Origin of the sequence: Archaeoglobus sp. UBA230 (assembly GCA_002507545.1) — an archaeon.
Taxonomy (GTDB): Archaea; Halobacteriota; Archaeoglobi; order Archaeoglobales; family Archaeoglobaceae; genus Archaeoglobus.
Genome location: DAVR01000046.1, coordinates 1 through 48459, shown reverse-complemented (window position 1 = coordinate 48459; position 48459 = coordinate 1). Strand labels below are relative to the sequence as shown.

Below are 48459 nucleotides of genomic sequence, written 5' to 3'. Positions count from 1 at the left end.
CGTCAACGATTACGGCGATGGTATCTGCTACCGGCACTCCGATGCTGCCTGCCTTTGAATAACCGTATATAGGGTTTATGTGCGTAACTGGAGAAGCTTCGCTCAATCCGTAGCCTTCATTCAGCTTTACACCGGTCGCCTCTTCCCACCTCTTCTTTATCTCAATGGGCAGAGGTGCAGCACCACTTGAGCACCATCTTAACGAACTGAAGTCGTATTCATGGAACTTTGGATGGTTCAGTATCGCAGTGAACATCGTCGGGACTCCCGGAAAAGTTGTGACCTTGTATGTCTGGATGCACTGCATCAGAAATTCCCAGTTTCTCGGATCAGGAATTGAGACACCTTTCGAGCCGATCACCGCAGCAGCATTGGCCATCGTCATACCGTAGACATGAAATACCGGTAGAACCCCCAGTCCAACGTCGTTCGGAGAAGCCTTTGGGTCCCACATCGCCGACTGATACGCATTCGCCACCAGATTGAAGTGAGTTAACATGACACCCTTTGGAAATCCTGTTGTCCCCCCGGTATACTGGAACATAGCCACATCCTCTTTGGGGTTGATCTCTGCTCTCTTGTCTGTTTTCTCGTATTTTATTACGTCCTTCCACATCATTAGGCCTTCTTTCTTCTCAGGTGCATCGGGAGACGTTGCTCCGGCAATATAATCCTGTAAACTGCACAGAATCACTTTCTCGACCAATCCGTCTTCCAGAATGGGTCTTACGTTGGAGTAAATCATGTCAAGGCAAAATATCATCTTTGCTCCGCTATCCTCCACGATATATCTGATCTCCCTCTCGGTGTATATCGGGTTGCACTGCACTATGATTCCCCCAGCCTTGGAAATCCCTGCTCCAATCATTCCGTAGTGGGGCATATTGGGAAGCGATACAACTATTCTGTCTCCCTTTTCAATCCCCGACTCAAAGAGGAAAGCTGCGACTTTGTCTGAAGCATCGTTAATCTGTCCGTAAGTAATCTGACTTCCGAAAAAAATTATGCTCGTATTATTCGAATGCTTCTTTGCAGCGTTCTCAACTATCGTGTAGGAAGGGACTACGGGGTAATCAATTGTTGTTGGCACACCTTCATCATAGTATTTTGTCCAAATTTTTTCAATCCCTGAACCGTCAATTTCCTTTATATTCTCTCCAATAACATCCATGACAAAAATTTTTCATTTTTAACTTAAAACTTTTGGTGTTAGTATTCAGGATCGAAGGCTAAAGCAGCGAAAACTTTCGCATCCTCCACCATATTGTCTATTACACAGTATTCATTGGCCTGATGGGCAACACCATCCGCGGTGCACCATGCAGCCGTTTCGGTAAAGCCGTTTTTTCTGAAGAAGGATGCACAAGTGTTTCCGCCTATTCCATAGAGGGATACGGATAGCCCCCTTAGCATCTCAATAGTCTTCTTCAGCTTCGTTACGATTGTGGCGGTTTCTGGAGTCGGAGGAGAAGACACCTTTTGCACAACCTCCACCTTTATCTCCCCGTTCCCCTTCATTTCATGGAAAAGCCTGATGTCCTCGACATACTCAAGAACTTCATCCAGATCGTAATCTGGGATAATCCTGCAGTCCATGTAGCTGATATCGAGTCCTGGGATCGTGTTTATGTTGTCCACGTTCTTCTCTCTCTTCGTTGGTTCAAAGGTTGAGTGGGGTGGAACGAATAACCTGTTTTCAGCATTAAACTTCAGGTGTAGTTTTTTGTCAAGGTCAAGTATGAACTCCATCGCTCTACGTGCTGCATTAACGCCCGTTGGAAGACTCGCATGGCTTTGCTGACCGTAGACTTTGAATTTTAACCAGAGTATGCTTTTCTCTGCAATTTCTATCATGTCTCCTTTAGGAGTTCCGACATCGGGAATTACGAACATATCCTCTTTACTGAAAATATTCTGTTTGATAAGGTGTTTAATTCCGTAGTTGCTTCCAGCTTCCTCATCGGCAACATAAACGACACCTAAGCTGTATTTCGGTGTTAAACCGCTGTCTATTATTGATTTTGCTGCAAAAAGTGATGAGACAACACTCTGTCCGTTATCTTCACTACCTCTGCCATAAACCCTGTTGTCCTTCACAATTCCCTTGAATGGAGGAGTATTCCATAGTCTCTCGTCACCTTCCGGAACCACATCAAGATGAGCAATGATCCATATTGTCCTTTCAAGTGCTCCATTAATTCGGGCGACAATGTTAGGCCTTAGCCCGTCGCTAACCCTTTCATCCTCTACGTCAAATCTTTCGACATAGTCAAATCCGTCAAGGTGCTTCATCAGATATTCTGCCTTCTTAAACTCTCCATCACCCCCGAATTCTGGAGGAACTGCCCTTATCTCAATGAGATCGCACAAAGTTTTGACCATTTTTTCTCGATAGCTCTCCACGTCGTCTAAGACCTTCATATTACCTCCTCAATCATTTTTTCGACCTCGTGGAGTATGTTCTCTGCCTCCTCTATAACCTCCTCGTCGTAAGTCGAATTTTTCAGAATCTCAAGTTCGGCAATTACAGGAAGGAACACTCTCCAGTCCCTCTTTCCGTTATAAGCAACGTCCTTCAGTATGTCCAGCCTCCTTCTTGCGTTGAAGTCCTTTTCGAGCTCCTTCTTCAGATCACGGAGCATCATCGCTACTTTCTTGCCGTAGGGGGTTAAAGAAACGACTCTCATTCTTCCCTCAATTTTGCTCTCGACAATAGAATTTTTCTCGAACTCGCTTAGAACCTTGGAAATGTAGCTGTATGGAGAGCCTATATCATTCGATATCTGGAGAGGATAAATCTTCTCATTCGCATCCTCAGCTTCGAGAATTCTGAGTATTATCTCTACTGTCCTTTCATGAAGAAACAGTCTGGCAAGGCTCAAATTTTGCACCTCCCGAATCCTCTTTTCCGGGAAAAATATTTAAAAATTTTCCAGCCTATTTAACGTGTTATTTATGTTATCAGATGACTACCATCGCATGAATCTGCATCAAACTCAAATCCTTCTCTGCAAAAGGCACACGATATGCCTAAATTTTTGCAGCACTCTTCAATCCTTTTGAGCATCTTGAATCTTTTTTCTTTTGGAAGATAGATATACCCTCCAATCTTCTCTCCGTGCTTATAGATGCACTTTATCTCTGGCACCACGCTTGAAACCCTTGCAAGAGAATCGGGCTTCAGTTTGAGGGTGGATGTTACAACATGGTCGGGCATACAATCCTCAATTATGCTTAGCCTGTTCAAATGAGGAATTATTGGATCAAAACGCAAAATGGTTGGGATACCACATTCTTTAAGCTCTTTCATCGCTTTAACTCTCCTTTCAGTTGGAGGCGCGTTGGGTTCAAGAAAGTCAAGACCGGTGATTGTGATACTAACCGCACATCTCATCTCAGACAGAATATCTACATCTCTGACGACGATATCGCTTTTGGTTACGATAAGGAGCCGCACATCATAATCCTTCAGTATTTTAAGGCAGTTTCTGGTTACCTCCTTCTCCCTCTCAACCGGCGGGTAGGGGTCTGAGCTGTTAGACATCGAAATTAGAGCTTTTTCTGGGAGAACCTTTAGATCCCTTTCAAGATTTCTAAACAGATTTCTCTTCTCTCTAAGGTGGTAGAATCGTGGAATGTAGGTCGCATAGCAGTAGAGGCATCTATGGGCACAGCCAGTGTATGGGTTGAAGGAGTATTTTTTGGGGCAGGTGCAAAGTTCCGATTTCCACGGGTCGAATTCCCGGATAACTCTCATAGATACAGTTCCCTGTTCAGCCACGGGATTAGAGCCATTGTAACCGCCAACCTTGATAACTCGGTTCTCGACACCTTTCCCTTGCTCAGGTAATGCACCGCTCCAACCTTCCTGCCCAAGTCCTCTATCCCTGAAAGCTTCGACATTACCTCACCGACTTCCTTACCGCTAATTACCTCATCAACGACGCATTTTGGATATTCAAATCCCGGTCCAAATCCTATTGTATAAATCTGCCCGTTGTATACGGCAGCAACCTGAAAATCAATATAACCAGATAATGTGCTCTTGAATTTGAAAAGACCGGCTTCAATACCCACCGAGAAGTCAAAGTCGGAGGAGTAGCTCTTTACGGCTCTTTCAATTGCACCTTTAATCGTTTCACCATCAAAAGGTTGTGGAGGGGTATCAGTTAGTACTTCAACACCTTCGACCTTCACCTCATCGAAATACTGCTCAAAGGCGAGTCTCACGCCCTCAATCTTGGTCGGGTTGGTAGAGCCTACAACCACCCTCAAACTCTCACCCTCTCAATGCACAGATACCCTTCATCATATGCAAAAACCATCTTCTTTCTCACATTCTGCGCCAGTCTTACCGCCCTTGCAACCTCACTCAGCCTTAAATCTCTATCATCTGCAATATCCACGAGGTACTCGGAGTGGGGTAGATCATTAACGTCTTCAACTTTCTTGTAAGCTCTGAAATCGCTTCCGAACTTGAACCCGGTTTTCACGACCAGATTTCTACTTTTCAGATCCCTGTAGACCTCATATTTCCTGTCAAAGTTAACCTCAACCTCTCTTGCCCTCCTTAAAAGTTCATTTTTGTCTGCATTGATAAGTTTTAACGCTCCTTTCTCGGCCAGATAAACACTTTCGATAAGCGAAAGAGCAACCATCTCACCCTTCTCGCTGCCATAAAAATATCTGGAGAAAATCTCAGTGTTCTGTGTCAAAACTCTGTCTTTCATCAGGATAGCCTTAATTTTCGGCAACTCCTCTCTCTGCCCACCTACAATTTCGGGCTGATAAACGCGATAGTAGGTTATCTCAGATTCCTCGTCCACAACTGCAAGTCTGAAATCGTTGAATTTCATAGCCACTTTTGCCAGTTCTGGTATCCTGACGATCCTTCTTTCCGAAATGGGGAGGTATGCTTTCTTTGTAAGCAGATACTCGCCCTGAATCTTCACTCTATTTCCCCTGTCTCTCAGGTCTTCGTAGACAAAATAGTAGGTGGAAAAGTCTTCCAATCTGGTTTTTGCCCATTCAAGGACTTCTTTAAGCTCTCCAAAACTTGCTATTCCTTTAATTTGCAGATATACAGCCTCCAGAGGGTGGAGATATATCTTATCTCCCTTTCTAATCCCGAACCCCCTCCTTTCAAGCGACTTTTTCGCGCTTACAACCGCAAAATCTTCCATCATAGCTCCACACCATAAACCTTCGCCACGTTTTCGGCACAGATTTTGTAAACAAAATCCTCGTCGTAACCATTCTCAAGAAGCTCCTTTATCTTCTTCGGGACGGTCTTGGGTCCAAGAACCGCGCCTGGCCTCTTTTTGTCATCTATGTAGTCCGTCTCAACCATAAACCTGTCTCCCTGTTCTGCAGCCTTTAATACGTTGTCGTTTCCGGCAAGAACCGATGGAAAGATACCAATCTCCTCAAACTCTCTTACTCTTGGCGGTGAGAAATGTTTCACAACTCTTTCTCTTTTCAGCCCGACACTGTCAGCCATCTCCGCAATTTCGACCATTCCCTCCTTGGAATACCTCTCCGTGTGAAGCTGCACCACACACCCGACATCCTTCGCGACCTCAAACGCGTGCATGAGCACTTCGTTGCTTAGCTTCCATACCTGCCTGTTTACCGGATAGTGCGGTCTACCCGATTTTATCGCAACAGCCTTTCCCTCCTCAACGTACTTTCCTGCCAAATCCAGAGCTTCCTTCATAATCTCTGCAGCCCTTTCAAACCCTACCCTACCTCCAATTACCGTAATCTCCGCTGGATGCACGCTCAAAACTGCATAGGCCTTAACGATCCTATTTGCCTTCTCAACCAAGCTTAGGTGTCTGTCAAATACTTCAGCAAAGTCCTTGCCTGAATTCGGTCTCACATCGTAATGATGGCAGAGCAGGGATACAAGAAAAACGTGTGTGCCTCCAGTCTCCTTGAACTGCTCCAGAGCCTTTAACCTGAGGTGATTGTAAAGGTGCATGTGGTCGTCTGTTATTATCATACTCGCTGTTTAGATGAGGCTGATTATAAACTTCTCTTCTCAGTGAACAGGTTAACATAAACCTGCCTGATTTCTCATCCTTTTTCAAATTATAATGATTATAGCCATAAATTTAACGAAAAATATTTATTGATATAGTTATTAAAGAAGGCATGAATCTGAGATTTGTGGTGTTGGCTACGGTTTTATTTATAGTAACAATGCCGACGGTTTTTGGGGAGGAGTTCCATTTCGCCTACATCGTTGATCCTCCCACTGAAACTTGCCCCATAACGAACATAGACTCCACACCCAGTCCGAGCGAGCCGAGACAGTATGAGTGTGATGGAATAATCTACACAGTCTCAGTCCCACCCGGCTGCGAAAAAGGTGGATGTGGTCTCATCGTAGATCAGCACGGTGCATTGATGAATGCAGAGAATCAGAATGATGGAACGCACATGCGCGAGTTTGGGTGGTATGCTGAAGAAAGAGGAGCAAAAACACCTTACATCGTAATACAGCCAAATCTCGGGACTTACTGGGCAGGTGGGAAGCTATACAAGCCAGGATTTGACAAGGATAAGGTTTTGAAGTTTGTTAAGGAGGCTGTTAATGCATGGAACGTTGACAGGTCACGTATTCATGCACTTGGCTTCTCACAAGGAACACGAGACATGGTTTACAGGTTTATTTGCGAGGACAGTGATTTCTTTGCCAGCTACGCCTTAATAGCATCTATTTTCGGGCCGTTACCATGTAAACCACCCAAGAATCCAGTATTCGAAATCGTTGGGGCATACGATGTGAACTACTATTTGCTGGGGGTCATAAAGAAGAACAGAGACCTTTATCTGTCCAGTATGGGGGACTACGAGGAAGAAACGTTGCATTACGATCCATACTGGTGGAAATACGGCTCTGGAAAGTATGTGCATAAACGCTATACTGGTAACGGATACTGGTATGAGTATCTGGTTCATTCTGGGGTAGGTGGGGGACTGGTTTTGGTTACCCTTGGTTTTGATGGAGGACACTGCCTGCCCAATGGAAAGAGACTCACAAACTACATGCACGAGGTTACGTGTTTCAAAGCGGATTTTGAGGTGGGAGCAAAGGTTATGGACTTCTTTATAGCGCATCCCAAATAAAATCATCTTTTATTTTTTATTTTACAAAACCGCGAAAAGAATAAATTGGTTCTGAATAAGGATAAAACATGAAGGTTGTTGTTATCGGCGGTGGGGCAGCTGGAATGAGCGCAGCTTCAAGGGTTAAGGCTCTGAAGCCGGATTGGGATGTGAAGGTTTTTGAGGAAACAAGTTTCGTGAGCCACGCTCCGTGTGGGATTCCCTATGTTGTGGAGGGGTTGTCAGACCCTTCACACCTGATGTACTATCCACCTGAGTTTTTCAGAGAGAAGAGGGGAATTGATCTGCACATCAACGCCAGAGTTGTGGAGGCGGGAGATGGTTTTGTGAGGGTTGAGGAGAACGGGCAAGAGAAAAGCTACGAATGGGACAAACTCGTAATCGCTACCGGAGCTTTACCAAAAACCCCTCCCTTTGAAGGACTGGGTTTGCAAAACGTCTTTACTGTAAGACACCCCTCTCAAGCAGCTGAACTCAAAAAAGCTGTGGAAATGGCAGAGAACGTTGTAATTGTTGGAGCTGGTTATATTGGGGTTGAGATGGCAGAAGCTGCGGCAGCGAGAGGAAAGAAGGTTACCGTGATTGAGTTCCTTGACCAGCCTTTGCCCAATTTAGACAGGGATGTGGCAGATATCGTTAAGGAAAAAATTGCTGAGAAAGTAAATCTGAAGCTTGGAGAGAAGGTAGAAGCCTTTGAGGGCAAAGATACTGTGAAGAAGGTCGTTACGGACAAAGGGGAGTATCCAGCAGATGTTGTAATTGTTGCAACAGGAGTTAAAGCGAATACAGCCATTGCCGAAGAAGTTGGGTGCAAGATTGGGGAAACGGGAGCAATCTGGACTGACAGCAGGATGCAGACAAGCGTTGAGAACGTCTTTGCTGCCGGAGATTGTGCAGAGACAATCCACATGCTGACGAAGAAAAGGGTTTGGATACCATTAGCTCCTCCGGGGAACAAAATGGGTTATGTGGCTGGTGTAAATGCCGCGGGAGGAAACATCGAGTTTCCGGGTGTGCTTGGCACACAGCTTACAAAGTTCTTTGATTTTGAGATTGGGGCTACAGGGCTGACTGAAAAAGCTGCAAAGGCTGAGGGATATGATGTTAAGACTGCAACTGTTAAGGCAAAGACGAGGGTTCACTACTATCCGGGGGCAAGAGATACTTTGCTGAAGGTTGTGGCTGAGAAGGAAACAAACAGAATCTTGGGAGCGCAGGTTCTGGGGGCGGATGTTGCAATGAGAGTGAACGTCTTTGCCACAATGATTCAGGCAGGATTCACGACAAGAGATGTTTTCTTTGCTGACCTCGGCTATGCACCACCCTTCACACCCATCTGGGATCCGATTGTCGTTTCGGCGAGAATTCTTAAATTCTAAAATTTTACCCTTTTTATGGATTGGGTTGAAGAGCTTACTGGGATAATTGAAGTCTTCCCACCTTCTGGAGCTTACGCTTACGACGAAACACCTCCCTTAATCGCACCTAAACCTGCCAATAAATTCGTGGTCGTCAAACCGAAAAATGCGAACGAGGTTTCTGAAATACTCAAATTTGCCTCCAAAAGGAGAATACCCATTTTTACAAGAGGTGGTGGAACTGGACTGAGTGGTGGTGCCATTCCTACGGTTGAGGGAATAGTTCTGTCAACCGAGAGAATGACGGAGATTAAGGTGGACAGAGAGAATAGGATAGCGGATTGTGGTGCTGGAGTGACATTGAAGCAGCTTGATGATGCTGTTTTCAAGCACGGTTTGAGTTTTCCTCCTCACCCCGGAGCAGAAACCGCGACGGTGGGAGGAATGATCGCCACGAATGCCGGTGGTGTCAGAGCCCTGAAGTACGGCACGATGAGGAACTATGTGCTTGCATTAGAGGTCGTTCTTACCAATGGCAGAATTTTAGAGATAGGAGGGAAGACGATAAAGAATTCATCCGGTTATTCCCTTCTTCACCTTTTTGTCGGTAGTGAAGGCACACTTGGCATCATCACCAGAGCAAAAATCAGACTCTTTCCTCAGCTAAGAGATATGACTGTTCTTGCAGTACCCTTTTCAACAATGGAGGATGCGATGGACTGTGTTGTTGAAATCTCCGCAAAAATGCTTCCTTTAGCCCTTGAATTTATGGAAAAAAAGGCTGTGGAGGTTGGAGAGAGAGTCAGTGGAGAGAAGTGGGTTAGCAGAGATGGGGAAGCGCACCTTTTGATGATATTCGAGAGCTTTGATGAGGCGGAAGGGGCTGCAGCAATTTCCGAGAAATTTGGAGCCATCAACGTTTACGCTGCCACCACAAAAAAGGATCAGGACAGGCTGCTGAAAATCAGAGGGTTGATTTATGAGGGGTTGAGAAAGGATATTATAGAGATTCTCGATGTTTGTGTCCCTCCTGCCAAAATTGCGGAGTATTACAGGAAGAGCAACGAAATCGCTGCCAGATATGGCGTAGATCTGATTACCTACGGTCATGCTGGAGATGGAAATGTCCACCAGCACCCTCTGATTTATGATGATTGGATGAACAGCTATTTCAATTTTCGTGAAGAGTTGCTCAGGCTGGCAGTCAGCTATGGAGGGGTGATAAGTGGTGAGCATGGCATAGGGGTGGTGAAAACTAAGGAGCTGGCTGAGCTGTTTCCAGACCAATATAGGATTATGAAGGAAATCAAACTCCTATTTGATCCCCAGGGAATTTTGAATCCCGGGAAGGTTGTGCGGTAAAACTCATAAGCGTGCCACCAAAAACAATTTTACAAACTCAAAAGCTATAACTGCTCCCTGCGAATACAATCCAGACATCAAAGTTTCCAAATCTGTCAGTCATGAAGGCAATTTTTCTCCCATCTGGACTGAAAACAGGAAATATATCGTGCCCGCTTTTTGTCAGTCTCATATCTTCCATTGCGTTCAGACATAAAATGGTGATGTTGAAGTCAAAATCGTGAACGAGCAATCCACCGTACAGCGTGTAATGGCCTACTCCCTCAGCCACAACTCTTTGTAGTCTGCTTTCCACATCTACGCCGTACAGTGTGGAATTGTTGAGAAAGTATAACTCCCTCTCAGTCACCCACTCTGGCAGCATTCCATTACCAAGCTTTCTTTTTCCGTTTCCATCTTTATTCATAACCCACACCTCCCTTTTTCCAGAGATTTTAACTGAAAAAGCTATTTTGCTACCATCAGGACTCCAGTCATAATTCCAGCATTCAACTTTTCCGAGATCATGAGTTAAAGGTCTCTGGTTGCTTCCGTCTGCATTCATCACCCACAGGTGCCTCCCGGATTCATCAACTCTCACGAATGTGATTTTGCTCCCATCTGGACTCCACTTCGGATTCAGATTTTTGCCATCCATCTCAAAACATTCTGTAACCCTCGTTCTGTATTCCATAACGCAGATGCTTGAGCTATCGTTGTGGATCGAAACAAACGCTATCTTTCTTCCGTCCGGACTGAATTTACCGTCAAGATAGACACCGTTTTCCGTGATTCGCTCAGTTGTTCTGCTTTCCAAGTCAAAAACCCAAATTTGGTTTTCAGAATTGTAAATTATTTTGTTGCTATCTGGACTCCAAGAAATGAAGAACTCGTTCAGAGGAGTGGAAGTGAGGTGAAAAACTTCAGCGTTTCGAAATGCTTTACACTCCTCAAAGGGGGGTGGCGAAGTATGAATAATCAAGAGAGCCAAGCCAAGCACAAATAGAACAGTTATTAGTATTTTTCTCAACACAAACACCTCTTTATTTAATTATAATTTACAACTCACAGTTTCTCAGCTCTTTTTGTTGCGTATTCCTTAATCTCGATCCATTTTTTAAATGTGATTGGTTTGATGAATTCATTGCTTTGGACAGGATGGTACAAGTTTAGATTTAGAGTCATTGATCCCGTGTTGACGCACAGATTAATGATGTGATCCACACAATTTGAGTTCAAACAATTTATTGTAAATCCAACACTATGGTTTATTCTCTTCTCATCAAGCAAAAACAGAGCGTTAACAGCGTGGTCATAACTGCCTTGACCTCGAATGAAATCGTGAGTTCTTCTATCTCCGTCTACACTTACTTGAATACCATCCCACCTTCTGAAAAGGTGTATGTATTTTGGGATTAAAATCCCATTTGTGCTCAATCTGACGCTGCCAACCAGCATTCTGACAAGTTCGCATATCTCAGCGAATTTTGGATGAAGAAGTGGCTCTCCACCGCTTAGTATAATACTTTTTTTCGAAAAAGGAAAGTCTGTGTTTAAGAAGTCGTTACAAATATTTTTTAGCATCTCTATATCCATAGTGGTTAGATTTTCGTTGTTTCTCTTAAGATAGCAGTGTTTACAATTTAATTGGCAAAAATCAATGATGTGCAAATCTAAGTAACTTGCTACCATATATTAATTGGTATACTATAGTTTAAAAATATTGTGGTTTGATAGAGTGTGTTTAATATACTATCTCCTTTATACTAACTCTCAGCAAAATTCTTAGAGTGTAGCTTCGATTGAGGCAATATTTGTGGCAGTTATTTTCGTCCTTACATACGCCAAACCCCGTAAATCTCCTTCCCACAGTTGGGGCAGCAGCTGTTAACAAGTTTGTTTTCAAAAACTCTAACGTGATAGCGTTTTATCAATAACTCCTCGCAGTCAGGGCAGTATGTATTCTCGTAACGATGTCCGGGGACATTGCCAATATACGCGTAGCTCAACTCCTTTTTTGCTATATTTACAGCCCTTTCGAGCCTTTCTATCTTTGTGGGAGGAGCGTTGAACATGTAGGCAGGGAAGTAGCGAGTAAAGTGAATCGGAATTTCCGAATTGATAGCGGCAAGTCTCTCCACATTCTCTTTTATCACATCTTCACCATCGCTGACATCAGTGACAAGAAGGCAAATCACCTCAACGTGCACACCCAGCCTTACAGCCTCCTTTATCACCCTCCAAACGTATTCCGCTTTTCCGCCAATCAACTCGTAACTTCTATCGTCACCCTTGACGTCAATGTTTATGGCATCCAGTCCTGCTTTTCTGAGTTCTCTCAGAGCCATTATGCTCATATATCCATTCGATACCATCGTGTTCATCAATCCTTTCTCCTTAGCCAGTGAGAAAACGTCAAGAAGGTATTCAAAAAGCAGGGTTGGCTCGTTCAAACTCGCACACGTGCTCTCATCGCCGTGCCTCACTGCTTTATCCACAACCCTTTCAGCCGGGGTGATTTTCCCATCCATAGGAGGAGATTTGGAAATATGCCAGTTCTGACACCAAGGGCAGTCGAGGTTGCATGAGTAGCTTGAGAAGGTTATGCTGGTGCTGCCGGGGAGGAAGTGGAATAAGGGTTTGATCTCGATTGGGCGACTTTCAAGGTAACTCAGCCTTCCGTAGCTAAGTGTGTAGAGTCTGCCTCCCTTTACAACCCTAACATTGCAGAATCCAGCCTCTTCCTCGTCAATTTTACAGAATCTCCAGCATAGCTGGCAGACGCATTTGCCCTTCAGTCTTCTATATAGCTTTGCTTCCACGATTTGAGTTGTGCCGAAAATCAAAAATTTTTACTATTCGACAAAAAGCACTGCAACCATTTCCTCATCTCTCAACCTGAACTGAGATGCGTCAATGCAAAGTGCCGATACCGATGGTCGGGCTTTTTCACATTTTCCTTTGCACTCTTCGCATATCACACACCCTCCCGGAAAGGTTGCAAGGGTGTAGGGCTTTTTCAGGCTCATCTCTGCTTCAACCATGAACTCCTGAGCCCTCTTTACGTCCTCTATCTCTTTAATCTTGAATCTGAAAAGAATAGCCCTTTTGTAGGCTTTTACAAACCTCACACATTCCTCATATTCCGGGACATTAGGTGGACAGGATGGTTTTCCGAAGTTCTCGCAACCGAACATGCACTTCCATCTTGCCCTCAAATCCAGTCTGAGTGCTGCTGGCTCTATCTCCTCAATCTCTACCGTTAATCCGTACTTTTCAATCAGTCTTCTAATATCTCCAACCATCAGAACCACTCCAGAATCCTGTAGTATGTATCTCTCAATGCCACAGGCCTTCCCACAGCCTTAACGGCCCTGACTATCTCGTCAACCTTCGCTGGTCTGAAATCCTTACCTGTTGCTCTGACAACGTTCTCCTCAAGCATCGTCCCGCCAAAGTCGTTTGCGCCAAAGAAAAGGCTGAGAGTAGCTATTTCAAACCCCTGAGTGAGCCAAGAAGCCTGAATGTTCCTGAAGTTGTTCAGAACTATTCTGGAAATGGCGAGAACCTGAAGATATCTGAGTGGAGAAACAGGCTTCTTTATTTCACCATAAAGCTCGGTATTGCCCGGCTGGAAAGTCCACGGGATGAAGGCTGTAAAGCCCTTGGTCTTATCTTGCAGTTCCCTTATCTTGAGCAGATGCTCCACTATATCTTCATCGCTCTCCACGTGTCCAAACATCATTGTGGCTGTGGTGGGCATTCCAAGGCTATGGGCAACCTCCATTACTTTCAACCATTCATCGCTGCTGCACTTGTTTGGGCTCAATTTTCTTCTGACCTCGTCAACCAGTATTTCTGCCCCACCACCGGGCAAGGAATCGAGCCCTGCCTCCCTCAACCTCTCCAGAACCTCCCTCTCGCTAACTCTCTCAACTCTGGCGAGAAAAACTATCTCTGGTGGAGAAAGGCTGTGGATGTGAACTTCCGGGTATCTTTCCTTAATCTTCCTGAAAAGCTCTTCAAACCATTCCAGACCCAGTTCAGGATTCATTCCACCCTGCAGCATGATCTGTGTAGCCCCAACCTTAGCCGCCTCACCCACCCTCCTCAGAATCTCCTCGTGGGACAGCACATAGCCACCATTTCTGGCGTAGAATGCACAAAACTTGCATTTCGAAACGCAAACGTTGGTGTAGTTTATGTTGGTGTCAATGACAAATGTCACTAAGTCTCCACACTTTTTCTTTCTTATTTCATCTGCAATCTTGCCCACATCGTGGATTGGCAGGGTGAATAGCTTTAACGCCTCTTTTCTGCCCAGATCAGAGTAATCCGTAATCTCTGCAGAGCTTTTCGAACTCATCTAATCCCCTCCTTTCTCTGCTGCCAAGCCTAAACCTCAGGGTTCTGAAGTATTCCTCAAGAAACTCTCTTGGCATCCTGAAACTCTCCTCAGCTGCTTTAACAACTTCTTCAAACCTTTTGAACCCTTCCTCTGTGGCATCGAGAATTTTCCTGTCTATTGCTGCAGCATCAACATCCTTCAGAGATGCAGAGATTCCAAACACCATTGGCAGCGAGGTTAGGTCATACCACTCTTCCCCCAAGTCCATCACAACTCTGTAAATCATCCTTGCCTTAATCGCCTCATCTCCAATAACCAGTGCGTGATCACACTTTTCAAGCATCTCGAAAGCCTTTGCTGTCTCCATAGGAATGAGCTTATTCTTTAACCCTTTCTCCTCCAGTATTATCCTGAGAAGGTTGAGAGACGTAACTGTATCCTGGGTAACGGCAATTGGTCCATCATCGAGCTTCTTGTTCTTTGAAACCACTACCACGCTGATTACCTTACCCTCTGAAGCAACACAGAACTCGTAATGCCTCAGCCTATCCCTGTTAGAGAGGTAGAAGAAGGCTGGCACTGGAGCGTAGTCAATCTCTCCAGCAAGCAGCATTGAAGACATCTTTCTCGGACTTGCTTCCATGATCTCCACCGACTCGTTTAGGAAGTAATAGGGGAGAAAGTTGTTCAGGTAGCCAAACTTCCCGATTCTCAGGTGTACCACCTCAGAATGTTGCAGAAGGTGTCCCTCTGCCCAACCCTTTTACCAGCACTTTTCCCAATCTCAATCAGCCTTTCTACTGTTAAGCCCTCAGGCGTTTTCGCCCCGGCAGCATGGGTTATTTTTTCCTCCATAACTGTACCATCTATATCGTTTGCCCCATACCTCAGAGCAACTTCGGCAAGCTTCTCTCCCAGCATCACCCAGTAAGCTCTCACACTTTTGAAGTTGTCCAAAACAATTCTCGAAACGGCGATGGTTTTCAGAATATCCACGACATCGGTTATCTCTCCAACAATTTCACTTAATGGTGTGTTCTCTGGATGATAAACAAGCGGGATGAATGAAACAAATCCTCCTGTCTCCTCCTGAAGCTTCCTTAGCTTATACAGGTGGATGGCTCTGTGCCTTATGCTTTCAACATGGCCGAAAAGCATGGTCGCGTTGCTTCTAATCCCAAGCTCATGTGCAATCTTCATAACCCTTAGCCATTCCTCACTGCTGCATTTATTTGGACATATTTTCCTCCTTACCTCATCCACCAGTATTTCCGCCCCACCTCCGGGCATCGCTCCCAATCCAGCATCCTTCAACCTTGACAAAAATTCTCTGATGCTCATCTTCTCCTTCTTGGCGTAATAATACACCTCAGTTGCAGTTAAGGCCTTGATAACAACATCTGGTATCTCCTGCCTTATTTTACTGAAAATTTCCTCAAAGTACTCCACACCAACATCCGGATTGTGCCCTCCTACAATATGCACCTCTGTTACTCCGTTTCTGTATGCTTCCTTGGCTTTCCCTACAACCTCCTGAGGAGTAAGGAGATATCTTTCTCTGTTGTTGAAGGCACAGAGCGGGCATCGGGAAACGCAGACATCAGTATAGTTGATATGTCTGTTTACAACGAACATCACCCTGTCGTTCATCGAATCAGCAATTTTCCCTATCTCATGCAGACTGCGGTTAAAAAGCTCTTCAATCTCTCTTACCTTCACCCTCTATCGCCTCTCTGAGCCTTCTGATCTCTTTCCGAAACTCGACGTTACTTCTGAATATAAAGTCGGCTATCAGTCCGAACATCAAAAGCTGGACACCCGTTATTATGAATAAGGCGGTCAATATTGCCAGCAGAAAGTGGGTAACTCTCGCAAACCACTCGATAACCACATAACATCCGGAAATCAGTCCTGCAACAATAAAGCCAAATCCAAAAAAGTAGAGATACCTGGCCGGACTGTATCGGCTCAAAAGCTCGTATATGGTTTTCCCAATCCTGAACCCATCTTTCAGCGGATTCAGCTTAGTCTTTCCACCTCTCTTCAGATATGTAATCGGTACCTCCATTATTCTGAAGCCTTTGGCTATTGTTTCCACCGTCAACTCTGTTTCAACCTCAAATCCGGGCTTTTTCAGATCAACGTTTTTGTAAACATCTCTTGTCATCGCTCTGTATCCTGAGAGGATGTCTCTAAGCTCATATCCGTATGCAAGTCTGAAGAAAAAGTTAAGAATCTTGTTTCCGAAAAGATTTAATCTCGTAAAAGCCCCCTTCTCGTAATTAGCAAATCTGTTCCCCACAACGTGATCAGCTATCCCCTTTTTTATAGGCTTCAATAGCTTTTCGACCTCATCTGGTAAATAACTGCCATCTCCATCAATTAAGACAACAACATCGCTGTTGACGATCTCAAAAGCCTCTGCAACAGCCTGTCCTTTTCCTTTCCCGCTTTGAATAACAACTTCAGCACCCTTTTCCCTTGCAATCTCTCTCGTTCTGTCCTGACTATTACCATCAATTACCAGAACCCGGTATCCTTGCCTGACAAATCCCTCAACTACCTCTCCAATCGCTTCCTCCTCGTTGAGAGTTGGTATAACGACTGTAACATCCATTATATCCTCACGATCTTGAGCATACTTAACACTGGAAGAGAGTCTATTTCCCTACTACCCCTCTTGTTCACTATAACCGCGGCACATATTGGCTTTCCCTCGTTGGCTTCAATGACCTCAGCCGCCTCCTTTATAGACCTGCCTGTGGAAATTATATCGTCAATTATCACACACTTCTTGCCTGCCACTCTTGCAAAATTCTCACTGAGTATTCCACCTCTCGGCTTCTCGTCCTCAACCTTAAACTTTCTGGGGTAGTAAATCGCAAGATCGCAACCAAGCTCCTCGGCTACCATTGAGGCGAGGGGGATTCCACTTGTAGCAATTCCAACAATCACGTCAACACCATCTTTAACTTCAGATTTTATCATATGTGCAACGGCTGAAGCTATATGTCTCAGTCTTGCAGGCTTTGTAAGCTCCCTCCACTCCACGTATATGTCCGACGGGGGAGTTTCAGTGACCCTTGTAAGCAACCACATTGCGGTCTCTCTTGATACGTTTAGCTCATCGGCAATCTCCTCTGTTGTAAGCCCCTTCTCCTTCAACCTCTTCGCCCTCTCAACGAGAGTCTCAATTTTTGTCATTTTTAACCCTCCTAATTACAGCTTCACTACCACACACAGGACACACGTCCGACTCAATTCTCCTCCCACAACCTCTACATACCTTAACCCATTTAAATTCTTTTGAGATTTGCCTGTGGAGAATACCTTCAAACTTTACTCCCAAACTCATCGCAACATTCTGAATTGCATAATCGTCTGTAACCAAGACAACATCGTTCCCCTTCTTTATTTCATCCAATGCTTTTGCCAGAACTTTTATATCTGTCTCAGAAAGCTTGTGTATATCTCCTGTTTTATTCGCAGCCTCCAAAACTTCTTTAACGCTTCCTTCACTGGCCTCTTCAACTTTTAGGTTTTTCACACTGAAGTAAAGCGCTGAGGCTTCATCCAATATTTCTGCAGCCACCTCCGGCACGGTTACCATATTTTGGTAGACAGCTTTTCTCTGGAAGATGGCGCTGGAGTCAATGACATATACCTTCACACAATCCATTCGTCATCTTAAATAAATAACTCTTACTCTATCATCTTGCCAGATACAGCTTGACTGCAAGATTATTTCCGGAAACATCAACATCAAGTTTAAAGCTCCTGTAACTCTCCAGACTGTCCTCATTTGCAAGTTTATCTACAATGTAGCCAGCAATCTCTCTTCTGAACTCAGGTGTATAGTAGTCAGCCATATTTTCCATGATGAGTGTTAAAATTTTACCCTCACTGTATCCAACGGGAAGCTTTTCTCTCAGTCTTAAGTCTCTCCTAAGCCCGTATTCGTCCCCAATTATTTTGTTCATACCCTCTTCGAGTTTCGCCAAATCCTTCTCTGTTATCTGGAAATCAACACTGAAATCCATTTTGTCCTCTCCTTTTAGAGAATACACTACAGCTTCTGCTATCTTTCTCCCATCTCTGAGCCATTTTCCGTAGTAACTCCCCGGATCAAGAGGTGGGAGATGCTGATCAAGAAAGTAATATGTGCCGTTGATCTCTATCGCCGCCGAAACATGCCCTTCTGCCCCTCCTTCGAAGGTCATGTTAACAACGTAGGGATCACATCCGTTGTAAAGCAGTAGAGCGGCGATTAAGAAGGTGTAATCTGTGCATATTCCTTTACCTCTCAAAGCAGTTTCGGAAGGTGTTTGAATATACCTTTCCTGGTTGTAGACTTCAACCCCTGCTGGCGAAATTTTGACCTCAGGTGGAGGCAGGGAAGATTTCTCATAATCGTATTTGATATTTTTGTCCACCCACTCAAGAACGTTCCAGGCTGTTTGTTTGCAATTACTCCCCTTTAATTTTTCAGCAATGCTGGATATCTCCTGAAGCTCGTCTGGTGAGAGCATATAATCAATTGCGCACTCTATATCATACCTCCAGAGCTTATCACAGTAATCTTCTTTACTGATCTCTCCATATGTGTTCTGAATGCACAAAACCAGAAGTGAAGCGAGCAGGACGGAAAACAATTTCTCCCATTTCACGCTATATTACTGGAAGAAATATTTTATAAAGGCAACGAAAGTTGTTGTGTCCTCCTACGTACTCATTCTCCTCAACTACAGGAAAAGAGAGATTGCAGTCGGGAGGCTCGGTAAGCTAACCTTTCCTTCCGGTTACTTTTACTACGTTGGAAGTGCGAGAAGTGGCATACACAGAGTTAAAAGACACTTTGCCAAGCAAAAAAAGAAAAGGTGGCACATAGATTACATTTCGTCGGTTATGACTATCGTTGGGGCGGTTTTGACACATCTGGATGAATGCGAGCTTGCATCCAGATTCAGTAGATTTCAGCAAATCCCGCACTTTGGCTGCTCTGACTGCAAATGCACATCACATCTCTTTTATTCCCCGAATCTAACCCTTGAATTTCTGTCCACGTAAACTTCAATCTCTCCACCCTCATCTTCCCTCACGTATCCGTTCAGAATTTCGACGTAATCTCCAATATCCGCTTTAAAGTAGGCTTCCCGATTCTCAAGTAAAACCCTAATTCTTCCACTCCCATCTGAAACGAATATTTCATTTGCCTCCTCTGGGTCTCCGATTCCGCTTACCCATCCCTTCAAATTTGCTCTGGTCTCTGGCTTTAATTCGGAAATTGAGCAGTACTCAATGCTTACTTCGACATCTAACGGGTCGTTCACGTGCAATTCTCCATTCCTGCTGTACCCCCTAAGCCTCAACTTCGCCCCCTCGAAAACATCCCCGGTCTCTATCACGGTCGCAGCATCGTTCCAGAAGTTCACCCTGATAACACAATCGTCTTCAAGGTAAATACTCCCGACTTTCCCCTTTCTACCTTCACGGCTGAAGTGTCTCACGGGAAAGACTCTCACCACTCTACCCTCAACGAGAACCTTTCCCTTTTTACTGGCAATCTCACTCAACTTCACTATTGGCTCTCTTCCATTGATGTATGCTTCAAGCAGTTCAGCGGTTACGTCATCTATCAGCCCCCCAAAATGCTCTTTTATCTCGTTTACACTCCTCGGCACTCTCTCGCTCATAATCTCCACCAAAGATAAAGCGTGACAAAAAACCCGAGTAATAGCAGGAGTAAACCCGCTCTCTCCCTGTCTGGAATCAAGTCTATCATCTTACCATCTCCCCGATCTCAGAAGGAGCGGAAGCGAACTCCATAAGACACTCACACTCCATAAAGTGTAGAGTTTTCGCCAGAACAACCAGAATATGCAAAGGTTCTCCAAAATTATATTTACGAAGCTCACTCAGCCTGTCACACTTGACTACCACCTCGTTACTGCCAGCTCTTGCGATGCCAACTCCAAACAATTCCGTTACCTTCGCATCAACCTCAGAGAGTTTTTCAACTGCATCTTTTATCTTCATTGGCTCAGGGTGGAGATCAAGAAATAGTAGTGTGTGGGCATCAATCTCTCTGTTCGCGTTTATAACATCCACGGGAGTCTTTGAGGTGTGCCAGCTTACAGTAGCGGATTTCCCAAACCTGTAGTTATGCAAGCCAGTCAATCCGCAAACGGCACTCGTAATGCTTGCACCGTGGATAATTCTCGTTTTCACACCCCTCTTTTCCGCCTCTAATCGAATCGCAGAATGGGTTGTTGCCACCATTGGGTCTCCGGGAACAAGAATAACCACATCTCCCTCCCTTGCCCTATCAACAAGTATTGAACTTCTTTCCTCAAGATCACTCCTTTCGAGAACTCTAATTTCTCTTCCAAAAAATCTTTCCATATCTTCAACACTTGTCGAAATTTTTGACGTGTAGAATTCAGCGTAAACTTCGTCAGCATCCTTTACGGTCTTTAAACCCTTTAGTGAAATATCTTCTACATCCCACAATCCTAAACCTACGAAGATCAGCATGTATGAGAAAGTTTAAATTAAGCATTTTACTTTTTCTGCCATGCAGAACGCAAAGGGTATTTTTGAAAAGTACTGGCATGTCCCCATTCTGATAATAGCATTTGTAATTTCAATCAAACTCAGGGTTTTCAATCCTTGGGACAGTGTGTTCACGTGGACTGTAAGGCTTGGTGGAAATGACCCGTGGTACTATTACAGGCTTATTGAGAACACGATTCACAATTTTCCCTTTAGAATTTGGTTTGATCCTTTCACACATTACCCCTATGGCTCTTACACACACTTTGGACCGTTTCTGGTATATCTTGGTTCCATAGCGGGAATTATATCGGGAACAACGAGTGGGGAGGAACTGAGAGCAGTTCTGGCATTTCTACCCGTTATTGGCGGGGTTTTAACAATAATTCCGACATACATCCTCGCAAGAGAAGTTTTTGGTAAGAATGTTGCGGTAGTAGCAGCATTTTTTGCAGCATTTATCCCTGGACAGTTTCTACAGAGGAGCATGCTTGGGTTCAACGACCACCATGTCTGGGAAGTCTTCTGGATGATTGCAACTCTCGCAGCCTTTTCATACTCATTCAACAGATGGAAAGAGAGTGAGAAATGGTTTGAGAGAAAAAATCTCTTTCTTGCAGCAGCTACTGGCATTATCTATGGACTTTACATAGACACATGGGCACCAGCATTCGCATTCGGCCTAATCTTTATCGGATCCCTTTACATCTCTTTAATCTTACGTAACAGAATCACCATACCTGTTAACATCTTACCCTTAGCCGCCCTGATATTTCTATTTTCAGCGTTAATTTATGCACCCTTTGCCTTCTCAGCACCCCATTTCAGCACAACAAGATACTCGCCTCTTCAGCTGATCATGCTTGTTTTCTACGCGTTGGTTATCTTAATCCTCTGGCAACTTGACGTGAAGTACTCGAAGGCAACTAAGGGTTTGAGAGAAGCCATACTAATCGTTCCAGGTTTAATCCTTTTTGTTGTCCTGCCCCTCGCGGCTCCAGATTTGTTTGGGCAGATTTCGAGAATTCTGCACGTGGTTCAGCCGAAAGGAGGCGCACTAACAGTTGCAGAGGTTCACCCATTCTTTTTTACATACAATGGAGATTTCACTCTGACAAACGCCTTTCTGCATTTCGGTACCCTCTTCTTCTTTGCCTTTCCCGGAATTATCTATGCAGCTTACAGATTTATCAAGAACAAAAGCTTTCTTGAGTTCAATTTGCTAATATGGGCAGTAGCGATGTTCATAGCACTCTGGGGGCAGAACAGGTTTGCCTATTACTTCGCTATAGTCACTGCTGTTTACTCAGCTCTTGTCCTGAGCATTCTTTTTGAGAAGCTGCATCTCTACAAAGCAATCAAAAGTGCCAGTGGGTTTAAGGAGAAATACAGTAAAGCAAGAGTAGTCTTTGCCGTTTTGATTGCCCTATTTGCAATTTATCCCACCTACTCTCTTGCCAACATAGAAAGTGTATCGTCTGGCGGTCCCCAAAAGCAGTGGTATGATGCCCTGTCATGGATGCGCGAGAATACACCAAATGGCGATAAGTACGACGATTTTTACTATGAGCTGTATCCAATCCCCGAAAGCAATAAAGAGCCCTTTAACTATCCATTCGAGACTTACGGAGTTATAAGCTGGTGGGATTACGGACACTGGATCGAAACCATCGCCCATCGTATGCCCATAGCAAACCCGTTCCAGCATGGAATTGGTAACAAGTACAACAACGTCCCCGGTGCATCTGCATTCTTTACAGCATTTAACGAAAGCTATGCTGAGTGGATTGCTGAGCAGCTTAATGTGAGATACGTTGTGAGTGATGTCGAGATGGAGACTGGAAAGTTTTATGCTATGGCTGTGTGGGCCGAAGGCGATTCGCCCCTTGCGGAGAAATACTATGGCGGTTTCATGTATATATCCGGCGGGGGGGTTGTGGGATTTGCAAAGTCCCAATGGGATGTGCCCCCTAATTCGGTTCTAGTCCCTGTGAGAATACCCAGTGAATTCTATTTCAAAACTATGGAAGCCAGACTTCATCTTTTTGATGGTAGTGGTTTGTCACATTATAGAATGATATATGAGAGCGGGCTTCCGAGTGATTGGGTGAGGTATAGGTCTCTTTACGGTAAAAATATGAATGAATCTGAGGTATTGAGATTTGCGATAACTGAGGCATACCAGAGAGCACTTTACGGTTTAAGCCCAACAATGGGGACTCAGGAAATCATTTTCAAGTACACTTACAACAAACTTTACTCCAGTAAGCTGGACATTCCTCACGTGAAGCTTGAGCCATCTGGCTATGTAAAAATCTTCGAGAGGGTGAAGGGTGCTATAGTTACAGGAAAGGTTGACGGCAATGTCACTAAGGTTGTCATAAATGCAACTATTGTGACAAATCAGAACAGGACTTTTGAATATTACGCGACAGCAAAGGTTGAAAATGGTGTATATAGTGTCATATTGCCTTACTCTCACGATTCGGATTATCCTGTCAAACCAATAACGCCTTACCACATCAGAGCTGGCAATGTTGTAAAGACAATAACTCTGACCGAAAATCAGGTTGTGAGTGGTGAGACGGTTGTTGTGGATTTAGTCTAATGATTTTTTAATGTTACTCTTACTATGTTTAGTAATACTTTTTATGATTAAGATTAAAAAAATTGCTACTTCAAATATTTTCGATTAATTTAAATTCTTCTTCCCTCAAAAAGTTGTGGAAGCACGCCGATCGCCCTTAGAAATGAGAAATCGTGTTAAATCAGGAATAGGTAAAAAGCGATAACTACAAATAAACAAAAATTGTGGTATTGTTGAAAGTTCGCTGGATTTGGTATAAGGTTCCTAAAATCGAGGAGGTGGTTAAAGTATGGTTGAGAGAAAAAGAATCGAAATTCCGGAAGGTGCAAAGGTTAAGGAGAGCGTTGGCGAGGAAGCAGAGTTTCCGTTCGACATTTCGCCGATGTACGAGGGTGAGAGAATCAGAAAAGGCGACATGTATGTTGAACTGGGTGGCCCATCACAGCCCGGTTTTGAACTCGTAATGGCTTTACCTGTGGACCAGGTAGAGGACATGAAGGTAACACTCATCGGACCTGACCTTGATGAGATGGAAGAAGGTTCGACGCATCCTTACGCGATGGTATACTACATTGCTGGTGAGATGGTTGAGACAGACCTCGAACCAGTTATTGAGAGAAGAAATCACGACTTCCAGAACTACCTTGAAGGTTATATGCATCTCAACCAGAGATATGACATCTGGATCAGAATTGGAAAGAATGCTATTAAGAAAGGTCTTAACAGCCTGATTCAGATTGCAAAAGCAACAATGATGCTCTACAAGAACGAACTACCCTTCATAGAGAAGATTGAAGCAGTGTATGTGACCGACAAGGATTTGGTTGATAAGCTGCTGAACGAGGTAGCAATGCCAATATATGAGGAGAGAGATGCAAGAGTAGAAGCTTTGAGTGATGAGGATGTTGACGAGTTCTATTCATGCACCCTCTGCCAGAGCTTTGCCCCAACAAATGTCTGTGTCGTCTCACCAGACAGACCATCGCTCTGTGGAGCCATAACCTGGTTCGATGGTAGAGCAGCAGCCAAGGTTGATCCTGAGGGGCCGAACAGAGCTATACCTAAGGGTGAGTTGCTCGATCCAATTGGAGGAGAGTACAGTGGTGTTAACGACTTTGCAAAGCAGGAGAGCGGTGGAGAATACGAGAGAATAAAGCTGCACAGCTTCTTCGAGTATCCGCACACAAGCTGCGGATGTTTTGAGGTCATCGGCTTCTACATGCCAGAAGTTGACGGTATTGGCTGGGTGCACAGAGGTTATGCTGAGCCCGCCCCCAATGGTTTGACCTTCTCAACAATGGCCGGGCAGACTGGTGGTGGAAAGCAGGTTGTAGGTTTCCTCGGTGTTGGTATTGCTTACTTCAGAAGCAAGAAATTCATTCAGGCTGATGGTGGATGGTATAGAGTTGTCTGGATGCCGAAGGAGCTCAAGGAAAGAATTGCGAAGTACATACCGGATGATATCAGAGATAAGATTGCAACCGAGGATGATGCAAAGACTTTGGATGAGCTCAGAGAGTTCCTGAAGAAGGTTGATCACCCGGTTGTCAAGGGAGTCGTCAGGCCGGTTGATGGGCAGAAGATAACAAACGGATGGGTTGAGGAGGAAGAAGAGGAGGTTGAAGAAGTCGCAGAAGCTCCAGCAGAAGCTGCTGCTCAGCCTGCCGTAGCACAGCCAGCAGCGATGCAACCTATGCAAATGCCTGCAATGCCCGGATTCCAGCTTCCTGCCCTTCAGATGCCTGCCCCGTCTGCAGCACCAGCAGGAGTTAAACTGATCATCAAGGATGCAAAGATTACTATTGACAAGGTCATAATCAAGAAGGCGGAGAAGGAGAAGAAGGGTGGGAAGTAATGGAGGAAGAAGTAAAAAAGGTTAAACTCATCCTTAAAGGTGCTCAAATACACATACCAGAGCTGATAATAGAGGAAGAAGAATGACAGTAATAGCAGTAGCGGGCAAGGGTGGAACGGGAAAAACACTTGTTTCCGCCCTCCTCGTAAATTTTATTTCAGAAAACACAACCAGTGTACTTGCTGTAGATGCTGACCCCGATAGCAACCTTCCAGAAGCTCTTGGAGTTGCCGATGAGGTAAGAAAGACTCTTGGCGAAATTCGAGAACTGTTTCAGGTAAGCAGAGATGAGATGGGAACGATGAACAAGGAACAGTGGCTGGAAGGCAAGATTTATGCCGAAGCGATATGTGAATGTCCGAGATACGACCTTCTTGTTATGGGAAGGCCTGAGGGAGAAGGATGCTACTGTTTCGCCAATTCTCTGCTGAGAGGTGTGTTGAAAAGGCTGATGAGACACTATGAGTATATAGTAATTGACACGGAAGCTGGTTTAGAGCATTTCAGCAGGAAGACAATTGACAGTGCTGATTACATAATCATCGTAACCGATATGTCAAGAAAGGGTTTAGCTACTGCAAGAAGAATAAAGGAGCTTGCCAAAGAGCTCAAACTAAACTTCAGGGAGATATACTTAGTAGCAAACAGGATAACAAGTAAAGAGGCTGAAAACACAATAAGGGAGTTTGCGTATGAGGAGGGTATTGAGATTCTTGCTGTGTTGCCCTATGATGAAAGTGTTGCAGAGGTTGATCTGAGAGGGGAACCCGTGACTGCTATAGATAAAGATTCCGAGGTTTATAAAAAGATGAAGGAGGTATCGAATTTTATCTTAAGGTTACCGGTTGAGGCGAGGTGATAGGTTTGGCAAAAAAGTTCACGCTTGAGGAGTTTTTAGACCTTCTTAAAAAATATAATGTAGAGGAAATTGAAGGGGTTAAAATAGAGGGCGACTTGGAGATAGAATTTGAAGGTTCTGCAATTGACCTTTCGGCAATTGCCCCTCTTTATTCAATGCTTTCAGAGTTCGGCAATTTTCTGTATCATGCAAACATGGCTCTGGGATATCTCCAGAGACTTTCTGCCGCTCTTGGCATCCCAACACCTTTCGTAGCACAGCCGACCGCTCCAGCACCAACTGCCCCGGCGCCTGAAGCAGCACCACTTGAAGAAATCAGAATTCCACAGGAGATTACCAAAGCGAAGTTCGAGCTGTATAAGGAAGAATATCCGGGCAAGATCGAAGAAGTAGTTCTTGGTGCAACAAAAGCAGATGGTGGAAGTAGAGAATATACCCTAACGCTTGGGGGGCAGAAAAGCCTTGCTTTTTACACTTTCGATGCACCACAGCCACATCTGCCTGCGATAGCGATTGACGTATTTGACAGAAGACCGATGCTCGCAAAGGCTGTAAGGATGCACTATGAAGATGTGGTTGACGACCCTGCAGAGTGGGCGAAGAAGTGTGTTAAGAAGTTCGGTGCAGACCTTGTCACTCTCCACCTGATAAGCACTGATCCGCTGCTCGACGACACTCCTGCGAGCGAGGCAGTTAAGGTCCTTGAAGACGTTCTGCAGGCAGTCAAATGCCCAATTATTGTTGGTGGTAGTGGTAACAAGGAAAAGGACCCGGAGGTGCTTGAGAAGGCCGCAGAGGTTGCTGAGGGAGAGAGGATCATGCTCGCCTCAGCAACTCTTGACATGGACTGGGAAAGGATTGCAAACGCTGCCAAGAAGTACGGTCATGTTGTGCTCAGCTGGACTCAGATGGACATAAACAACCAGAAGACACTGAATAGGTATCTGCTCAAGAGAGTTGAGGTGCCGAGAAATAGCATCGTGATGGACCCAACTACTGCAGCTCTGGGTTACGGCCTTGACTATGCTTTCACGAACATGGAGAGGATCAGGATAAGCGGTTTGAAGGGGGACACCGACCTTAACTTCCCAATATCGAGCGGCACTACTAACGCTTGGGGGGCAAGAGAGGCGTGGATGATAGACTCTCCAATTGAAGAAGACACACCATGGGGTCCGAGAGAACTCAGAGGACCAATCTGGGAGATTATAACCGGTCTAACACTCTCACTCGCAGGAGTTGACCTGTTCATGATGATGCACCCGATTGCAGTAGCTGTGCTTAAAGAGGTTTTCAACACACTCGGCGGGAAGGTGAGTGGAGCAGTAGCTGATCCGGGAGAGTGGATGTTCATGGAGGTGTAGGGATGAAGGTTAAGAGCCCTCTTGAGGTTTACAATTACCTACCGAGAACCAACTGTGGGGAATGTGGATTCGACACCTGCATGAGCTTTGCCGCCCACGTTCTTGACAGATCAGTCTCCGTTCTTGACTGCAAACCCCTTGTTGAAGACGCCCAGAAGGATGCAAAGGTTAAAAAGAAGCTCGATGAGCTTCTGGAGTTAACTGCGCCCGAGATAGCAGAAGTTGTCGTAGGGGTTGGTGATAGTGCGGTTAAAATAGGTGGTGAGGAAGTTCTCCACAGACACGAGCTGACTTTCTTCAATCCGACGGCGTTTTTCTACGACGTGTGGGACACGATGGAGGACAAGGCTATAGAGGAAAGATGTGACAGACTGGTGAGCTACAGAAAGTTCTATGTCGGTAACTTTCTCACACTCGATGGCTTTGCGGTAAGATGTACTTCTGGAGATCCGAAAAGGTATAGAGAGGTTGTGAAGAAGGTCGCCTCCTACGGAAAACCCCTCATCCTCGTTGCCCTCGATCCCGAGTGCATGAAAGCCGCATTAGAAGAGATAGCAGAGCAGAGGCCCCTGATGTATGCAGCAACTGAAGGAAACTGGAAGGAGTTTCTGAAGCTCGCTCTCGACTACAAGGTTCCCGTAACGATAAGGGCAAAGGACCTGGATATGCTGAAGAGCTTAGCAGTGACTTTCAAGCAGGCTGGGGTTAAGGACATCGTTCTCGATCCTGTTACTGAGCCGCTCGGTGAAGGGTTGAAGGGTACATTCGAGAGAGTGATTCAGCTCCGCAGGACTGCTATAGCGGGACAGGACAAGGACGTTGCCTACCCGATAATGGTCACTCCGATCGCAGCATGGCTGATTGACGGGGATGAAGTCAGCAAGGCCTACTGGGAGGCGGTTATTGCAAGCATGTTTATTGTAAAATACGGGGACATTATGATTTTCAGAAGCCTCGACCAGCACGTTGTGATGCCTACGATAACGCTTAGATTCAACATATACACCGACCCAAGAACGCCGGTACAGGTCGAGCCAGGACTTAAGCCGATCAATGACCCAAGTCCGGACGACCCGGTGTTCATCACGACGAACTTTGCTCTTACCTACTACACAGTCGAGAGTGACCTTACGAGCGGCGGCATCAAGGGATGGCTGCTTGTGCTCAACACTGAAGGGTTAGGAGTTGAGGTCAGTGTAGCTGGAGGTCAGTTCACAGCTTCAAAGGTTAAAGAACTGATAGAGGAAACAAAAATAGAGGAGAAAGTAAACCACAAGTATCTCGTCATTCCAGGACTTGCGGCCAGACTGCAGGGAGCCATTGAAGATGAGACAGGATGGAACGTATTGGTTGGGCCAATGGACTCAGGTAGGATTAAGGGGTGGCTCGAAAAGAACTGGCCACCCAAGTAATTACCTATTTTTTGTTAACTCCATCAGAATTGATTCGACCTCTCCCAGCCATTTTGTTATACTTCTTATGTCTTCAAGCGTAAGCTCTCCCTTCTTAGCTATCCTGTCGTGCTGGAGTACAAACATCCCTCTGCTTACCACCTTGCCGAACCTCCTCGGAGGGAGGTACGCAACCACAGCTTTCTTCCCCTGCTTGTATTCTTCACTGTTCGTCACAACCTCTATCCTATCGCCATAGTCAAAAATGCAAAGCCACAGACCATCGAGCTCACTTCTCGATGTTATCTCTCCTGCAAAAAATCTGATTGCCTCGCAAGCCCTCCTGATCTCTCCTCTTTTCATCAACTCCGGCAAGGTTTGAAGGTACTCAAGCCAGTAGTCGGTCAGAATTGTGTTGTAATCTTTATCGTCTGGAAGCATGGCTCTGAGTGATGAGGCGGCATCTACAATGTTGCGGAAGCTCTCAAATTCAAGAATATCCGGATATGGCAGGTAGCAGTATTTGACGTTCTGAATTTCCGAAGCCATACCTTTCAGAGCTTCGACGAACCTTTTTCTTCCCTGAACTTTGAGGGATTGCGACACTCTCTGCAATTCATCAATCCCTCTTTCAGCGAGTAGAATCCTGAAATCATTTGCGGTATCCATATCTATCCCTCAAAAATGCTGTTGAGGGATTCAAGGATGTAATCCGGTTCAATGCCATGTTTCTCTATCATCTGCTGAAGGTTATCTCTTGTGGTCACTCCAGTTAAAACCAGAACCGTGTCAGCTCCTATTGACTTCCCCGCTGCAACGTCAACGTCTATCTGATCCCCGACAACAGCTACTTCGCCGGGTTTAAGCCCAAGCACTTTCAGGGCTTCTTCCATTATCACTTTGGAGGGCTTCCCAACGATGACATCAGGTTCTCTGCCTGTCATCCAGTAGAGAGCACCGATAATCATACCCGTCCCGGGAATTGGCCCATCTTCAGACGGAAAAATCCTGTCGGGATTTGTTGCAACATATCTGATCCCTCTCAGACACGCCCTCAATGCCCTCGTCAATAAATCAAAGTTTATTCCCCGATTTGATCCAACAACAAGATACTCTGCCTCATCGTAATCCACGAGCCTCAATCCAGCAAGTTCAAGTTCCTCTATCAGTCCCTTCTCACCAGTTGTGAACACTTTTGCTCCCGGCTTCTCCCCTGCAATGAACCTCGCAGTTGCATAGGTGGCTATAAGTATCTCCTCTTCTGTGACCTCAAGACCGAAGGACTTCAGTCTGTCAAGCAGTATCCTTCTACTCCTTGTAGAATTGTTGGAAACAAATATGATCTTCTTGCCAATCTTTTTAAGCCTTTTTACAGCCTCAACACCCTCGACTATCGGTGTTTTACTCTTGCCCACAACACCGTCTATATCTATTATGAAACCCTCCTTGTCAAGCAGCATTTACATCAGTCCTAAGGTTCTCAGTTCTTCAGATATCCTCTCAACAGCTTTCCTTGCATCCTCTGGACTTTTACCACCTGTAACTACCATCTTTCCCGAACCGAAAATAAGCACAACAACTCTCGGGTCGTCAAGTCTATAAACGAGACCTGGGAATTGTTCGGGCTCATACTCGATGTTCTCAAGTCCAAGACCTATTGCGATTGCGTTTAAATTCAGATCAACACCGAGATCGGCAGAAGCGACAATATTCTGAACCTTAACATCTGGTTCATCAATTACTGGAATATCTATCTCCCTCAGCATTTTTACGATCTGCTTTACAGCTCTTCTCGCATCTTCAACACTCTTCGAACCTGTGCAAACGACCTTCCCACTCCTGAAAACAAGTGCAGCAGCCTTGGGCTCCTTTGTTCTCAGAACGAGACCGGGAAACTGCTTCGGTTTGTATTCAGAATCTTTTATCTCTCTCGAAATTTTGTTTAGGTCGATATTTTCACCAATTTGAGTTGAAGCGACAACATTCTCTATTTTGATCTTATAGTCTTCCATAACACCACCATTTTTAAAGACTTAAATACCATATAAATACCTTTGCACTTGTTCAACTCGGTATACCAGTAAAACATTTAAATTTAAAATCTCAAAAATCACCATGCGTCCGCTCGGAGTTACTGTGCTTTCTGTAATTATGCTCATCGGTGGAACTCTGTTCTTTGCCTCTGGTTTATCGCTCATGCTCTCTAAGGATACTGCGTACCCAATCTTCTCAGAGGAATACAAGGTGTTACTCAACCAGTCTATGTATGGTATGGTCAACATCACAGAGGAGCTTCTAACAGAGATATATGACACAGTGGTTTATGTTGCAATCTTCTTCGGCGCTGTTTATGCTGTTGTTGGCTTTGGTCTCTTCACAATGAGGGAGTGGGGTAGAATTGGCACCGTGATTCTGGCAGGCTTTAATGTGCTTTATGGTATTTTTTTGATGTTCATTCAACCCCTTGCAGCAGTTTCAATTGTTCTAAACCTCGTAGTAATCTGGTATCTTATGCGTCCGGAGATTAGAGAGAAATTCACAAGAAAAATAAGCATAGAAGACCGTGTTCTGGGTAACCAAAACCCTTAAATAGCCAAGAAGCTAAGAAAAAGTGCCGACGGTCATAGGGCGGGGGAAACACCCGGACTCATTCCGAACCCGGAAGTTAAGCCCCGTCCCGTTCCGCGTAGTACTGTGTTCCGAGAGGGCACGGGAATCGCGGAAACCGTCGGCTTTTTTGTTATGGCTCAGTTCAATCAAAGGTGAAATCAGGACACCATAACTTCCAGAGCCTGTGTAACTTCTTTCTCGGTGATTATCAGTGGAGGTACAAGGCGTATACTCCTTTCAGATGTGTTATTTACAAGCAACCCTCTCTTCAAGCATTTTTTGACAAAACTAATGGCATCATCCACCTCAAAGCCTATCATAAGCCCCATACCCCTGACATTCTCAAAGTGCTCCTTTAGCAGCCTGACAAAGTATTTCCCCACTCTGGCAGAGTTTTCAACCAGCGCTCTCCTCTCAATGAACTCTATGGTTGCCATGGAAGCTATGCACGCAACAGGATTTCCACCAAAGGTTGACCCGTGATCTCCTGCTTCTATCTTCTCAGCAACCTCTTCACTAACAGCGCAGCATCCGATGGGCATTCCTGAGCCCATTGCCTTTGCCATAGTCATAATGTCGGGTTTTACAGCATAATGATCCTTTGCGAACCACTTTCCAGTCCTGCCGAATCCAGTCTGAACTTCATCAACAATCAGCAAAAATCCGTATTTCTCTCTGAGTTCAAGAATTGCTTTGACGAATTCTGCATCAGCGGGATATACGCCAGCCTCTCCCTGAACGAGTTCCAGTATCACGGCAGCAGTTTCCTCATCTACCTTTCTATCCAGTTCCTCAATATTGTTGAACTCTGCAAACTCCACGGGTTCAACGAGGGGCATGAAGGGCTTTCTGAACTTCTCCTTGTAGGTTACCGACAAGGCACCCATAGTCCTCCCGTGAAAGTCGCCGGTGAAGGAGACAAACTTCTTTTTCCCTGTAGCCTTCCTTGCGAACTTCAATGCTGCCTCAACTGCCTCAGTTCCGCTATTGCAGAAGAAGAATTTGTCCATTCCCGTTATTTGACTCAGCTTTTCAGCTAACTCTATCTGAGGGATGGTGTAGTAAAGATTGGAGATATGGATTAGCTTTTCAAGCTGCTCTCTTACCCTCTCAACAAGATATTTGTTGGAGTGACCTATGCTAACCGTTGCTATCCCAGCGACAAGGTCGAGATACCTTCTACCCTCAGTGTCATAAACGTAGCATCCTTCGCTCCTTTCAATTACAACTGGCTGTCTTGTGTAGGTTTGTAGTATGAACTTCCTTTCTTTCTCAATCCAATCCATGCTGAGAAATTTTTACTGAGTTATTAAATTCATTGCTTCACGAACAGTTCCCGATACCTTGAGATGAAGAACTCAGGCTCTCTCAATACCGAAACGTTGTAAACTGCAACAGCACCAAGCAAGTCACCCTTCTCAACCCTGCCTCTCTTCACAGCGAGAAGTAGAGCGTGAGAAGCTCTTCTATCCTCTTCAACTGGCTTAGGGGGTTCGAAACTTGCTAAATCGAGAACACTGCCGACAGCATGATTAAAGGCTGTTAAAGGCTGAACGATCGTTCCTGAAGGGAACTCGAGGTCTGTGATTCTGATTAACTCGACTTCTCCCTCTTCTAAATCCTTACTTTCCGCAGCTACGATTGGCTCAAACTTTCCGATGCTACTCCTCTTGAAGCTGAAGGGTGATATCTTTATCCTTTTCTTTACGACCTTCCCGTCCTTCCAGTAAACCTGATTCGCCTCTACACTTCTTATTAAATGCTGGAGCAGCCTTGAAGCTCTCTCACCTGTTGAAATGTAGTATGCATTGAGAACTCCAACAAGGTCTCCCTCATCTACTTTTCCGTTAAAGGCTGGGATGAAGAGGGCGTGAGTTATGAGTTTCCTTTCCTCAACCATTCTCGGTTTTCCAGCATGTGCAACATCAATCACAGTCCCCAGCGCATGTCTCATTATTGATAGCGGTACTGGAATCGTGTTCTCGGGCAGCTCAACATTTTCCACTCTTAGAAGAACTGGCTCGCCCTTTTTTACATCAAGGCTTTCTTTAGCAATCAGAGGATACCACTCAGCAACATTCCACCTTCTGTACCAGTATTCTCTGAGTTTCAACCTTTCTCTCACAACTTCACCGTTTTTTCTGTAAGTTATATTCCCCACAACTTCTTTGAGCGAAACGTTAACATCAGGCTCAGCAATGCTCCCAACAAAGTCTGCTGGAGCCACATTCATCGGATATACCTTAACGACACCAATCAAATCCCCCACCTCAACGATTCCGTTCTCTGTAGGAAGAAAGGCAGCATAAACGATCTTTTTATCCTCCTCAATCCTGTAAAGCCTCTCTCCGTAGACATCAATCACAGTCCCCAGCGCATGTCTCATTATTGAGAGGGGAGATACTGCTGTTTTTGGCGGAAGGTAAATGTCCTCGATTTTAATAAGCGCAATCCTTCCCTTCTTGACTTTTACTTCTTGTGAGGCAATCATGAGCTTCCAGTAAGCCTTTCCGGCAGACTTGAAGGATGCAGAGTGAACTTCCGTAAATCCCTCAACGACTTCCATTTTATCCTTATCTCCCCAGTAAACAGTTCTGGCTTTCATAATTATTAATTTACTTCAATCCTAAAAACCTTTATGGTAAGATTTTTGACCTTGGCTGAGCGGATTTGTATATGGGTAAAACTACAATAGTCTTAATTTTTGGTCTGCTTCTGTTTTCAACGCTCTCATTCTATCTCTATGATGAGCTCACAAAGATAGAGGTGAAATACGAGTTTTTAAAGAGAGAATATCTGGAACTGAGTCAGGAAATCGAATTGCTGAACCAAAAATCGGTTTATATTGAAGGGCAACTTGAAAATTCCACCAAAATGCTTGAAGATATCAGGACGAAGAATGAGAAGCTGAGAAAAGAGCTGAAAAAACTGAGAGCCTTAGTTTCTGCAAATCCGAAAAGGGTAGAGGTTGAGCTTACAGGGAAAGACATGGACAGCAGGCTTGAAATAATCAAGAACGCAATCATGGAAGCTTTAAACTCTGAAATCGTCTTGGCTTACTCTGAAATGACCAATATCAGCGATGCAGTTTATATAAACGACAAAGAGTTCTCATTCAACTATGTTAGCGACCAGAACCTGTTTGGTGAGAGGGATGTTCTTGTAAATCCGGAGTGGTTCCTCGTTCATAGAGTCGGAGATTGTGATGATGTGGCTGCAGCGATGGCTGCAATTCTGAAAGCCAAGGGCTACAATGTCAAGTTCTGTGCAGGACACAGAGAGGGAGATGAGGACGGAAGCAAGCACGCGTGGGTGAGAATGGATTTGGGAGATGTTGATTATAGATACTGTGTTGATATGGTTTGTCCTTTGAAGGTGGGCGATTTCGGGAATATAGCGGAAAAATGTGTAGATATTTAGCCAACGATCTCCCTTACCTTTTTTATGTAGTAGTTCTTAGCTTCTTCAATGAATCTTTCGTCCAACTTCCCGTGCAAAGATTCTATTTCGAATATTCTCTTTGGGAATCTCAGATTTTCAGGGTTGAAGCCCATTTCAACTTTGAGTTTAAGCTTCTCCTTGTATATCTCCTCTCCCTTTTTCTTGAGTTCCTCCTCGCTTATCTCAACCCCCAGTGGCTCGAAGGCTCTCGAAATCAGGTCTGAAGTGTAGATTCCTCTTGCGAAAAAGCAAACGACTAAGCTGGATAGAACTTGCCTCCAACACTCTTCCGAAATTAACTTATCAACTACTTCTTCTGGAGTTACATCTCTCACCTTCTGATCAATGCTGTAGCCTGCAGAGTCGAGATGAGAGTGTCTCAAGCCAGTTGCATAGCCAAGATGTGCGGCATATCCGGTGTGGTAACCGGGCATTTCATTTCCTCCAAAGGCGAGGGCAAAATCCTTTCCCCCGTAAACATCGGATGCGTGCTCAATACCCATCGCAAGATGCCTGTAAAATTCATTCGGCTGCTCGTAGATGTAATCTATCGCTTTCAGGTAATTCTCAACATTCCCAAAGCTTAGCTTTATTATCGTATCCTCCTCACTCACAACTCCTCTCAAAAGAGCTTCGGTAGCCCAAGCGAGGCAAACACCTGTGCTCATAGCATCAAGTCCATAACTCTCGACCCTGTGAATAAGTCTCAGCAATCCATCTCTGCTTCCTACACCAAGCATGGAACCGAGGGAGTATATCAGCTCGTAGTCGTAGGATATCATGATGGTTTTGTAGAAATATGGCTCATTCTCGTAGGGGATTCTAAGGGCTGCGAGATGTATGCATGCAATCGGGCAGTGACTGCATGCAATTCTTCGTCCAAGATTATGTTCAGCCAGAGCTTCTCCACTTATCTCTTCTGCACTTTCAAACTTCGCCGATTGGAGATTTTTTGTGGGTAAGGAGTTAAGCTCGTTGAGAGGAATAACGTTGCCAGCAGTCCCAAGAAGGTGATACTTTTTCATCGCATCGGACTCTATTGCTGTTCTGTATATCTCATCGTAAACCTCTCTGAATTTTTTGGTGTTGGCGGGTAAATACTTCTTCCTGCCCCTTATAATGAGGGCCTTTAACCTCTTACTGCCAAAAACTGCTCCAAGTCCAAGTCTGCCGAAGTGTCTGTAGGTCTCGGTCGTTACGCATGCGTACCTTACAAGCTTCTCTCCTGCCCCCCCAATTCGCATCATTGTCCTTATTCCCCTTCCCGGCTCGTTCTCTGCTATTATTCTACCTACAATAAGAGAATCTGGAATGCCCCAGATAACCCTGCCATCCCTGAAATGCACCTCACCATTCTCTACCACAAGGTAAACCGGCTTCTTACTCTGCCCTTTTATAACGATTGCACCATAGCCAGCATTGGCAATCGAAGTCGCTGTTCTACCACCAGCATGACTCTCTCCGAGGTTGCCGGTGAGAGGACTTTTGAATAGTGCAACGGTTTTGGAGGCGAGTGGGTAAGCGGGAGTAAAAGGACCGGTTGCAAAAACAATGACATTATCTTCTCCCAGCGGGTCTGCTTCTGGATTCATATGCTCCTTTAAAAGCTGAACAGCAACCCCAGTACCACCGATCCATTTTTCAAAAAGGTCTGGACGATGTTCAACCTCGTAGCTGTAGTTGCTAAGGTCTATAACAAGCACTGCATCTCTCATGCCTCCACCTCCTCATAGGCAAGAACGCCGTGTGGGCAGTAACTGCTACAGTAGCCACAATGAATACAGACGGCTATCTTTCCGTCTTCCCTTTCGAAGATGGCATTGAGGGTGCAGGCGTCCATGCAGTACTTACATCCTAAGCATAGATTTTCGATGTAAACTACCCCTCCTCCCCTTTTCGGTTTCAGAGCGCCAGTGGGGCACACTTGTGCACATGGCGGCTCAGTGCACGCACGGCAGAAAATAACTGTTGCACCCCTCTCAAATCCGCTCAGGCTTACAGCAAGGATTGCAGAGCTGCTATTTCCTATTTCAGGTCTTTTAACAAATTTTCGGGAACAGGCATACATGCAAAGTCCGCAGCCAACACACTTTTCTATATCTTTAACAACGAGTTGTTTCATACTCATCCACCTTCATACTCGTCTACCAGTTTCTCAAAGGCTTTTATAAACTCTTCTTCCTTGTCCTTGTCTATTATAGTTGCTGCGGCGATCTTGTGGGTAGCATCTGCAAATCCACCAACAGCTTCACTCGCCTTCGGAACCAAATAGTCAAGACCGGGCATTTCTCCTCTTAGAACCCTTCTTTCGAGGAGAGGTGGGGTTCTACCGCTCATCTTTACACATTCCCATTCGATCTCACCGAGATCAGGGATAAACTTTGGCTTATCCTGAAATCCTATAAGGTATTTGCTATCGTTTACAAAGCTCATATCTTTGACAAGCTGGCAGAATTCACCAACAGTTTTAACGCCCATCGGAGAGAAGAAATTACCAACATGGAACCACTGGGTGTATTTTTCCTGAATTAGCTCTCCATCCTTGAGTCTTTCAATCATCTCCTTAAATTTTTTCTCTTTTAATTCTCCAAGTTCGGAAACCATTTTCATCGTTGCATCATCAAAGCCCTCAAAGCAAGCTTTAATGCCAAACCTGTATCCTCTCTTCTCGTATCCCACTGCCCCAAGAGTTGTCAGGCGCATCGCTATCTCATCGGCATATTCGCCAAACTTTGTCACAAAGTATTTCTCTCTAACGCCCTCAAACCTCACCTTAACCTGATCCCTTTCGATAGCCTCGCTGAGGGCGAATCTATCAAACCCAAGCACACCACCGCTCCTGTCATGGTAGTCACCAACGCTTCCGAGAACTGCAATGTATGCGTAGTCCATCGCCTCCTTCTCAGCAAGAACTCTGAAGAAAATGTAGTTCAGGCTTGAGGCTGAAACAAATATGTCTCCAGAAATTCCGGCAAGCTCAGGATCTAGAACGTGCACCGTATCACTCTCAATATCCTTTGCCGGGTGGTGATCTATGATTAAAACTCTGCTCTTTCCAGCGTTAACTCTATCTATCATCTCTGCTGCTAAACCGGCAAGATCTGTGTATATGATCATGCCATCTCTATCCCTGTGAATTCTCTCTACAATCGCCGGATATACCTTCTCAATGCAGATAAATTCGGATTTAAAACCAAGATAATCACAAATCTTAGAAAGCAAAGCTGCGGAACAGATACCGTCAGCATCGTTATGGTGAACTACTGTTATTCTGTCACCTTCGTAAGTCCTGATGAGGTCAGCTGCCTTCTCCACCCAGTCGAAGAACTCTGAATGTAGGAACTCCTCCATGTGTGTTATTTGAATTGAATTAATAAATGTTTTTCATTGGATTTTGAAATTTCGAAGATGAATGCAGTCCCCTGCGTATACTTCCCTACCGTTAACTATAAGCGCTCCATTCTCGCTTAAATCTTCTGCCACTCCTATGATCTCCTCTGCAGATGTGGTAACTTTAACGACCTTACCGATGGTTTCACATTTCTTCAGGAACTTTTTTCTCAGATCACTCCACTCTCCTTCGAGTAACCTTTGATAGTATTTTCCAAAGTTAGCCAAAACCAAATCAAAAATTTCTCTTCGACTTAAATCAAAGAATTCACCAATTGATGCAGCAACGTCTTTAAGTTCGTCTGGAATCGGGTTTGAAACGTTGATACCTATCCCCAAGACGATCATAGGGTTCTCCATCTCCCCGTAAAGTTCGGATAAGATGCCGCAAACTTTTTTACCTCTGATCAAAACATCGTTTGGCCACTTGATCTTGGCTTTAGGTATAGCTTCAGCGACCGAAAGTCCGGCTACCAGAGTTATTTTGGGCAGCTCGGAATATTCAAGTGTCGGATCGAGAGAGAGGGTGAAATAAAGTCCTCCTTTCTGACTCTCCCACTTCCTTCCCAATCTGCCCTTTCCTGCTGTCTGTGATTCAGCAAAAAACAGAACTTTTGATTTCCCGTATTCTTTAGCTCTCTCGTTGGTTGAATCTGTGGTTTCGTAGTAGATAACCTCGTCAATATGATCATCAAGCCTTTTAAAGGTGATATCAGCAACTTCAAAGGGGTTGAGTTCATCTTTATCAACAAGAATATAGCTCCTTCCGGTGGACTCAACTTTGAGCCCGTAATCCCTCAACTTGTTTACAGCCTTCCAAACTGCCGATCTTGTAATTCCGAGCATTTTCCCAATTTCTTCGCCAGACATCTGTTTTTCTGATAGAATCTTGTAAACCTGATAGTCCGTGCTCTGTTTTTTAATTCGCATACTTTTTGAACTACCATAACTTTAATAAACCCTTTTTCTGAAAGATGCCTGATATTCTGGGCCCGTGGCTCAGCCTGGTTAGAGCGCGCGCCTGATAAGCGCGAGGTCCGGGGTTCGAACCCCCGCGGGCCCATTTTAAGTAATCTGTTTCTGCAGTCGTTGCAAGGTTGTTTCGTCGCTCTTTATTCTGAGAAGTGTTACTTCTTTCAATCTCCATTTTCAGGAGCTTTTGATTCTTAACTTCTCTATTGTATAAATTAAATAAATGGTAGCCATCTCCGTTCTTCCCTTCTACGGGAAATCAGTGAGCGGAAGAGGTGAAATAACTCTCGACATAAACGTTTTTGGAGATTACATCCGCTATCTGCCCCACATCATTTACGGTTTACGCTACCTCGGTAAGCTTGGGCTGAATGCTACAAGCAGATACGAGCTTACCAGCATAAAAGATGCCATTTCCGGGAAGGAAATCTACGATGGGGAGAGTGTAAATGCGGAGGGAATAAAGACCGTGGATCTTGGAGAAATCGCCCCACTAAACCTCGATGATGTTGTGGAAGTTCAGTACTCAACGCCAATCGAAGCCTATATTCCAATAAAACTCGAATTCCTCATCCATCTGATAAGGAGGAGACTGATACTCTACGTCAACGAATACGGCAGTGGTGAAGTTTTTGATTTTGAATGCAAAGCTGAAATTCTCGAATCCGAATGGCGGAAACACAAACTCATCCACGTCTCGAAAAGACAGGGTAAGAGGAGTTTTTACGGCGTTACTGGGTTTGCAAGGTACAGAATCAACAATGCAGATAAGAATGCTTTAAAGCTTCTCGCAATCGGCGAACTTATTGGTGCTGGAGCAAAGGCGAGCTTTGGGATGGGCACTTATGTGATACGTGGGTTTTAGAATCAAAATTTCGAGGAACGCAGATAAGTGCGGGGGGAGGGATTCGAACCCTCGAACCCCTACGGGACTGGACCCTAAATCCAGCGCCTTTGACCGCTCGGCAACCCCCGCTCAAAACAACTTGGCGGGGTGATTTTTTAAACTTGCGATAAACCTTTAAATTCTCCCAGCCCCCCATTAAACCATGAACAGTAAGAAACTCAGCCTTGCAGCACTCTTGATATTCATCGCAATAGCCATTATTACTCTGTACTACAACATATCTCCCTACATCTCCCCATCACAACTGTTAAAACTTGACTACGCAAACGACATTCAGGTTGTGGGAAAAATTACTGACTTGAAGGCACAGAACGGCATGACATTCTTCAAACTGACTGATGGTAACGCGGCAGTTGAGGTGATATATAAAGGAAGTGTTCAGCACTACGACTCAGAGGTCGTCGTCGTCGGGGACTGGAAAGATGGCGTTTTATATGCTAAAGAAGTCTTAAGGAAGTGTCACACAGAATATACAGGTGGTTAGTTGGGGACAGGTGATTTTCTCCTCTTACTCTCTCTTATAGCTTCTGTATTTTCAGCGATATTATTTCTTACTGCTCTGAAAAATAGGGCCATCAAGTATGCCACAATAGCTGAAGATTTGCTTCATGCCTCTACATCTGCCTGTTTTGCAGCATTAATGCTACTGATTTACTATTTTCTGACCGACAATTTCTCTGTGTGGTATGTCTACGCGAACTCAAATCTTGAAATGCCCATAGTCTACAAGTTGAGTGCAGTGTGGGCTGGCAAAGAGGGTAGTTTACTTCTTTGGGCATTTCTCACGCTTCTTGTCACTTCTCTGTATATGTCTGCGGGCAGAAAAGATTTGATGAAATTAAAAGTCGGTCTGATAATGTCTGCTTTCTCCTCATATCTCCTGATCATTCTTGAATTCTACTCAAATCCCTTCGTCACGATTCCCTACCTCCCTACCAACGGCTACGGTCTTAATCCACTCCTAAGAACCTTTGAGATGGCAATCCATCCTCCAGTAGTCTTCTTGGCTTACTCTCTTTCAGCTCTGCTTTTTTCGGTTACACTTTCTCAGTCTGCAAAAGGGGATTCTGCATCAGATCAGAGAGTTCTTGCAAGGCTATCATGGCTTTTCCTAACCCTTGGCATTGTTATTGGAGGTTGGTGGGCATATAGAACCCTTGGTTGGGGTGGTTTTTGGGGCTGGGACCCGGTGGAGAACGCTTCGCTTCTACCATGGATAACCCTCACTCTTTATTTCCATCTGAGAAAGCACAGGGAGTTGTTTGCATATCTCACTTTCACTTTCGTCCTCTTCGCAACCTTTGTGACGAGAGGGGGTATTATTAGCTCTGTCCACAGTTTTGGCAGCGATTACTCTGGCTACATGTATCTTGCACCACTTTGTGTCTCTTTAATTCCCATTTTCTCACGAATAAGAGATTTTGAGAACATTAAAAGTCTGTGTTCTCCCCTAATTCCAGTTTTGTTCTCATCTGCCTTTATAGTCGTTTTTCTGGGCACTGTGGCGAACTTAATGGTGAGTGTTGAGAGATCGTACTATCTCATCACGTTCCTACCGATCTTTGCAATGATAACGCTACTGGCAGTATTAAACATAAAGAAGATGAATTCTACAGCAAAGCTGATACACGTAGGCTTGATGGTGCTCTTTCTCGGTTCCCTGTCTGTATGGTTATTTGAGACTCATGAAACGCTGAACTTGGGTAACGACAATGGATTCAGACTTGAAGATATCTGGTTGAATGAGGATTATGAGAAGTTTACAGTTGTATCTAAGATTCAAACACCTTACGGAGTGGTGTATCCTGAGTATGTGATTTACAAAATAGAGAGGGAGGAGAGGGGCGTTTCGTCAGTTGAAATAGTAAGTTATCTGTGGATGGACGAGTACTTTGCCATTACAGGTTTTGATCTTGAGAAGAGGTCAGTTGTCCTCGAGCACTACACAGTTCCTCTAATCTCATGCGTGTGGCTTGGTTCCGCTTTGATGGTAGTGGGGATAATCCTTAGGTGGTCTCACTTCAGAGTTTAGCCTTACAGGTAACACTCTTAGCCAGTAAAATATTTATCTTCTTTACAACAACACATGACAATGAGAGCTTATGAGGAACTCCTTGAAAGAGCCTTGGAGAAGCTGGCCAATAAGGATATTGTGAAGAGAGAGAGGTTTGAAATACCGAGAGTTAGCGTCATAAGGGAAGGTGCGAGAACAACTTTGAAAAACTTCTCGCAGATCGCTCGAACTCTCAACAGAAGCGAAGACCATCTTTACAAGTACATAGTCAAGTCTCTCGGTACTGCTGGCTTCATTGACAACGGTAGATTGATTTTGCAGGGAAAATTCACGGAAAATGAGATTCAGAAAGAAATAGATGATTATGTCCGCCTTTACGTTCTCTGTAGGGAGTGTAACTCTCCAGATACCGAGTTCGTGAAGGAAGAGAGAGTACTGATGATTCGCTGCCTTGCCTGTGGAGCGAAACATCCGGTTAGGAACATCTGATGACATTCAGAATGAAGGTATACAGAGTGAAGGGTGAAGTGCTCGTTGCGGTCTGTGATTCAGACATAGTTGGGAGAACATTTCGGGAAGGAGAGCTGAAAATAGAGGTCAAAGAGAGCTTTTATGGTAAGGAAGAATACAGCGAGGATGAGGTTAAGAGAGAGTTGAGAAGAGCAACAATAGCCAACATAACTGGAAAAAAAGCTGTTGAGCTTGCTATTAAGATCGGCATCATTGATAAAGACAGGGTTTTGGAAATTGGAGAATGTCCGCACGCTCAGATGGTCGTGATGTGATCCCGACTCAGGAGATTGCCGCAAAGGTTCTTTCACTGGTTGAAAAAGAGGGAATTTCAGTCAAGACTGCTATTGCAAGGTTTGCTGGCAAGTATGATTATAAAATCCGTGGGAGTGTGCATGCTTATTCTATTGAAACTCTGAAAAGGCTCAATGCAATAGACTACTTTCTGAAAAACTCTGCACCTAAGTTTGACTCCCTCAACCTTTTTGTCAAAAATTTACTGAGAGTTGCAGTTTATGAGATGAAATACAAGAATGTTCATCCCGCACTCGCGACGGATTCTGCCGTGAGGATTGTGAAGAAACGGGACAGCAAATTTGCCAGCCTTGTAAATGCAATCCTAAGAAAAGTGGAGGACATGGAAATTGAAAGTAATGACAGCGTGGAAAGTGTAGCCCTTACACTTTTCCATCCTGAGTGGTTTGTAAGCTATACCTATGAGCTGCTGGGTGAAAATGAGGCAAAAAAGCTCATGGAAGCAAATTTGATAGCACCACCACCTTACATCAGGGTCAATGAATTAAAAAGCTCGGTTGAGAGTGTTGTAAGATATTTGGAAGAAAATGAGGTCGTTTTGTCTCCAACGTTTATTGACGAGGTTTTCAGGGTTGAAGGTTACGAGAAACATCCTGCATCCTTAGAGTGGCATTCTAAGGGGAAGTATGTGATTCAGGACCTGGCATCCTGCTTTGTATCCTGCGCTCTGAACCCCTCTCCTGACGATACGGTTGTTGACCTTGCTGCAGCCCCCGGTATGAAGACAAGTCATATCGCAATGTTGATGGGTAATGAGGGAAAGATAATTGCAGTTGACAACTCCCCAGAACGGATCAGAAGAATGAGGAGCAAGTTAAGGCAACTCGGCGTAAGGAATGTTGAGATAAGACTTGGTGACGGGTGTAATTTCAACTTTGTTGCAGATAAGGCTCTGGTTGATGCTCCTTGCTCCTCTACAGGAAGTTACGCAACTCAACCAAATGTGAAGTGGACATTTGACTGGAGGAAGTTCAGAGCCACACTCTCAGTTCAGAGAAAAATGCTGAGAAATGCCGTAAGGAGTGCTCATGAGGTTGTCTATGCAACATGCTCCATAATGTTTGAAGAGAATGAGGCGAATGTCGGAAGCATAGGGGCTGAAGTCGTCAGGTTGGACACACCCTTCTCGAGGGGTATTAGGGAGTTCAGGGGGAAGAAGTTTGATAGCTGGGATAAGGTTGTTAGGAGCTTCCCACATCTTCACAACTGTTCAGGATTTTTCATAGCAAAATTAAAGGGTGAGTAGAGAAGAGAGAAAGGTTATGCAGTTTGCGGATCCAATAATGTCTCCGTTTATCCCGCCAAATTTTTTCTCCGAGTAACCCTTCAAAATCAGAACCACCACAATTGTCATGGCAATCGCATAGACCGAGTTCAGGCCTATGAGATAACCAGCAACGATGAGTGGGGGTAGAGCGATAAACACATCCTTAAATCCTGCAAATTCCATCATGTATGAAGCCATCCCTTCCCAACTCGGTTTTGATGTCACCATCAGTAGCAGCATCGAGAATTTCGCTGCAATCTGGGCGAAAATAATCTGTATGGCATTGGACAATTGTAGGGTGTGGTAGAGCAAGACAAGGTAAAGGATTGCTGTTGCAATTCCACCCGCTCCGGTATTTGTATCCTTCAAAGCTTCCTTTTTCCTGCTTTCGGGAGCAAAGAAAGCGTCTCCGAAGTCAATCAAGCCGTCAATGTGGTTTATACCCTCTACCGCCATATAAAGAGCTACTGCGAGAAATCTAATATCGAAGCCAGCATACTGCCTTACAAAATCCGGGATGGCGATTATGAGGCCTATGACCACGGCGGTGTAGGTGAAAGTCCAAAGATTTCTTCTCAGCTTTTCGATGTCTCCCTTAATTGGTATGGTTGTTAGGAATGCGATTGAGCTACCCAGCATGCTTTATCAGTATCTGATGCTTTTGAATCCGTATTCTCCTCTCAATGGCACAAATCGCACCGAACTCCAGTTCTTCTTTTTGATATTCCCTTTTTCATCCTTCTCGACAATCAAAAGCCACTGAACGGTGTCTCCCACAGGGATGACCATTTTTCCACCTGGCTTGAGTTGCTCGATAAGAGGTTTGGGGATGTCGGGGGCTGAGGCTGTTACGTAAATTTTATCGTAGGGAGCTTCTGGTTCGTAGCCCTTACTTCCATCACCCACTATGATGACAACGTTATCGTAGCCCAGCGCTGGTAGATTCGCTTTCGCAACTTCGGCAAGCTCAGAAATGTATTCAATGGATATCACCTTCCCCTTCTTCCCGACAAGTTCTGCTACGACAGCAGCGTGGTATCCACAGCCGGTTCCAACCTCAAGCACATTATCCCCTTCTTGAAGGTCGAGTAATTCGCACATGATCGCAACCATGTGCGGAGCGCTGATAGTCTGGCCATACCCGATGGGTAGAGGGGTGTCAACGTAAGCCTCCGTTTTGTACCTTTCAGGGACGAAAAGGTGTCTGGGAACCTTTTTAATTGCTTTATAAACTCTATCACTGAGGTTTAGCTCATACTTCAATCTTTCTGCAAGCCTTTCCCTTTTCTTGTCATAGTCCATAACTTCTCAGCCCTCTCAGCGTCTTTTAAGGTATTGACGTTGATTAAACTGTTCTCTTCGACATTATATATCTCTTCCTCCTGCGCCTCATCTATAAAAAAGGCATCAATGATGTTCAAACCCACCGACTTTCCGCCTATGACAACCCTCAGTGCCCTCTTTGTTGAAGTCATGTAACTCTCAAGAGCCCTCTCTGCTATTCCATTTCGGATGTAAACGATGTCTGCGCATGCTATGAAAACTGGCTCCGCAATGGACATCTCAACGCAAACTTCCCTGTAATCTTCAATGAATCCTTTTCCAGAGGCTCTGTAAAAGTCTATCCCTTCATCCATCAGAAATCTTTCCGTTTCGGGTGTGTTGGGAGATGTTACAGCCAGAACATCAAAATTTTCAAACTCCACAATGGAATGTTCAATCAGCTTCATTCCGCAAACCTCGAAGAGGGGTTTCTCTCCTCTCCCAAGTCTTTCTCCCCTCCCCCCGCACATCAGCAGAGCATGCATGGTTTATAATCTCCAAAAGTTTTATTAATTGTCCCCTCAAAACTGCAAAAGCATGGCGAGAAAGAGAAGAGCTGCAAGAGTTAAGGATAAGTGGACGATGAAAAAGTGGTTCACGCTAATCGCTCCTGAGTACTTTGGAATGGCCGAACTTGGTGAAACTCCAGCGGATGACGCAAATAAAGTGCTAAATAGGACTGTGGAGACGACACTTGCAGAGTTGACTAATGATTACTCGAACCAAAACACGTACAAGAAGCTGATTTTTAAGGTATTTCGGGTAGCTGGGGAGAACGCGTATACCAAATTTTGGAGATTTGAGCTTACAAGGGAGTATCTCAACAGCCTCACAAGGAGAAGGACAAGTAAGATTGAGGATGTCGTGGATGTCACAACTGCTGATGGTTACAAGCTAAGAGTGAAGCCAGTTGTTTTCACCATAAGAAGATGCAAGAGCAGTCAGAAAAGGGTGATTAGATCAATCATGCGGGAGATAGTACTTGAAAAGGGTAGCTCGATGAACTTCGTCCAGTTTCTTCAGGAATGTGTGCTGGGGAAAATACCGGCTGAAATATATAAGAATGCCAAAAAGATTTACCCCATAAGAAGGGTTGAGATCAGAAAGATCGAGCTTCTTGGAGAGCCGAAAACTGTAGAAACGCAGCCTGCTGTTGTTGAGGCGGTGGCGTAATTGCGTGGTGGTTGATATGAAGTCAATGTATGCCTATATCAGAGAGGCTTGGAAGAGGCCCTACGAGGGATTTGTCGGGGAACTCATGTGGCAGAGGTTGCAGAAGTGGAGAAGGGAGCCTGCAGTGGTAAGAATTGAAAGACCAACGAGGCTTGACAGGGCAAGGTCTCTGGGGTACAAGGCCAAGAAAGGGATTATCGTTGTCAGAGTTAGAATAAGGAGAGGTGGAAGGAGGGCAACGAGACCGAACAAGGGCAGGAAAAGCAAGGGACTTGCGGTTAACAAGAGAACTCCGAAAAAGAACCTTCAGTGGATCGCTGAAGAGAGGGCAAATAGAAGGTATCCCAACATGGAGGTTCTGAACTCCTACTGGGTTGGAGAGGATGGGAGATACAAGTGGTTTGAGGTAATTCTGGTTGACAGAGACCATCCAGCCATCAAGACGGACAAACAGCTCTTTTGGGTGAGCTCCAAGAAAGGGAGAGTTTATCGCGGCTTGACTTCAGCAGGCAGGAAGGCGAGAGGTTTGAGAAGGAAAGGTCGAGGAGCAGAGAAGGTCAGACCGAGTTACAGGGCGAATTTCAGAAAGAAAAGCAGATGAAGGGAAGGGTAGAGTGGATTAAAGTTTCTGCCGTTGTCCACTCAACTGAAGATCGCGAAAAAGTTGGTGAGGCGATTGCCACTCTTTTTCCCTTTGAGTTTGAAATATTTGTAAGCAAGGCAAAAGGTCATTACGGCAACCCAATGGAGTTTCTTGAAGTGGAGATTAAGAAGAGTGGGGAGATAAGGAGGTTTTGGAGATATTTTTTGCAGCAACTGGGTGATCAGGTTAAAGAGTTGCTGGAAACCATCGAAGACAGGATTGATGATCAGAATGTCCTCCACATCAGGATTGACAAACAAAAAGCTTACCTCGGAGAGATTGAACTAAGTCATGGTGGGGATCCGATAGCTGTAAAGGTCAAGCTCGTTACATTTCCAGCAAGGAGAGATGCTATTGTTGAATTTGCTAAGGAGATATGTACGACTTCTTGAGATTTGTCCCTGAAAATCTAATGGACTTGGGATTTAAGAGCTACATTTTCATGCTTGAGAAACCCGGCATCTGCGGGGGGGTTGTTGTAAAGGCCGAGAATCCGGATGACTTGAGAAAGAAGCTTCGAAAGGTTAGAAAGAACATTATTGTAGGAGTTACTGGCAATGAAGCAGTCTGTAGAGAGGCTGTAATGAGGAGAAAGGTTGATTTGATTCTGGATAGTGACAACAGGCAACTGGATTATGCCACAATAAAGCTTGCAGCAGAAAAGGATGTGGCAATTGAACTCAGTTTGGCAAAGTTTATCAGAAATAAGGGGTTAAGCAGAATGCAGCTTTTTGAAAGGCTCTGCGATGAGGTGAGGGTTATAAAGAAATTTGACGTTCCATTCGTTGTAACAACAGCGGCTGAAAATGTGTATGAGATGAGGACGAGGAGACAGGTTGAGAACTTCTTTTCCTTCTTCGGCTGCGAAATCGTCAAAGCGAGACAGCATGCAACAAGGCTTGTAAGGAAATACTATGATACTCGTTTCATAATGGACGGATTCGAAATCGAAGCAGAATTGGAGGCTGATGTAAAGAAAAAGGGTTGAATCACTGGCAACACACAGAAAACTTGATATACTCTTTTGCCGTTTTTATCCTAATGCTGCATACTGCATCTGAATTAAAGGGTATTAAGCTTCCCTACAAAACCAAATCCCTCTGTC

General features: G+C 44.8%; 53 protein-coding genes, 2 tRNA genes and 1 rRNA gene. 23 read left to right on the top strand and 33 right to left on the bottom strand.

Going from position 1 to position 48459, the window contains the following annotated elements; all coding sequences use genetic code 11:
• The 7 genes from BP688_RS12820 to BP688_RS12790 form a co-directional block, all read right to left on the bottom strand.
• Nucleotides 1–1171, bottom strand: a 1171-nt coding sequence (locus tag BP688_RS12820) for an AMP-binding protein (RefSeq protein ID WP_290624694.1), incomplete at its 3' end; no start/stop codon positions are given.
• A gap of 38 nt (nucleotides 1172–1209) precedes the next feature.
• Nucleotides 1210–2421: a M20 family metallo-hydrolase gene (locus tag BP688_RS12815; protein ID WP_290624067.1), complete on the bottom strand. Its 1212-nt coding sequence runs from the start codon at nucleotides 2419–2421 to the stop codon at nucleotides 1210–1212.
• Complete coding sequence (locus tag BP688_RS12810) at nucleotides 2418–2882, bottom strand: helix-turn-helix domain-containing protein (protein ID WP_290596835.1); 465 nt, start codon at nucleotides 2880–2882, stop codon at nucleotides 2418–2420. Before BP688_RS12810 ends, BP688_RS12815 begins: the two co-directional genes overlap by 4 nt.
• A 71-nt stretch (nucleotides 2883–2953) precedes the next feature.
• The gene (locus BP688_RS12805) at nucleotides 2954–3757 is read right to left on the bottom strand and encodes an SPL family radical SAM protein (RefSeq protein ID WP_290624065.1); all 804 of its coding nucleotides are present in this window, start codon (nucleotides 3755–3757) and stop codon (nucleotides 2954–2956) included.
• The gene (gene yjjX, locus BP688_RS12800) at nucleotides 3754–4275 is read right to left on the bottom strand and encodes an inosine/xanthosine triphosphatase (protein WP_349677324.1); all 522 of its coding nucleotides are present in this window, start codon (nucleotides 4273–4275) and stop codon (nucleotides 3754–3756) included. Before yjjX ends, BP688_RS12805 begins: the two co-directional genes overlap by 4 nt.
• On the bottom strand, nucleotides 4272–5186 hold the full coding sequence (gene endA, locus BP688_RS12795; RefSeq protein WP_290624692.1) for a tRNA-intron lyase: 915 nt from the start codon (nucleotides 5184–5186) through the stop codon (nucleotides 4272–4274). Before endA ends, yjjX begins: the two co-directional genes overlap by 4 nt.
• Nucleotides 5183–6004: a TatD family hydrolase gene (locus tag BP688_RS12790; RefSeq protein ID WP_290596838.1), complete on the bottom strand. Its 822-nt coding sequence runs from the start codon at nucleotides 6002–6004 to the stop codon at nucleotides 5183–5185. The genes endA and BP688_RS12790 overlap by 4 nt, the downstream gene beginning before the upstream one ends.
• A gap of 152 nt (nucleotides 6005–6156) precedes the next feature.
• Between BP688_RS12790 and BP688_RS12785 the strand changes: the two genes are divergently transcribed.
• The 3 genes from BP688_RS12785 to BP688_RS12775 all read left to right on the top strand — a co-directional run bounded on the left by BP688_RS12785 (nucleotide 6157) and on the right by BP688_RS12775 (nucleotide 9854).
• Nucleotides 6157–7134 (top strand): alpha/beta hydrolase family protein, encoded by a 978-nt coding sequence (locus BP688_RS12785; RefSeq protein ID WP_290624064.1) that lies wholly within the window; start codon nucleotides 6157–6159, stop codon nucleotides 7132–7134.
• A gap of 68 nt (nucleotides 7135–7202) precedes the next feature.
• Nucleotides 7203–8513, top strand: coding sequence for an FAD-dependent oxidoreductase (locus BP688_RS12780; RefSeq protein ID WP_290596839.1), 1311 nt, complete (start codon nucleotides 7203–7205; stop codon nucleotides 8511–8513).
• A 15-nt stretch (nucleotides 8514–8528) separates the two neighbouring features.
• Entirely contained in the window at nucleotides 8529–9854 is a 1326-nt protein-coding gene (locus BP688_RS12775; RefSeq protein WP_290624062.1) for an FAD-binding oxidoreductase, read from the top strand.
• Between the two features lie 37 nt (nucleotides 9855–9891).
• On the opposite strand, the gene BP688_RS12770 is transcribed toward BP688_RS12775, so the two are convergent.
• The 11 genes from BP688_RS12770 to BP688_RS12720 all read right to left on the bottom strand — a co-directional run bounded on the left by BP688_RS12770 (nucleotide 9892) and on the right by BP688_RS12720 (nucleotide 18848).
• Nucleotides 9892–10863 carry a DPP IV N-terminal domain-containing protein gene (locus tag BP688_RS12770; RefSeq protein WP_290597593.1) on the bottom strand — a complete coding sequence of 324 codons (972 nt, stop codon included), beginning with the start codon at nucleotides 10861–10863 and terminating at the stop codon, nucleotides 9892–9894.
• Nucleotides 10864–10898: 35 nt separating this feature from the next.
• Nucleotides 10899–11525: a radical SAM protein gene (locus tag BP688_RS12765; protein ID WP_290597594.1), complete on the bottom strand. Its 627-nt coding sequence runs from the start codon at nucleotides 11523–11525 to the stop codon at nucleotides 10899–10901.
• A gap of 143 nt (nucleotides 11526–11668) precedes the next feature.
• Complete coding sequence (locus BP688_RS12760) at nucleotides 11669–12655, bottom strand: radical SAM protein (RefSeq protein ID WP_290597595.1); 987 nt, start codon at nucleotides 12653–12655, stop codon at nucleotides 11669–11671.
• 33 nt (nucleotides 12656–12688) lie between these two features.
• Nucleotides 12689–13138: a DUF2284 domain-containing protein gene (locus BP688_RS12755; protein WP_290624060.1), complete on the bottom strand. Its 450-nt coding sequence runs from the start codon at nucleotides 13136–13138 to the stop codon at nucleotides 12689–12691.
• Complete coding sequence (gene mqnC, locus BP688_RS12750) at nucleotides 13138–14199, bottom strand: cyclic dehypoxanthinyl futalosine synthase (RefSeq protein WP_290624058.1); 1062 nt, start codon at nucleotides 14197–14199, stop codon at nucleotides 13138–13140. The genes BP688_RS12755 and mqnC overlap by 1 nt, the downstream gene beginning before the upstream one ends.
• Nucleotides 14159–14905 (bottom strand): menaquinone biosynthesis protein, encoded by a 747-nt coding sequence (locus tag BP688_RS12745; RefSeq protein WP_290597598.1) that lies wholly within the window; start codon nucleotides 14903–14905, stop codon nucleotides 14159–14161. The genes mqnC and BP688_RS12745 overlap by 41 nt, the downstream gene beginning before the upstream one ends.
• Nucleotides 14893–15900: a CofH family radical SAM protein gene (locus BP688_RS12740; protein ID WP_290597599.1), complete on the bottom strand. Its 1008-nt coding sequence runs from the start codon at nucleotides 15898–15900 to the stop codon at nucleotides 14893–14895. The genes BP688_RS12745 and BP688_RS12740 overlap by 13 nt, the downstream gene beginning before the upstream one ends.
• Nucleotides 15881–16798 carry an S-layer glycoprotein N-glycosyltransferase AglJ gene (gene aglJ / locus BP688_RS12735; protein ID WP_290597600.1) on the bottom strand — a complete coding sequence of 306 codons (918 nt, stop codon included), beginning with the start codon at nucleotides 16796–16798 and terminating at the stop codon, nucleotides 15881–15883. The genes BP688_RS12740 and aglJ overlap by 20 nt, the downstream gene beginning before the upstream one ends.
• Entirely contained in the window at nucleotides 16798–17385 is a 588-nt protein-coding gene (locus tag BP688_RS12730) for an orotate phosphoribosyltransferase-like protein (protein ID WP_290597601.1), read from the bottom strand. The genes aglJ and BP688_RS12730 overlap by 1 nt, the downstream gene beginning before the upstream one ends.
• A complete protein-coding gene (locus BP688_RS12725) occupies nucleotides 17372–17860 on the bottom strand; it encodes an NOB1 family endonuclease (RefSeq protein WP_290597602.1) in 489 nt (162 codons plus the stop codon). Before BP688_RS12725 ends, BP688_RS12730 begins: the two co-directional genes overlap by 14 nt.
• 31 nt (nucleotides 17861–17891) lie before the next feature.
• Entirely contained in the window at nucleotides 17892–18848 is a 957-nt protein-coding gene (locus tag BP688_RS12720; RefSeq protein ID WP_290597603.1) for a transglutaminase-like domain-containing protein, read from the bottom strand.
• Between the two features lie 46 nt (nucleotides 18849–18894).
• Between BP688_RS12720 and BP688_RS12715 the strand changes: the two genes are divergently transcribed.
• Entirely contained in the window at nucleotides 18895–19248 is a 354-nt protein-coding gene (locus BP688_RS12715) for a GIY-YIG nuclease family protein (RefSeq protein ID WP_290597604.1), read from the top strand.
• On the opposite strand, the gene BP688_RS12710 is transcribed toward BP688_RS12715, so the two are convergent.
• Both BP688_RS12710 and dph5 read right to left on the bottom strand, forming a co-directional pair.
• Complete coding sequence (locus tag BP688_RS12710; RefSeq protein WP_290597605.1) at nucleotides 19209–19874, bottom strand: OB-fold nucleic acid binding domain-containing protein; 666 nt, start codon at nucleotides 19872–19874, stop codon at nucleotides 19209–19211. The genes BP688_RS12715 and BP688_RS12710 overlap by 40 nt on opposite strands.
• Nucleotides 19875–19959: 85 nt before the next feature.
• A complete protein-coding gene (gene dph5, locus BP688_RS12705; protein ID WP_290597606.1) occupies nucleotides 19960–20715 on the bottom strand; it encodes a diphthine synthase in 756 nt (251 codons plus the stop codon).
• A 40-nt stretch (nucleotides 20716–20755) separates the two neighbouring features.
• Here dph5 and BP688_RS12700 point away from each other — a divergent pair, with 40 nt between their 5' ends.
• The 5 genes from BP688_RS12700 (at nucleotide 20756) to acsC (ending at nucleotide 28810) form a co-directional block, all read left to right on the top strand.
• On the top strand, nucleotides 20756–23341 hold the full coding sequence (locus tag BP688_RS12700; protein WP_290624056.1) for an oligosaccharyl transferase, archaeosortase A system-associated: 2586 nt from the start codon (nucleotides 20756–20758) through the stop codon (nucleotides 23339–23341).
• 268 nt (nucleotides 23342–23609) lie between these two features.
• On the top strand, nucleotides 23610–25175 hold the full coding sequence (gene cdhC, locus BP688_RS12695; protein ID WP_290624054.1) for a CO dehydrogenase/CO-methylating acetyl-CoA synthase complex subunit beta: 1566 nt from the start codon (nucleotides 23610–23612) through the stop codon (nucleotides 25173–25175).
• Between the two features lie 82 nt (nucleotides 25176–25257).
• Nucleotides 25258–26034 carry an ATP-binding protein gene (locus tag BP688_RS12690; protein WP_290597609.1) on the top strand — a complete coding sequence of 259 codons (777 nt, stop codon included), beginning with the start codon at nucleotides 25258–25260 and terminating at the stop codon, nucleotides 26032–26034.
• Between the two features lie 5 nt (nucleotides 26035–26039).
• Nucleotides 26040–27398, top strand: a complete 1359-nt coding sequence (gene cdhD, locus BP688_RS12685) for a CO dehydrogenase/acetyl-CoA synthase subunit delta (protein ID WP_290597610.1) — start codon at nucleotides 26040–26042, stop codon at nucleotides 27396–27398.
• Between the two features lie 2 nt (nucleotides 27399–27400).
• Nucleotides 27401–28810: an acetyl-CoA decarbonylase/synthase complex subunit gamma gene (acsC, locus tag BP688_RS12680; protein ID WP_290597611.1), complete on the top strand. Its 1410-nt coding sequence runs from the start codon at nucleotides 27401–27403 to the stop codon at nucleotides 28808–28810.
• Here acsC and BP688_RS12675 read toward each other — a convergent pair whose 3' ends face one another.
• Genes BP688_RS12675 through BP688_RS12665 form a run of 3 tightly spaced genes read right to left on the bottom strand, consistent with a single transcriptional unit; the run spans nucleotide 28811 to nucleotide 30801 of the window.
• Nucleotides 28811–29458, bottom strand: a complete 648-nt coding sequence (locus tag BP688_RS12675; RefSeq protein ID WP_290597612.1) for an RNA-binding protein — start codon at nucleotides 29456–29458, stop codon at nucleotides 28811–28813.
• 2 nt (nucleotides 29459–29460) lie between these two features.
• Nucleotides 29461–30249, bottom strand: coding sequence for an HAD-IIA family hydrolase (locus BP688_RS12670; protein ID WP_290597613.1), 789 nt, complete (start codon nucleotides 30247–30249; stop codon nucleotides 29461–29463).
• Nucleotides 30250–30801, bottom strand: coding sequence for a TATA-box-binding protein (locus BP688_RS12665; RefSeq protein ID WP_290597614.1), 552 nt, complete (start codon nucleotides 30799–30801; stop codon nucleotides 30250–30252).
• Nucleotides 30802–30904: 103 nt separating this feature from the next.
• Between BP688_RS12665 and BP688_RS12660 the strand changes: the two genes are divergently transcribed.
• A complete protein-coding gene (locus tag BP688_RS12660; RefSeq protein WP_290597615.1) occupies nucleotides 30905–31378 on the top strand; it encodes a DUF7144 family membrane protein in 474 nt (157 codons plus the stop codon).
• Nucleotides 31379–31402: 24 nt separating this feature from the next.
• Nucleotides 31403–31523, top strand: a 5S ribosomal RNA gene (gene rrf / locus BP688_RS12655).
• 34 nt (nucleotides 31524–31557) lie between these two features.
• On the opposite strand, the gene BP688_RS12650 is transcribed toward rrf, so the two are convergent.
• The gene (locus tag BP688_RS12650) at nucleotides 31558–32685 is read right to left on the bottom strand and encodes an aspartate aminotransferase family protein (protein ID WP_290597616.1); all 1128 of its coding nucleotides are present in this window, start codon (nucleotides 32683–32685) and stop codon (nucleotides 31558–31560) included.
• Between the two features lie 29 nt (nucleotides 32686–32714).
• The gene (locus BP688_RS12645) at nucleotides 32715–34004 is read right to left on the bottom strand and encodes a DUF22 domain-containing protein (protein ID WP_290597617.1); all 1290 of its coding nucleotides are present in this window, start codon (nucleotides 34002–34004) and stop codon (nucleotides 32715–32717) included.
• A 71-nt stretch (nucleotides 34005–34075) separates the two neighbouring features.
• Here BP688_RS12645 and BP688_RS12640 point away from each other — a divergent pair, with 71 nt between their 5' ends.
• On the top strand, nucleotides 34076–34819 hold the full coding sequence (locus BP688_RS12640; RefSeq protein WP_290597618.1) for a transglutaminase domain-containing protein: 744 nt from the start codon (nucleotides 34076–34078) through the stop codon (nucleotides 34817–34819).
• On the opposite strand, the gene BP688_RS12635 is transcribed toward BP688_RS12640, so the two are convergent.
• The 4 genes from BP688_RS12635 to BP688_RS12620 are packed head-to-tail and all read right to left on the bottom strand — an operon-like array spanning nucleotide 34816 to nucleotide 39160.
• A complete protein-coding gene (locus BP688_RS12635) occupies nucleotides 34816–36555 on the bottom strand; it encodes an aldehyde ferredoxin oxidoreductase family protein (RefSeq protein WP_290597619.1) in 1740 nt (579 codons plus the stop codon). The genes BP688_RS12640 and BP688_RS12635 overlap by 4 nt on opposite strands.
• Entirely contained in the window at nucleotides 36552–36962 is a 411-nt protein-coding gene (locus tag BP688_RS12630) for a 4Fe-4S binding protein (protein WP_290597620.1), read from the bottom strand. Before BP688_RS12630 ends, BP688_RS12635 begins: the two co-directional genes overlap by 4 nt.
• Before the next feature lie 2 nt (nucleotides 36963–36964).
• The gene (locus BP688_RS12625; RefSeq protein WP_290597621.1) at nucleotides 36965–38191 is read right to left on the bottom strand and encodes a single-stranded-DNA-specific exonuclease RecJ; all 1227 of its coding nucleotides are present in this window, start codon (nucleotides 38189–38191) and stop codon (nucleotides 36965–36967) included.
• Between the two features lie 33 nt (nucleotides 38192–38224).
• Nucleotides 38225–39160 carry a biotin--[acetyl-CoA-carboxylase] ligase gene (locus BP688_RS12620; RefSeq protein ID WP_290597622.1) on the bottom strand — a complete coding sequence of 312 codons (936 nt, stop codon included), beginning with the start codon at nucleotides 39158–39160 and terminating at the stop codon, nucleotides 38225–38227.
• 58 nt (nucleotides 39161–39218) lie between these two features.
• Here BP688_RS12620 and BP688_RS12615 point away from each other — a divergent pair.
• Both BP688_RS12615 and cas6 read left to right on the top strand, forming a co-directional pair.
• Nucleotides 39219–39293, top strand: a tRNA-Ile gene (locus BP688_RS12615).
• Between the two features lie 132 nt (nucleotides 39294–39425).
• Entirely contained in the window at nucleotides 39426–40067 is a 642-nt protein-coding gene (gene cas6, locus BP688_RS12610) for a CRISPR system precrRNA processing endoribonuclease RAMP protein Cas6 (RefSeq protein ID WP_290597623.1), read from the top strand.
• A 28-nt stretch (nucleotides 40068–40095) separates the two neighbouring features.
• Here cas6 and BP688_RS12605 read toward each other — a convergent pair.
• A tRNA-Leu gene (locus tag BP688_RS12605) sits at nucleotides 40096–40178 on the bottom strand.
• A gap of 73 nt (nucleotides 40179–40251) precedes the next feature.
• Between BP688_RS12605 and BP688_RS12600 the strand changes: the two genes are divergently transcribed.
• Genes BP688_RS12600 through BP688_RS12580 form a run of 5 tightly spaced genes read left to right on the top strand, consistent with a single transcriptional unit; the run spans nucleotide 40252 to nucleotide 44194 of the window.
• On the top strand, nucleotides 40252–40593 hold the full coding sequence (locus BP688_RS12600; RefSeq protein ID WP_290597624.1) for a cytochrome c maturation protein CcmE domain-containing protein: 342 nt from the start codon (nucleotides 40252–40254) through the stop codon (nucleotides 40591–40593).
• On the top strand, nucleotides 40594–42141 hold the full coding sequence (gene ccsA / locus BP688_RS12595) for a cytochrome c biogenesis protein CcsA (RefSeq protein WP_290597625.1): 1548 nt from the start codon (nucleotides 40594–40596) through the stop codon (nucleotides 42139–42141).
• Between the two features lie 60 nt (nucleotides 42142–42201).
• Nucleotides 42202–42612: a translation initiation factor IF-2 subunit beta gene (locus BP688_RS12590; RefSeq protein ID WP_290597626.1), complete on the top strand. Its 411-nt coding sequence runs from the start codon at nucleotides 42202–42204 to the stop codon at nucleotides 42610–42612.
• A complete protein-coding gene (locus BP688_RS12585) occupies nucleotides 42612–42908 on the top strand; it encodes a DUF424 domain-containing protein (RefSeq protein ID WP_290597627.1) in 297 nt (98 codons plus the stop codon). Before BP688_RS12590 ends, BP688_RS12585 begins: the two co-directional genes overlap by 1 nt.
• A complete protein-coding gene (locus BP688_RS12580; RefSeq protein ID WP_290624690.1) occupies nucleotides 42878–44194 on the top strand; it encodes an RsmB/NOP family class I SAM-dependent RNA methyltransferase in 1317 nt (438 codons plus the stop codon). Before BP688_RS12585 ends, BP688_RS12580 begins: the two co-directional genes overlap by 31 nt.
• Here the strand turns inward: BP688_RS12580 and cobS are convergent.
• From cobS to BP688_RS12565, 3 genes are read right to left on the bottom strand one after another with little or no spacing between them, the layout of a single operon-like run.
• On the bottom strand, nucleotides 44180–44854 hold the full coding sequence (gene cobS, locus BP688_RS12575) for an adenosylcobinamide-GDP ribazoletransferase (RefSeq protein WP_290597629.1): 675 nt from the start codon (nucleotides 44852–44854) through the stop codon (nucleotides 44180–44182). The genes BP688_RS12580 and cobS overlap by 15 nt on opposite strands.
• A 6-nt stretch (nucleotides 44855–44860) precedes the next feature.
• A complete protein-coding gene (locus BP688_RS12570) occupies nucleotides 44861–45517 on the bottom strand; it encodes a protein-L-isoaspartate O-methyltransferase (protein ID WP_290597630.1) in 657 nt (218 codons plus the stop codon).
• Entirely contained in the window at nucleotides 45475–46023 is a 549-nt protein-coding gene (locus BP688_RS12565; protein WP_290597631.1) for a TIGR00454 family protein, read from the bottom strand. The genes BP688_RS12570 and BP688_RS12565 overlap by 43 nt, the downstream gene beginning before the upstream one ends.
• Nucleotides 46024–46075: 52 nt before the next feature.
• Here BP688_RS12565 and BP688_RS12560 point away from each other — a divergent pair, with 52 nt between their 5' ends.
• From BP688_RS12560 to BP688_RS12545, 4 genes are read left to right on the top strand one after another with little or no spacing between them, the layout of a single operon-like run.
• Nucleotides 46076–46711 (top strand): 30S ribosomal protein S3ae, encoded by a 636-nt coding sequence (locus BP688_RS12560; protein WP_290597632.1) that lies wholly within the window; start codon nucleotides 46076–46078, stop codon nucleotides 46709–46711.
• Nucleotides 46712–46727: 16 nt separating this feature from the next.
• Entirely contained in the window at nucleotides 46728–47312 is a 585-nt protein-coding gene (locus BP688_RS12555; protein WP_290597633.1) for a 50S ribosomal protein L15e, read from the top strand.
• Complete coding sequence (locus tag BP688_RS12550) at nucleotides 47309–47746, top strand: RNA-binding domain-containing protein (RefSeq protein WP_290597634.1); 438 nt, start codon at nucleotides 47309–47311, stop codon at nucleotides 47744–47746. The genes BP688_RS12555 and BP688_RS12550 overlap by 4 nt, the downstream gene beginning before the upstream one ends.
• Complete coding sequence (locus BP688_RS12545; RefSeq protein WP_290597635.1) at nucleotides 47731–48342, top strand: RNase P subunit p30 family protein; 612 nt, start codon at nucleotides 47731–47733, stop codon at nucleotides 48340–48342. Before BP688_RS12550 ends, BP688_RS12545 begins: the two co-directional genes overlap by 16 nt.
• Nucleotides 48343–48459 lie beyond the last annotated feature (117 nt).

What these genes read in the sequence shown, in the direction of transcription:
- BP688_RS12815 (WP_290624067.1), bottom strand. Translation starts at nt 2,421, where the DNA reads ATGAAGGTCTTAGACGACGTGGAGAGCTATCGAGAAAAAATGGTCAAA.
- BP688_RS12805 (WP_290624065.1), bottom strand. Translation starts at nt 3,757, where the DNA reads ATGAGAGTTATCCGGGAATTCGACCCGTGGAAATCGGAACTTTGCACC.
- endA (WP_290624692.1), bottom strand. Translation starts at nt 5,186, where the DNA reads ATGATGGAAGATTTTGCGGTTGTAAGCGCGAAAAAGTCGCTTGAAAGG.
- BP688_RS12790 (WP_290596838.1), bottom strand. Translation starts at nt 6,004, where the DNA reads ATGATAATAACAGACGACCACATGCACCTTTACAATCACCTCAGGTTA.
- BP688_RS12785 (WP_290624064.1), top strand. Translation starts at nt 6,157, where the DNA reads ATGAATCTGAGATTTGTGGTGTTGGCTACGGTTTTATTTATAGTAACA.
- BP688_RS12780 (WP_290596839.1), top strand. Translation starts at nt 7,203, where the DNA reads ATGAAGGTTGTTGTTATCGGCGGTGGGGCAGCTGGAATGAGCGCAGCT.
- BP688_RS12775 (WP_290624062.1), top strand. Translation starts at nt 8,529, where the DNA reads ATGGATTGGGTTGAAGAGCTTACTGGGATAATTGAAGTCTTCCCACCT.
- BP688_RS12765 (WP_290597594.1), bottom strand. Translation starts at nt 11,525, where the DNA reads ATGGTAGCAAGTTACTTAGATTTGCACATCATTGATTTTTGCCAATTA.
- BP688_RS12755 (WP_290624060.1), bottom strand. Translation starts at nt 13,138, where the DNA reads ATGGTTGGAGATATTAGAAGACTGATTGAAAAGTACGGATTAACGGTA.
- mqnC (WP_290624058.1), bottom strand. Translation starts at nt 14,199, where the DNA reads ATGAGTTCGAAAAGCTCTGCAGAGATTACGGATTACTCTGATCTGGGC.
- aglJ (WP_290597600.1), bottom strand. Translation starts at nt 16,798, where the DNA reads ATGGATGTTACAGTCGTTATACCAACTCTCAACGAGGAGGAAGCGATT.
- BP688_RS12730 (WP_290597601.1), bottom strand. Translation starts at nt 17,385, where the DNA reads ATGACAAAAATTGAGACTCTCGTTGAGAGGGCGAAGAGGTTGAAGGAG.
- BP688_RS12725 (WP_290597602.1), bottom strand. Translation starts at nt 17,860, where the DNA reads ATGGATTGTGTGAAGGTATATGTCATTGACTCCAGCGCCATCTTCCAG.
- BP688_RS12710 (WP_290597605.1), bottom strand. Translation starts at nt 19,874, where the DNA reads ATGAGCGAGAGAGTGCCGAGGAGTGTAAACGAGATAAAAGAGCATTTT.
- dph5 (WP_290597606.1), bottom strand. Translation starts at nt 20,715, where the DNA reads ATGCTGATCTTCGTAGGTTTAGGATTGTGGGATGTAGAAGATATTTCA.
- BP688_RS12700 (WP_290624056.1), top strand. Translation starts at nt 20,756, where the DNA reads ATGCAGAACGCAAAGGGTATTTTTGAAAAGTACTGGCATGTCCCCATT.
- cdhC (WP_290624054.1), top strand. Translation starts at nt 23,610, where the DNA reads ATGGTTGAGAGAAAAAGAATCGAAATTCCGGAAGGTGCAAAGGTTAAG.
- BP688_RS12690 (WP_290597609.1), top strand. Translation starts at nt 25,258, where the DNA reads ATGACAGTAATAGCAGTAGCGGGCAAGGGTGGAACGGGAAAAACACTT.
- acsC (WP_290597611.1), top strand. Translation starts at nt 27,401, where the DNA reads ATGAAGGTTAAGAGCCCTCTTGAGGTTTACAATTACCTACCGAGAACC.
- BP688_RS12675 (WP_290597612.1), bottom strand. Translation starts at nt 29,458, where the DNA reads ATGGATACCGCAAATGATTTCAGGATTCTACTCGCTGAAAGAGGGATT.
- BP688_RS12670 (WP_290597613.1), bottom strand. Translation starts at nt 30,249, where the DNA reads ATGCTGCTTGACAAGGAGGGTTTCATAATAGATATAGACGGTGTTGTG.
- BP688_RS12665 (WP_290597614.1), bottom strand. Translation starts at nt 30,801, where the DNA reads ATGGAAGACTATAAGATCAAAATAGAGAATGTTGTCGCTTCAACTCAA.
- BP688_RS12660 (WP_290597615.1), top strand. Translation starts at nt 30,905, where the DNA reads ATGCGTCCGCTCGGAGTTACTGTGCTTTCTGTAATTATGCTCATCGGT.
- BP688_RS12650 (WP_290597616.1), bottom strand. Translation starts at nt 32,685, where the DNA reads ATGGATTGGATTGAGAAAGAAAGGAAGTTCATACTACAAACCTACACA.
- BP688_RS12645 (WP_290597617.1), bottom strand. Translation starts at nt 34,004, where the DNA reads ATGAAAGCCAGAACTGTTTACTGGGGAGATAAGGATAAAATGGAAGTC.
- BP688_RS12640 (WP_290597618.1), top strand. Translation starts at nt 34,076, where the DNA reads ATGGGTAAAACTACAATAGTCTTAATTTTTGGTCTGCTTCTGTTTTCA.
- BP688_RS12635 (WP_290597619.1), bottom strand. Translation starts at nt 36,555, where the DNA reads ATGAGAGATGCAGTGCTTGTTATAGACCTTAGCAACTACAGCTACGAG.
- BP688_RS12630 (WP_290597620.1), bottom strand. Translation starts at nt 36,962, where the DNA reads ATGAAACAACTCGTTGTTAAAGATATAGAAAAGTGTGTTGGCTGCGGA.
- BP688_RS12625 (WP_290597621.1), bottom strand. Translation starts at nt 38,191, where the DNA reads ATGGAGGAGTTCCTACATTCAGAGTTCTTCGACTGGGTGGAGAAGGCA.
- BP688_RS12620 (WP_290597622.1), bottom strand. Translation starts at nt 39,160, where the DNA reads ATGCGAATTAAAAAACAGAGCACGGACTATCAGGTTTACAAGATTCTA.
- cas6 (WP_290597623.1), top strand. Translation starts at nt 39,426, where the DNA reads ATGGTAGCCATCTCCGTTCTTCCCTTCTACGGGAAATCAGTGAGCGGA.
- BP688_RS12600 (WP_290597624.1), top strand. Translation starts at nt 40,252, where the DNA reads ATGAACAGTAAGAAACTCAGCCTTGCAGCACTCTTGATATTCATCGCA.
- BP688_RS12590 (WP_290597626.1), top strand. Translation starts at nt 42,202, where the DNA reads ATGAGAGCTTATGAGGAACTCCTTGAAAGAGCCTTGGAGAAGCTGGCC.
- BP688_RS12585 (WP_290597627.1), top strand. Translation starts at nt 42,612, where the DNA reads ATGACATTCAGAATGAAGGTATACAGAGTGAAGGGTGAAGTGCTCGTT.
- BP688_RS12580 (WP_290624690.1), top strand. Translation starts at nt 42,878, where the DNA reads ATGTCCGCACGCTCAGATGGTCGTGATGTGATCCCGACTCAGGAGATT.
- cobS (WP_290597629.1), bottom strand. Translation starts at nt 44,854, where the DNA reads ATGCTGGGTAGCTCAATCGCATTCCTAACAACCATACCAATTAAGGGA.
- BP688_RS12570 (WP_290597630.1), bottom strand. Translation starts at nt 45,517, where the DNA reads ATGGACTATGACAAGAAAAGGGAAAGGCTTGCAGAAAGATTGAAGTAT.
- BP688_RS12565 (WP_290597631.1), bottom strand. Translation starts at nt 46,023, where the DNA reads ATGCATGCTCTGCTGATGTGCGGGGGGAGGGGAGAAAGACTTGGGAGA.
- BP688_RS12560 (WP_290597632.1), top strand. Translation starts at nt 46,076, where the DNA reads ATGGCGAGAAAGAGAAGAGCTGCAAGAGTTAAGGATAAGTGGACGATG.
- BP688_RS12555 (WP_290597633.1), top strand. Translation starts at nt 46,728, where the DNA reads ATGAAGTCAATGTATGCCTATATCAGAGAGGCTTGGAAGAGGCCCTAC.
- BP688_RS12550 (WP_290597634.1), top strand. Translation starts at nt 47,309, where the DNA reads ATGAAGGGAAGGGTAGAGTGGATTAAAGTTTCTGCCGTTGTCCACTCA.
- BP688_RS12545 (WP_290597635.1), top strand. Translation starts at nt 47,731, where the DNA reads ATGTACGACTTCTTGAGATTTGTCCCTGAAAATCTAATGGACTTGGGA.